The organism is Psychromonas sp. B3M02 (genome assembly GCF_003318165.1).
Lineage (GTDB): Bacteria > Pseudomonadota > Gammaproteobacteria > Enterobacterales > Psychromonadaceae > Psychromonas.
The window spans coordinates 1-57,671 of the sequence record NZ_QOCB01000033.1 but is presented as its reverse complement, the minus strand read 5'-3'; the positions used below and the strand labels follow the sequence as shown (position 1 = coordinate 57,671).

The following is a 57,671-nucleotide window of genomic DNA, read 5'->3' as shown; positions in this document are numbered from 1 at the left end:
CTTTTACCACTTGTGGCGCTAATGCCGCATTTTCCAATACCGTTAAGTGCGGGAAGGAGTTCCATTGTTGGAATACCATGCCTAAATTTTGTCTTAGTTGGTTTTTATCCGTATTTTTATCGTGAACATCTACCCCATCCACTAATATCTTGCCGCCATTAATCGCTTCAATAGCATTAATACAATATAGAAGCGTTGATTTACCGCTACCACTGGCACCGATAATACTGACTACTTCGCCTTTTTTAACATCAAGATCAATACCTTTTAATACTTCTAAATCACCAAAAGATTTATGAACACCTTTGATTTCTATCATCTTGTCATTTTCCTTTCTATGTATTTACCATAAAGCGACAATGGGTAAGAGATCAAAAAATAAAATAACCCTACGCCTACTAAAATCATCACGGCCTGTTGCGAACGTGATATCAACTGCTCTGCAGTTCTTAACAATTCCATATAACCAATGACCGATACCAGTGCTGAGTCTTTAATCACACTCAAGCCAACACCTATCCATGACGGTAATACCGACCGCATGCCAATCGGAATACTAATATGTCGGACAGTTTGCCAATAACTCATGCCCAATGAGCGCGCTGCTTTCTTGGTCGCTGCGGGCACATTATCAAAACCACTTCTAAATACCTCAACCATAAAGGCCATGGTATACAGTGATAAAATAATCGAGCCAGCTACAAATGGTTCAAGTGGGTAACCCATGGCACCAATAAAAGTACTGAATAAGATAAGCTGAATAATCAGGGGTACCGATTTTAAAATGTCCAGTACACCACCTAAACACATATTCACTATCTTGTTACCTTCTGCTCTAGCAAACCCCAGCACTAAACCTAAAATAGTACCGAAGAAGATCGCAATCACAGAGATATAAACGGTGTTTAACACACCCGTTAAAATGAAACCTGCATCATTCCAAGAGATAGGAGTAAATAAATTCATTATGATAACTCCCCTTTAAAGACACGTTTCGATACTAAGTGTGCAGCAAATAACACTAGCTTAGCAATTACGTAATACATGGCCGCAGCGACAATAAAGAACTCTAAGGTTCTAAAAGAGCTAGACTGTAAACGTTGTGTTTCTCCTGACAAATCATTCATTCCCACTAATATCCCCAATGAACTCATTAATATTGACCAGATAAATTGATTGGTCATTGGGTGATAAATGCGTCTAAACATTTGCGGTAAGATAATATGACGATATGCCTGCACACTATTCATGCCTAAAGAGCGCGCTGCATTGTATTGTGTTGGTGGAATAGATTGAAAACCACCACGAAATGTTTCTGCTAAATACCCACCATTTACAAATACTAAGGCAGCAAAAACCGATAAGTAAGGGCTTAAATGGATGCCGTAAGCACCTAAGCCAAAGTAAGCCATATAAATCAGAAATAATGCCGGTGTATTTCGAGAAAGCTCAATCCATATACTGGATAAAAAAGATAAAATCTTAGAGTTAGACATTTTACCCAATGCTAAAAAAACCGCCGCAACGATCCCTACTAACATTGATAAAACAGAGACGTGTAATGTAGTAAATGCGCCACCTAATAATTGCGGAAAAGCATCCCATACTACATTCCAATGAAAGTTATAACTATCCATATACCCTCTTTAAATAATTCAAACTGCAGTGAGTTAAACTCAAATGCTACTTTGTCCATCCCCAATAAATATTGCTATTAGGAGCCTGTTTGAATTTTTGATATTACGAAAGTGAAAAACTGCCCTATTAATAGGGTCTCTCTACTATAAAAACAAATGGCCTACTTTATTTAAAATAAAAGTAGGCCATTAAATAATGACGCTAGAGATTAGCGGTTTTCAATTAACGCTTTCACCATATCTTCAGATACAGGAGAACCAAAATGTTTAACATGTAAATCGTTTAACTTACCGTCACGCACTTGGTGGATTAAGAATAGATTTAAGTAATTGATCCAAGCAATCTCATCACGCTTAGCAATAATACCTACCACATCATCATAGTTAGGCACGTAAGGACCAGCAACAAAGTCATCAAATTGCCCAGAAGCTAATTTTGTTGCAATGTTGGTATTAGTTGAAACAAGTGCATCGATTTTACCTTGGTATAAACCTAGGAATGCATCATTTTCAGATTTGAAAGAGGTGTAATTATCTCTTCCCCAGCCTTTTTCGTCAGCGTATTTAAAGTACTCTGTTTCGTAAGTAGTACCAATGGCAGCACCCACTTTAACGTTTTTAAGGTCATCAAAAGAATCGATTTCCACGCCTTTTTTAGATAACACTTGGAATTTAAAAACAAAGTAAGGATAAGTGAAACCAACTGACTTAGCTCGTTCTAGCGTGTCTGAAGTAGAACCGATAACCACATCTGTTTTTGAAGAGATTAAAGAAGGGATCCTGTCTGCCCAAGTTAAATTAATAACGTTAGATTTAACGCCTAATGCTTCTGCTAAATCATTACAGTAGTCAACATCAAAACCTGCTGGTTGGTTGTCTTTATCAGTGTAGCCCATAGGTGGGAAATCAAGTACCACACCGCAATTTAGTGCGCCTCGCTCAATCACCGTATCTAAGGCATCTGCATTGGCTGTAGATAAAGCACCTATCGCCGCCATTGAAGCAACAACCATCGAGATTTTTTTAACTAACTTCATACTTCCTCCGTGAGTTTTACGAATAATAAATTTTCAACTACCACCTTCGCTAGCATCCTAACTAGCCTGATCAAATAACTTTCGTTTTCCATATCAATATTGAAAAAGAAAACTATTTTGTATAACGCTAAATTAAGGCGTCTAATGAATGTGGTTAGTTTGATGGGTAGTCAAATCATTTACCCAAATGCGTATTTGCATATTTATTAACATATCATAAATAAATCAACGATTCTTCGAAGTACAAAATTCCATCAGGGTTTGTTTGAAAAATAACAGTGTTATTAACGCGCAAAAATAGAGTCGATCAGGTGTGTTTAAGATTGGTGATATTAGCTAAGAGACCTATAGCCATAGGGTCTATAGCTAGGTCACTGAAATTTAAAGGAGTCGATTATTAAAGGTCATAAAACAGTAGGAAAAATTTAATGAAATTAAATGTAAAAAGTGTGAAAAGGCAGCAAGATTGTTTAAGTTTCATACACAAAATAACTCCCTTTGACTCCCTTAATAGCATCAAGCAAGTTATTGAGGAAGGTGCTTAATCTCATTCCAAATTGCATCTAATTCATTCAATGTGCAATCCCCCATCTCTTTACCTAATGCTCTAACATGTGCCTCAACACGCTTAAAACGCGTTGAAAACTTGCTATTTGCTTGAGTTAATACTTGCTCTGGATTAGCTTTTAGGTGGCGAATCAAATTAACATTGGCAAATAATAGATCACCTAATTCATCGACAATACGCTCTTTTTGTTGAGCATCATTTAGATCCGTGCGTTTCACTTCCACTAATACTTCATCTAGCTCTTCATGAATTTTAGCAACCACAGGCTCTAATTCCGCCCAATCAAACCCGACACTGGCAGCGCGCTTTTGAATTTTGTAAGCACGCGTTAAGGCAGGTAATGCTAATGGAATATTATCTAATACACTCTCTTGTTTATTTTGTGATTGTGCTTTTTTCTGACGCTCTTTCTCTTTTTCTGCTTCCCAGTTGGCATTAATTTCAGCATCCGTTTTTATTTCTGAAGTAGAAAACACATGAGGGTGACGACGGATCAATTTTTCATTCAATACCGCCAATATGTCATCAAATTCAAATAATTCCTGCTCTTTGGCCATTTGTGCATAAAACACCACTTGGAATAATAGGTCTCCTAATTCGCCTTTTAGATCATCAAAGTCTTTATTGGCAATCGCATCAGCCACTTCATAGGCTTCTTCTATAGTATGAGGAACCACGCTATCAAAGGTTTGCTTTAAGTCCCAAGGGCAGCCTGTTTCCGGGGTACGAAGTTGCTGCATAATAGAGAGTAATTGCGTTAAGTTAGCTGACATGAAATATTCCCAAAGTACTAAAAAATAGATTAATACAAGAATCATAAATGCTCGGTTCTATTGATGCAAAGGATTCATGAAAGACGCATTAAAAGCACCTGAGGTTTAAGCAAAAAAATACCCGCTAAGAATACTATTGGCGGGTATTTTTTATTTTAATAGTAAACAGGTTTTATTAGTTAAAAGCGCGAGCGACACGCCCTTTACTGGTTAATTCATACTGTTTCACATAAGCGGGAATAAACACTGACTGCCCTTTCTTAAACACAATCACTTCACCAGTGTCATGAGTTAAGGTTACATCGGAGTCCAATGCTAATAAGATTTCAGCACTGTCAACGTGAAGCGTCAGTGCATCAATGTTTTCAAAGAGCGCAAATTTAAAGTCCTCAACAGGGATTGCATAATATTGTCCACCTTCTTTTTGCTCAGGCACAAAGCGTAATGAATCAAAAGGAATGGCTTCAAATTTAGTACAAGCCACCAGCTCATTTACATCCATATATTTAGGCGTTAATCCTGCACGTAAGACATTGTCTGAATTTGCCATTATTTCTAGCCCAGTTCCCTTCAAGTACGCATGTGGCGTACAAGCATATAGGAACATAGCTTCACCAGGCTGTAGAGTGATCACATTGAGCATTAATGGCGTAAATAAACCAATGTCTGTCGGGTGTTGCAATGATAGTTCTATAATCAGTGAGCATAGTGGCTCTTCCTTATGCTGTTCGACATATTCCAATAACTCTCGCACTGCATTGTTTTTATCCATGCCTTGTAATGACAGTAATTCAGAAAAGAATGTTTTCAATCCTGCTGAATCCAAATTATTTGCAAATTCTTCAACTAAGCCTTTAATAGCCGTTAAGTTTGCTTGTTTAAACAATCCAATAATTTCTTCAAATTCTCGGAAACCGTTCATCGCTTGATAAGGCGTTAAGGCATAAACCAACTCTGGTTTATGATTGGGATCTTTATAATTACGATTAGCAGCATTAAGCGGAATACCTGCCGCCTCTTCTTTAGCAAACCCAGCTTCTGCTTGTGCTTTACTTGGATGCACTTGGACAGATAATGCTTCGCCAGCGGCTAATACTTTAAATAAGTAAGGCAATTCAGCAAATTGAGCATTAGTTTGAGGTGTTAAAATGGCATTTTTGTCTTGTTCGATAAAGTCAGATAATAATTTCTCTGCTCCTTTATCATTAACTTTAGAGCAACCATTAAGGTGTGCCCCCATCCAAATTTCAGCTTGATGTTGATTACCTGGATTTTCTATATCCAAGAGTGTACTGATCGCGGTTCTGCTTCCCCAAACATAATCTTGGATAACATTTTCCATAGGTAAGAAGCAAGATGAAGTAGTGTAAGTCATAGTGAAGCCTTATCAATTAAGTTAACTGATTCAATGTGGTTTGTAATAGGGAGTTGGTTGCCGATAGCTAAAGTGGCTGCGATATTTCTGGCGGTGCGCGTTAAGTTGTCGCTCGCTTCGCTAAACACTTGGTTTAAGGATTGTGGTGATCTGACGCTGCCAAATATGCTGTTGATTACGCTGTATAGTTGGTCTACTTCGCGACCTAATGAACCAGCAATCGCAATCACAGGAATGCCTTGTTTTTCGGCTCGTTTCGCGATACCAAAAGGCGCTTTGCCATTAAGCGTTTGGTTATCCATCATGCCTTCACCAGAGATAACTAAATCAACACTAGGTAATAGCTGATCAACTTTTAAGATATCCAAGACCATGTCGATACCCGCTTTGATCTCAATATTAAAGGCAAGCGACAAACCTAAAGGGGCACCTCCAGCAGCACCAAAACCAGCACTTTGTTGATGATTAATATGAGTCGTCTGTTGAGCAATATCAGCGAAGTGCCCTAATGCATGATCGAGTAACTCAACCATCTCAGGCGTTGCACCTTTTTGCGGACCAAACACAGCGCTGGCACCGTTTTTTCCAGTTAATGGATTAGATACATCGCAAGCCACAACAAACTCCACATCCTTACAACGCGGATCAAGTTGGCTTAAGTCGATTCTGGCTAAGTTTGCTAAGGCTGCCCCACCAAATGGTAATCGATTCCCTTGAGCATCTAATAAGCGTCCTCCTAATGCCTGTAAAATACCTGCGCCAGCATCGTTAGTTGCACTGCCCCCTAATCCCAACAGGATTTTTTGTACACCTAAATCCAGTGCTTGCAGTATTGATTGGCCGGTTCCATAACTCGTCGCGTTTAGCGGGTCACGTTGTGTAGGCGTTATTAAATCAAGACCTGATGCAGCTGCAATTTCAATCAGCGCTGTTTTGCTTTTGCCGTCGTCAAACAATGCCCAAGTAGCATTCACATCAGCACTAACAGGCCCCCGCACCGATTGCGTTTGTTGCTGGCCATCCAACGCATCGAGCAACACATCAACCGTCCCTTCACCGCCATCGGCTAGGGGGATCTTGATATATTCGCAATCAGGAAAAATGGCAGAAAAACCCTTTTCGATGCAGCTTGCTACAGCAGTAGCGGTAAGTGATTCTTTAAAGGAATCTGGTGCAATAATTATTTTCATCAGCTCACCTTGAGCCCCCCTCGGTTTAAGGAGGCGTATGGAAAAAGAACGGGGTTTAAAAGGGAGTTAACTAGTTAACCAATTAACTCCCTTTATTAAGCGTTAAAACTTAACGCGGAAGGTTTTAGCTTGGCAGGGAGCCAGTGAGCCAAAGTGTTGCAATGGAAGTGTTTCCACTTGCGGTTTTGGTGTTTCATCCATTAACGTTTCCACCCACTCTGTAACTGGGGAAGTAAACTCAATGTCACCATTAATGGTTTGTGTTTGTGATGGGTTATATACACGAATGATTAATGCATCTTCGTCTTCAGATTTTTTCAATACACTTAACACCACACCATTTTTAGGAGCGCTACATAAGCTGTAGGTAAGTGGAATATTTTGCTCTCCAATATTTAGCTTCATGGCGTTAAATGGAATTTTATTGTAAGCCTGAATTGGAGTGACATTATCACGAGCTGCAGACATCACATCAGCATCAATATGGTTACCAGCAAAGCCGTATAGAGTGAATTCACAAACGATTTTTCCACGTACTTGTGAGTCTGGCGTTGGAATTTTAATGCCCGATGGACGGCCAGGACGAAGTAATAGATTCTCTTTACCTAATACCCCGATGCCACGGAATAACGTTAATGCAAATGTGTCACGCTGCTCACTTTGGTTAGCAATGATTTCGAACTCACGTAAACCATTGGTCATCACAGCAAAACCTGCTTTTTCATTTTCAAGTGCAGCAAAGTTCATTAATTGGTAAATTGGAACTGGCGCTTCTTTCCACTTCTCTTCTTCCCAAACTTGCATTGCAGGATCATCAGTAGGACGTGAAATAAGACCAAATTGGTTATCAGCGACCACAGTATCAGTTACAAACGGCGTAGGAATAAGTACACGAACACGATGATCATCGGCTTGGTTATCTAACTCCATACGTACTTCAATACGGCGAGAGTCTTGTTTTAATACAACTTGGCACTCAACATCTACGTAACCGTCTTGGTCACTACGCTGTTCACGAGACACTAAGTTAGCAGGCAGATCCATACGGAATTTAATATGCGCAACCGACTGTAATGCTTGATGCTCTACTCTTGTTTCGACGTCAAAATCCGTTGAATACAACAACCACTCTTTACGTGAAGGTGAGTAATCATATTCATCACCATCGTCAGAACCATCTTCAAGGCGTAAAACTTGCTCAAATGTTTGTTCTGTTTCTTTGTCGAAGATAGTTAATGTACCGTCATTGTTGACTGTAATGCTGTAAAAGCTGTTTTCTAATACGTTAGCTTCTGCTTGTGCAGCAACTTGAACGGCACCTTGTTGGTTAGCTTTGATATGTAAAGTAGTAAAGCCCATTGCTGGTACATTGACTTTTAACTGAATATCAAACTCCATGAACGGGTCATAGTTACCGTAGTGCACAATTTGACGGTCGATTTTACCAGGATCAATTTCACGTTGGCCTTCGATAAAGTACTCAATCTCATTGCCTGCATCATCAACAATACTGAACTCTTGAGCACGAATCGTGATCATGGTGTTCACCACTTCTTCACGTGCATAAGTAGAAAGGTTAAAGAACGCTAATTTATCGCAACCCTCTTTTTCTGGCATATGATCTACAATTTTACGTTTGTAGAAGTTGATAAGGTTAGTCGCCATATCATCAGCAAGAATGTAACGATTTAGAATTTCAGCATGCACTTTATCGCTACAACAACATCCAATAGAATCATGAGCATGGTTTTTCATGCTTTCTTTCCACATTTTTTCGATCAAACCATGGTGATAATCAAAACCCAGTTTGAAAGCAATTGAAGCAAGTGGCTCTAAAATGTTAACGATTTTGTTTTCTACTTGTGCATGAATTAACTTAATGTCCATACGTGTAGAAGATATACTGCGGTGAACACGCATGTATTTACCATCGTTGAATTCACCCTTGATCGTATCTAGTTGGTCTCGTTGTGCTTCAATTTTTTCAAACACTTCTTCAAAGCGACTCATTAAGAACTCACGATCTGGGTAAGCTTCACGAAGAATATCCATCACTTCAAAAATATTCTTTTGAATCGGCATTTGGTCATGGCCATTCGGTAAAAGAATGTCTTTGGTGACAGATGCGTTTTCTAACACTTTTAAATAAGTATCTAAACGAGTAGTTAATGCGTCTTTGTCTTCAGGTAAGTATTTACCAATAGCATAACCTAGTGGTAAAACCTGAGCTGTCACTTCACTGCCGTCATTTGACTGCCATAAGAACTCTGTTTTATTGGTACCGTGACGCTCTGAACAACCACGCCAAAACATAGTGCGGTCAATTCCAAAACCATTGTAAATCATTGGTAACTGAGAGCTCATAGAGAACGAGTCTGGTAGGTAACCAATTTTCATAGGGTCACCTAATGCTAAACAATCGCGCATTCCGTAAAGCATGTTACGCACAATTGACTCACCTGAAACTTGCATAGTATCTGTCTGAGAGTACCAAGGACCAACAATCAATTTACCTGCTTCAACTAGTGCTTTAACGCGCTCTTTGCCACCAGGAATAACCGTAAAGTAGTCTTCAAGTAATGCGGTTTGACCGTCTAGTACGTAATATTTGTACTCAGGATCTGTTTCCAGACGGTTCATAATTTCTTCCATGTTATTCACAAGTAAAATACGAGATTCTTCAGTTGTGAAGTACCACTCACGGTCCCAGTGCATGTGAGGAGTAATGTGTACGCGAGACGTAGTCATAATTTTATACCTTAAAATAATTTGTTTATGTTGGTTGTAACCATTACTTTTTAAGAAAATGTTCCTCAGGCATAGCGGTGTTCGCTAGCTATACCTATTTAGTTTTTAGTTAGCTGTCACTGATGCTAGATTTTGCTTTTTAGCGTGGCGCGCTCTCCAACTGATTAACACGGCAGTTGAAATAATCGCCCCTAGTAATGCAGCACCAAACCAAATTCCCGCAGCCATAAAGCTACCGACACCGGCGTCGTGTAATAAGAAGATAGAGAAGATACCTGCACCTGGTGTTGATAGACCAATACCTGCTGCACCAACAATTGCACCTGTCACAACTGAACCAACAAGGAATGAACCGATAACACGAATTGGATCTTCAATAGCCATTGGGATAGCCCCTTCGGTAATACCCGCAAGACCCAATAACCAAGTTGATTTACCCACTTCAATTTCAAAATCTTTAAATAGACGTGGCGCAATCATGGTTGAGAAAGTCACAGTGAAAGCAGATACCATTTTCACTGAACCAAAGATGGCATAAGGACCGTAAACACCGTTGGCCATTGCACCTAAACAAAATGCATAAGAGGCTTTGTTGACAGGACCACCTAAGTCAAAAGAAACAAAAATCCCGATAATTGCACCCAATAAAAGTGTATTGGTACCAGACAAACTGTTTAACCAATCTGTTAGACCTTGATTTAAAAATGCAACGGGTTTACCGATAACAAATAACATCAAGCTACCAACCACCAAGGTACCGATCACTGGGTAAAGGTAGAAAGTTAAAAAACCATTAAATGCAGGGCTTAAACGTAGGTTCTCTTTGATCCAACGCATTACATAGCCAGCAATTAAGCCACCAACAACACCGCCTAAGAAACCAGAACCGATTAAGTTCGCGGCTAAACCCGCAGCAAAACCTGGGCCTAAAGCAGGTTTATCGGCAATTGAAAAAGCAGTATAAGCAGCTAATACAGGTACCATTAATGTACCCAACATGCCGCCACCTAATTTTCTGTACATCCATAACCAAGAGCCATCGGTCGCGTAGACATCTTGCAAATCAAACATTTGGGCGATTAACACCGCAATAGCAAGTACTGAGCCACCAGCAACAATCAATGGAACAGCAAAAGAGATACCACTTAACAGAGCACGTTTAAGTTCCGTTTTAATAGGTAACTTCTTAGGCGCATCTTCGGTTTGAGTAACACGCTCAGTACTATCACCATTTTTTGCAGCTTCAAGTGCTTGATTAATAATTCTTTCAGCGTGTTTGATTGGTTCAGCAACTGGCGTTTCAACACGTGGGATACCTTCAAATCGTTCGATATCTTTTACCGCAACCTCAGTAGCAAAAACACAGGCAACCGCTTCGTTTAATTGTGCAGCGGTTAAACGGTCTTCAATACCATTAGCACCTTGTTTCTCAACATAGACATTAACGCCTAATTTTTTACCGGCTTTTTCTAGATATTCAGCAGACATGTATGTATGTGCGATACCAGCAGGACAAGCAGTGACACACACTACTGTTGGCTTGCTTTTATCTAATTCAACTTGCTCTTTAACTACTTTTTTACCATCTAGTAATGCTAATACTTGATCGGCGGTATCTGCATTGAGCACTGCGGCACGAATATCATCATCAACTAAGGTGGTCGTTAGCTCGGTCAATACTTGTATATGTGTTGAACCGGCTTCTGCGTTAGGGATAGCCAGTAAGAAAATTAAATTAACTTCTTCCTGTTCGTCCTCATCTACCACTTCCCACTTTAGATCTTGTTTTAAGGTAGCAACGGCAAAACTTGCTTCCTTAACCGCATCAGTTTTACCATGAGGAACAGCCAACCCTTCACCTAGTGCAGTTGGCCCTTCTTGTTCACGCTCGAAAACAGCATCCAAAAATGCTTTTTTATCATTAAGTTTGCCTGCTTCATCTAACTTTTCAGTTAGGGCATGAATCGCTTCTTCTTTAGTAGAAAAGCTAGTTTTCAATGCCATCAAAGCAGTATTAGTCAATGTTGTAATTTTCATGATTCTTGTCCCATTCCAATCAATCCCACAAATATAATCGTTCATCATTCAACAAAGACAATATTAATACCTATTTAATACATATTTTGCGATCTAGATCACCTAAAGCAAAGTTTGTATTTAAATTTGTATTAACAAATAGTATTTAACCATAAATAATGATGTGAATCACACTTTTTATTAAGAATTTGATTCAATAGAAGTGATTAAACCCACATTTGACTTTAATTTGTATTGTTATTTTGCATTTGTATTAAAACAGATTTATGAGTAATCTATTGATATCTACAACCCAATTAAGAGGTTTACATGGCAAAATTACCTAGGTATCGCGAAATTGCTGATGCCATTCGAACAAAAATAGACTCTGGTGAATGTAAAGTAGGGGAGGCACTACCCACAGAGGCAGAATTGGTAAAAGAGTTTGCAGCCAGCCGTGTCACTGTTAGACAGGCATTAAAACTATTAATTGAAAATAATGAATTAGAGAGTGTTCAAGGAAGTGGGACTTACGTTAAAGAGAAGAAAGTAAATTACGATATTTATCAACAATCTACATTTGAAGAGAAGTGGGCACACCTGGGCTTACATACTCACAGTGACGTACTTACTTTTGAAGTCATGTGCCCAAGCTTAACCATGGCTGAAAACCTCAACATTACTGAAAAAGATCGTGTGTATTATGTAAAGCGCGTGCGTTATATAGAAGACAACCCTATTACAGTTGAAGAAACCTGGATGCCTTTAGCGTTATTTCCAGATTTAACTTATGACGTGATGCGTCATTCAAAATATGATTATATTGAAAATACTAAAAAGTTAGTGATTGACCGCAGTGAGCAGGAAGTGATCCCTATTTTACCACCAAAAGAGATTGCAACCTTATTGGGCATTGACACTAGCCAGCCAATTATCGAAAAGAGAACTCGCAGTTTTTTACAAGACAATACGGTATTTGAATATAGTATTAATACTTTTAAAACAACAGATTACAAATTCACTCTCGTGTCGAAACGTCGCCAATAATAAGAAAATATTAACGCGAGATAATCTAGCTGTTACTTATTGAGTTCTCATTCAGTAAGTAACCCTAAAGCTCCCTCTTCAAAAGCATAAATTAGCTGATGATTTTTTTGGGGGGTAATGAGTGAAGCTCATCAAGTTAACAATGTAATGGATCTATTGCCTTTTGTTTCTTGCTGTTTGTCCCCTCCCCCAAAAAGTAAATACTCATAAAACTGCATGATCAAATATTCACTTAACCTAAAATCCATTTAAGTTATTACTTATAACCAAACGACATAAACAATGGTTTATCTGGCTTTGTTATTTGCTTATTAGGTGATTAAAATCCCTGCCCATCTCATCTAACGCTCTAGTTAGGTGAAAATAAAATCAATGTTATTCATTTCATTCGTACTTATTATTAAGGAAATTCCATGTCAATTGCAGTTATCGCTAACTTAGCGGTATTTGTTTTCATCCTGTTGTTCTTATTTAAGCAGCAAAGAAAAGCTAATACATTATCTCGACAAGTCTTACTAGGCTTAGTATTAGGTAGTGCTTTTGGTCTTATTATTCACCTTATTTATGGTGAAACTAACCCGATCATCAAACACACATTAGAATGGGTTAATGTAGTGGGTAGTAGCTACGTTGGGCTATTAAAGATGGTGATCATGCCATTAGTATTAGTGTCCATGATTGCAGCAGTAGTAAAGCTTGAAAACTCGGGTTCATTAGGAAAGATTAGTGCATTAACCATTGCTATTTTGTTATTCACTACCATGATTGCAGCGCTGATTGGTATTGTGGTAACACAAAGCTTTGGTCTTTCAGCTGCAGGCTTGTCTGAAGGTGTGCGTGAAACGGCCCGTATCAGTGTATTAGAAAGTCGTTTAGGCAGCGTCGCTGACCTGACTATCCCACAAATGTTGGTTAGTTTTATTCCTACTAATCCTTTTGCTGATTTAACAGGTGCCCGTTCTACGTCGATTATTGCTGTGGTAATATTTGGCATTCTTGTAGGTATTGCGGCTCGCCGAGTGATGATTGAAAAACAAGAGCTTGAAGCGCCTATTCGCACCTTTATCGAAGCGGCACAATCTGTTGTGATGCGTTTAGTAAAAATGATCATTGCACTCACGCCATATGGTATTGCGGCATTAATGGCAAAAGTCGTTGCGACATCTAGCTTAAATGATATTTTAAATTTATTAGGCTTTATTGTTGCTTCTTACATTGCTATTTTCTTAATGTTTATCGTACATGGTGTATTGGTTTCGCTAGTAGGCGTTAGCCCTGCTCAATACTTTAAACGTATTTGGCCAGTATTAACCTTTGCTTTTACCTCTCGTAGCTCTGCAGCGACTATTCCTTTGAATGTCGAAGCACAAATAACCAAGTTAAATGTGCCACCAGCCATTGCTAATTTATCTGCGACTTTTGGCGCAACCATTGGACAAAATGGCTGTGCGGGTATCTACCCTGCTATGCTTGCAGTAATGGTCGCGCCGACCATGGGTATTAACCCGATGGAAATTAACTTCATTCTGTCGTTAGTAGCGATTATTGCTATTAGTTCATTTGGTATTGCTGGGGTGGGCGGTGGTGCAACCTTTGCTGCTTTGATCGTATTACCTGCTATGGGTTTGCCTGTTACTATCGCAGCCTTACTGATCTCTATTGAGCCTTTAATCGATATGGCGCGTACCGCATTGAATGTAAGTGGTGCAATGACTGCAGGCACTATTACTTCACGTATATTGGGTGATAAAAAAGCGATCAACAAATCGTTTAACCAAACCGCTAGACAAGCGGTAGATTAACTAAAAAATCCCACTCACCTTGCCCGATAACCAGTATCAGACAAAATGAGTGGGATTATAAATTTTTTTATATTAGGTAGTAGAGCGTTATAAACTCTGATTACGCCCTTCTACCATTAAGCGTTTCATTTCACTTACCGCAACAGCAAAGCCATCTACTAATGCACGAGCAACAATGGCATGCCCAATGTTAAGCTCAATAATTTCTGGTAAAGCAGCAATCGGTTTAACATTATGATAATTCAAGCCATGGCCCGCATTCACTTTGATACCGGCTTTCTGGCCATAAGTGGCAGCTTTAGCAACACGAGCCAATTCAGCTTCTTGAACCGCCTCGCTTTCCGCGTCGGCATACTGCCCCGTATGTAACTCAACATAAGCAGCTTGCATTTTCACTGCTGCATCAATTTGTGCAGCTTCAGGGTCGATGAACAAACTCACTTGAATATTAGCTGCATTTAAGCGACTAACAGCATCGGCTATTTTATCGTAATTACCCACTACATCTAAACCACCTTCAGTGGTCAACTCTTCACGCTTTTCTGGTACTAAACAAACAAAAGCAGGTTTGGTTTTTAATGCAATCTCTACCATTTCATCTGTCACTGCCATTTCTAAATTCATGCGTGTTTGTAATGTTTGCGCTAATACCGCAACATCACGGTCATGAATATGACGGCGATCTTCACGTAGGTGAATAGTAATACCATCTGCACCAGAAGTTTCAGCAACAGCGGCTAAATGTGCAGGCTCAGGATAACAAGTGCCACGTGCATTACGTAAGGTTGCAACGTGGTCAATATTCACACCTAATAAAATTTTGCTCATCTTCTTTCCTTTATCTCTACTCTGTTATTTAGCTGCAAACAAGGTGCGGCTATGAAGTGGCTTATCGCCTAATAAGTTTGCTAATGCTTGACGACAAAAACGCTTTGCCATCTTCAGTGTGGCTTCACTATCGAGCTTGCGTTGCGATAGATTGATAATATCTTGGCCATCATAAACTTGCTCAGGTTTACAGATAGCTTGTTTAGCAAAAAAACCAAGCTGCTGTTGATACTGATACTGAAAACCGGCTTCAATCAACTCTTCGCTATACACATCTTGCTCAAAATTAACACCATAACCAAGTGTTTCTAATAGTGTTAACTCAAACAAGCGAAGTGATTTTTGCGGATCTTCGTCGCGGGCAATACTAATTAAAGTACGTTGGTAACATTCAAATAGACCATCACAGGCAGTTTCAGCTTGTAATAAACGATACAGTAGCTCGTTGATATACATAGCAATATAAAGTCGTTGCCCATGTAATGGCACCACTTGTGTTTGTGCTTCCAAGGATTTGACTGTTTTTAAGCTACCGCGTCCAAAGTAACTGGCTAACAATAAGGTGAAGGGTTGGGGCATACCACGTTTCATACGGGTACTGCTTCTACCACCTTTAAAAATAAGACTAACTTTACCTATATCTTGGCAAAACAAGTCAACGATCTGACTTGTTTCACCATAGGGACGACGATGCAGTATAAACGCATTGTGACACTCAATAGACATTCAAAAACCCCTATCAGCAACATGCTCAGCGACCATTAGCCGCTGTAATCATCACCGTAACCTAACGAACGTAATGCACGATCATCATCAGCCCAACCAGATTTCACTTTGACCCAGATCTCTAGAAATACTTTTGAATCAAATAACTCTTCCATATCGATACGTGCTTGTTTACCGATAGCTTTTAACTTCTCACCTTTGTTACCTATCACCATGCGTTTTTGGCCATCACGCTCTACCAAAATAAGGGCGTTGATATGCAATAAACCATTGGCTTTTTGCTTAAATTGCTCAATTTCAACAGTAACAGAATAAGGTAACTCATCGCCTAAAAAGCGCATTAGTTTTTCACGTACTATCTCTGATGCCATAAAACGAGAAGAGCGATCCGTAATATAATCATCAGGGAAGTAGAACTCTGACTCAGGCAAAATATCTTTCGCCCACTGTCTAATTTTCTCTACGTTATCACCAGATTTAGCCGACATAGGTAAGATATGTGCAAAGTTAAAACGCTCGCCTAGCTGTTGAAGATGTGGCAATAACAGTTCTTTATCTTCGACATTATCAATTTTATTAACAGCCAAAATAACTGGGCATTTTTGATGTGTTAGTTTCTTTAATACCATCTCATCATCTTCATTCCAATTGGTCCCCTCAACAACAAAGACCACCATTTCAACATCATTAATTGAACTTGATGCAGCACGATTCATCAGACGGTTAATGGCACGTTTTTCTTCAATATGTAACCCTGGTGTATCAACAAAAATAGTTTGATAATCACCATCGGTATCAATACCTAAAATACGGTGACGGGTAGTTTGTGCTTTACGTGAAGTAATACTTACTTTTTGACCAAGCAAGGCATTGATTAGGGTCGATTTGCCTACATTAGGGCGTCCGACGATGGCTACTAAGCCACATTTTTGAGTCATTATTTAGCTCCTAATAAGGTTAATGATAGTGAAGTATAAAGTTTAGTAACAGGTAACATTATTGGTCACCCAACAAAGCAGTTAACATAGTTTGTGCAGCCAATTGCTCTGCTTTACGGCGGCTAGTGCCTTTGCCTTGCACAGGCTGCATCCCTTCGATTTGACAGCTCATGGTAAACTGTTGGTTGTGCGCTTCGCCTTTCACATCTAATACTTCATAAACAGGCAAGGCTTGCTTACGAGATTGCAGGTGTTCCTGTAGACGTGTTTTAGGGTCTTTCTGCGTAATACCAGGCTTAATGGTTTTTAAACGGCTATCAAACCAACTTAAAACGAGTTTATTGACGGTATCAATGTCTGAGTCTAGGAATACCGCACCAATAATCGCTTCTACACCATCGGCAATAATAGAGTCACGGCGGAAACCACCGCTTTTTAACTCTCCGGGCCCTAAGATCAGGCAATCACTTAATACAAACTCACGCCCTACCTCAGACAACATTTTTCCGCAGACTAAGGTGGCACGCATACGGCTTAAATCACCTTCATCAACTTTTGGAAAACGTTTATACAGATCCGTTGAAATAGCGAAACTTAAAATAGAATCCCCTAAAAATTCTAAGCGCTCGTTATGTAAGCCTAATGCACTTCTATGCGTTAATGCTTGTTTTAATAACGAGAAATCTGAAAATTGGTATCCAATACGCTTCTCTAAACGTTTTAACTCTTGTTCTTTCATCTTCATTTAATACTACCTATACGCTCAAAACGCACATTACTTGGTACCCAACTTGGTAAGAAGTCATCTGCGCCTCGGTCAAACTCAAAACTAATCCATTTTGCTACGGCTTTACCCACTAGGTTACGCTCAGGAACAAATCCCCAAAAACGGCTATCACGACTATTGTCGCGGTTATCACCCATTACAAAATAATTGCCTTCTGGTACAACCCACTCATAGGTATATGTCGATATATCTTTTTGTTGGTAATAAGCTTCCACTTGTTCTCTTCGTAAAGGGTTAATTAATAACTGGTGTTCTACGTCACCTAATACTTCAGAATAAACTTTTACCGTATTGCTCTCGTTTTTAAAATCTTGCTCACCTAAGAAAGAGGTATCTAATTTTTTATAATCACCACAACTAGCATCACCACATGCAGGCGCAATATAAAGGGCTTTATCTTTATAAACGATACGATCACCGGGTAAACCTACAACACGCTTAATAAAATCTACGCGTTGATCTTCTGGATATTTAAATACAGCAACGTCTCCGCGTTCAGGGTGACCTGTTGGAATCAATGTATTTTGCCAAACCGGTTCTTTAATACCATATGAAAACTTCTCAACTAAGATAAAGTCCCCAACGAGTAAAGTCGGCATCATCGAACCCGATGGAATTTGGAAAGGCTCATAAATAAAAGATCGTAATACAAATACAATTGCAATAACCGGGAAAAGGCCACGTGCATTTTCAATGATTGGATTTTCTGGGTACATTTTAGCTAGCTTTTTATCATCTAATTTAATATCAGATTTAGCCTGTAATTCAGCATATGCTTGCTTGCGTTTTTTTGCCCACTTAATTTTATCAATAACCCAAATAACGCCTGTAACTAACGTTAAAATAACTAATATTAGTGCAAATGAGTTTGCCATTTTTTTTCCTAATGAATGTAAATCATATTAATTAATGTATTTAACTAATATGACTCGTTTAAAATACAAAATGCGCTGATCGATTAACCAGCGCATTTCCATTAAATAATGATTACTTTTCCTGCTAACACAGTAATCACAAACTACTTATCTTTACCGATATGTAATACCGCTAAGAAGGCTTCCTGTGGCACATCAACATTACCAACAGACTTCATGCGTTTTTTACCCTCTTTCTGTTTCTTCAGTAGTTTTTTCTTACGACTGATATCACCACCGTAACATTTTGCTAATACGTTCTTGGTTAATTGCTTAACCGTTGAACGTGCAATAATCTTGCTACCAATCGCGGCTTGAATCGCAATGTTAAACATTTGACGAGGGATCAGTTCCTTCATTTTTTCAACTAGATCACGGCCGTAACTTTCTGAATTATCTCGGTGCGTGATTAATGCTAATGCATCAACACGATCGCCATTGATCATAACATCAACACGTACCATGTCAGACGCTTCATAACGTACAAAGTTATATTCCAATGATGCATAACCACGACTAGTTGATTTCAAACGGTCGAACAGATCCATTACTACTTCACCCATTGGGATCTCGTAAGTTAATGCAACTTGGTTACCGTGGTAAGCCATCTTCGTTTGTACACCACGTTTATTAATACATAAAGTAATTACATTACCTAGGTAGTCTTGTGGTACCAGAATATTACATTCCGCAATTGGCTCACGAATCTCACTAATATCATTAGTTGGTGGTAGTTTAGCTGGGCTATCTACATATTGAACTTCACCATCATTTTTCTCTACTTCGTAGATTACTGTTGGTGCCGTAGTAATAAGGTCAATGTCGTATTCACGCTCTAAACGCTCTTGGATGATCTCCATGTGTAATAAACCAAGGAAACCACAACGGAAACCAAAGCCTAATGCAGATGAGTTCTCTGGCTCATATAAAAGCGACGCATCATTAATACTTAATTTACCCAATGCATCACGGAAGTTTTCGTAATCATCAGAACTTACAGGGAATAAACCTGCGTAAACTTGTGGTTGAACACGCTTAAACCCAGGTAACACTTCAGGAGAAGGATTATCAGCTAAGGTTAAAGTATCACCTACTGGCGCACCTAGAATATCCTTAATACCAGAAATAACATAACCTACTTCACCGGCTTTTAAGATACCTGTTTCTTTTTGCTTAGGCGTAAAGTAACCCACTTTAGTCACTAAATGAACTTGACCTGTGGTCATTACTTTCATTTTATCGCCGACTTTAATCTGACCATGTTTAATACGTACCAATGACACTACGCCTTGGTAGTTATCAAACCATGAGTCAATAATCAGCGCCTGCAATGGTGCATCTAGCTCACCTTCTGGCGGCGGGATCATTTTTACGATCTCTTCTAATACTAGGTCAATGCCGATGCCAGTTTTCGCCGAACAACGTACAGCCTCAGTCGCATCGATACCAACAATATCTTCGATCTCTTCAGCAACACGCTCAGGCTCTGCCGCAGGTAAATCAATTTTGTTTAAGATTGGGACAACTTCTAAATCCATCTCTAATGCGGTGTAACAGTTTGCTAATGTCTGTGCTTCAACGCCTTGACCAGCATCAACTACCAATAATGCCCCTTCACAAGCGGCTAAAGAACGTGATACTTCATAGGAGAAATCCACGTGTCCTGGTGTATCGATAAAGTTTAATTGGTAAGTTTCACCGTCTAGCGCTTTATAGTCTAAGGTAACACTTTGTGCTTTGATGGTAATGCCACGTTCACGCTCAATATCCATAGAGTCAGTTACTTGCGCTGCCATTTCACGTTCCGTTAATCCTCCACAGGTGCTGATTAAACGGTCTGACAATGTCGACTTACCATGGTCAATATGAGCAATGATTGAAAAGTTACGAATGTTTTTCATGAATACGTTAAATACCTTATTAGTGACTACATTTTGCATTGTGATACAGGTTAATCTAATAAAAACCACTTTATCACAGCGAACTTAATGGCTTTTTAGCCGTGTTTTTAGTCGCTTTAATGCTAATTTTTTATGTCCGATGTTAATTTATCTATTTTGAGCATATTAATTGCCGTGCATTCTAGCGAATTTCTGTTTTAATCTCCATCTTTATAGCGCTATCGCGTTAATGGATCTTCACTGAATTTTTTAACCTTGTTTTTAATTGTAAAAAAAATTTAACATTCTCCAAAAAAACCAGTTTAAGTATAAAAAACCACCACCTAGCGCTCACAATTCAACCACAAACAGCGAGGCTTAGTTCACATTTTTAACTTTTCTTAAACAAGATCAAAGCGGATCAAGCAATCTATTAACGCTAACCGTTGTTTTTAACATACAATAGATATCGCTTTTAATGGATTGATAATGGCAAGGATTATGCCACCCATTCTCAAAAGCTTCATGAGCTATTTTCATCGACAATGAAATGATGCTTACGTTTCTATTCTTTTCTTATTTTGAGGTTATTAAATTATGAAATCAAACACTCCAGTGTTGCTTTCTGTTGCAGTTGCTATTATTGGCGCAGCTGCCATTGCTTTACTCCAAATCAGCCTTGACGGCGCCGTTTTATTTGCAGCAGGAGCTGTAATAAGTGGTTTTCTTATTCAATTTGCAAACTCAGCAAAAAGTGCTCCATCAGAAGGCACAGCTGAAGTTGATTTTGCAACAACAACACTTTACGTTGGCAACTTACCTTATCGTGCAAATGAAATGGCTATTCGCACATTGTTTTCTGAGCATGGTAAAGTGATTTCGGTACGTTTAATGAAAGACAAACACACGGGTAAGCGCCGTGGTTTTGGTTTTGTTGAAATGCCAGAAAGTGATGCGGCAAATGCAATTGAAGCATTAAATGAACAAGAGTTCCAAGAACGTTCATTAAAAGTACGAGAAGCTAACGAACGTGCTCCTCGTAAAGAAACTACTGAATAGTTAATTTCAATAGAAATTTAAAAAGCCGAGGCAAGTCGCGTACTTCTCTCGGCTTTTTTGTACCTATTATTTCAAAATACGATCAAGCTAACCAAGTTAATAAAGTATGTAATGGTAAATGATTACTCTTTTCTGGATAAACCAAGTAATAAGCTTTACCAGAATTTAGCTGTAATGGATGAGGCATAATTAACTGCCCTGTTTGCACATCCGCAGAGGCTAACATCACATCACCAATACTAATCCCAAACCCTTGCTTAGCGGCACTTACCGCTAAATCTAAAGTAGCAAACTGCTGATTATGTTTAGCCAGTAAATTATCATCTCCAGCCAGAGCCAACCACTGCTTCCAATCATGCTGCTGAGGAGTGGAATGCAACCAAGGAAACTTCCTCATCTCTTCAATGTTGAGTTGAGCAGTCCCTTTTGGTAATAACGAAGGAGCGCAAACAGGCGTTAAGACTTCTTCAAATAAGCATTGGCTTATTAAGCTCTGATCACTTACTTCCTCACAATAACAAACCGCTGCATCAAAGGCTTCTGAAGAGAAATTAATGTCATGCTTAATAGAGGATGTTAATTCAACAGTGATATCTGGAAATGCTTGCTGAAAAGCCATGATTTTTGGTAATAACCAATTACTAATACAACTTGGCGCTTTTAATCTCACCACAGGATTAACACTAGAGACTTCAGCAACGGCACTTTTCATCTGATTAATCACTTGCTTCACCAATGGTAAAAATTGCGTGCCCTTTTCTGTCAGGCTCAAACCACGTGCATGACGATGAAACAATTGAATATCGAGCTTTTTCTCCAAAGAGATAATTTGTCGACTTACCGCTCCTTGCGTCACATTTAACTGTTGTGCAGCGAGGGTAAATTTAAGGTGATCGGCCGTGACAATAAAAGCCTGCATCTCAGTGGTAGAAGGTAACCGCATATTCAAGAGTATCTCGTGTATAAAGGGAATAGGTTTAACGTTATTAGGTATGATTTTTTAGCATAGCTAGTATACCTATTTTTCGTTTCATCTTTCAATGAAGATTTGTTTAAATCGGCTTACAAACTGAATATTTATTCTAACTTTTAGATTAAATATTCACTTAACAATTCACTCAATGGAAGTTGATTAATGCAATCTCTCGCAGCACAGTTAGTCCCTAAAGCAGTTAAAAAGCTAGTTCCTTACCAATCTGCACGCCGCATCGGTGGCCAAGGACACCTTTGGTTAAATGCCAATGAATTAGAACAATCTGCGCATTATGGAGATTTTCAACAAGGCAGTAATGACCATTACAACCGTTACCCTGATTTTCTACCTCACGATACGGCACAAGCTTACCTTGAATATTGCCAACAAAGTGTTGGTAAACTAGATTGTGAGGTAATAGCGGTACGAGGTGCTGATGAGGCAATAGACCTATTGATCCGCACCTTTTGCCATCCAGGTAAAGACCAAATAATTATCTGCCCACCCACCTATGGCATGTATGAGTTTTGTGCGGATTCATTTTCTGTTAATACCTGTAAAATCCCACTATTGGCAGATTTTCAATTAGATGTAGAACAGATTAAAGAGCAACTTCCTAACAGCCCATTACTGTTTTTATGTTCGCCTAATAACCCAACGGGAAATAGCATCCATGAAGCCGATATCGTTACTTTATTAGAAGCAAGTAAGGATTCAACACTGGTAGTGGTTGATGAAGCCTATATCGAGTTTTCGTCACAACAAAGTGCTTTATGCTTAATGAATAAGTACCCACACCTTGTGGTTATTAGAACACTATCAAAAGCCTTTGGTTTAGCAGCTATTCGTTGTGGATTTTTACTCGCAGATAGCAGTGTAATGACTTACATTAACCGTCTTATTGCACCTTACCCAATTGCCGACCCAACGGCTGAAATAGCATTAAAAGCACTGTCTAATACAGGACTAGAACTTATGCAAAAACAAACAAACCAATTAATTCAAGTGCGAGAATGGTTTAAATCGCAGCTAATGTTATTAGATTCTGTACAACATGTATTTGGTAGCGAAACTAACTTTGTGCTCATTCGTTTCAAAGGTCACCTTGAAACCTACCAGCACCTGATTAAGAAAGGTATTGTGACAAGAGACCAAGCACATGAACCGGCATTACAAGATTGCGTACGTATTAGTATTGGCTCTAAAGAGAGCATGCTTGAAACGTTAAATGCACTTAAAACATTAAATTAACTAAAAGGACTTATCATGAAATCATTAAAAATTGCGGCACTATTATTATCAAGTATGTTGATAGCGCCACTTCACGCGGCAAGCTCAAAAACAGTACGTTTGTCTTCGGACTTTACTTACCCACCTTTTAACTACAAGGATGAAACAGGCAAACCAGTTGGTTTTGATATTGAGATTGCCGATGCCCTATGTGCGCAGGCAGAGTTGAATTGTGAATGGGTAACGTTAGCTTGGGATGGTCTTATCCCGGGATTACTATCAAGAAAATCTGATGTGATCATGGCGTCAATGCGTATCACTGAAGAGCGTAAAAAGCGTGTGTTATTCACCGATAAATATTACCAAACACCAGCCAGCTTTGTAGCAGCAAAAGATGCAATCTTTAGCATTGATAAAGCCGGCTTAAAAGGCAAAGTAATTGGTGTGCAAGTAGGTACAATCCACGATAATTATGTGACTGATATGTACGGCGATGTTGCTGATATCAAGCGTTACACAGGGCAAGACCAAGTGTATATCGATCTAAAAAATGGCCGTTTAGATGCCGCCTTTGCTAACTCAGATCAACTGGTATTGGCTTTTCTAGAAAAGCCGGAAGGCAAAGATTTTGCTTTAAAAGGGAAACTAGTTACTGATAAAGCCTATGTGGGTGAAGGCACAGCATTAGCTTTACGTAAAAGAGATACAAAACTAGCAGAGCAGTTTAATAAAGCCATTGCAGAGATCCGTGCTAACGGTACTTACGACAAGATTGCTGCTAAATACTTTAGCTTTGATATTTACGGTCAATAAGTTTTAACTTTATAATAAAAAGCTGATTGTTAATCACTCAACAATCAGCTTTTATAAATGACCGTTTAACTCGCCAAATCAATCAAAAAAGCAAACTCTCTTGCGATATCTTCAAAGTGTTTAAATCGCCCTGATTTACCACCGTGTCCTGCTTCCATATCCGTATACAATAATAGCTGATTATCATCGGTTTTTAACTCACGTAACTTAGCAACCCATTTAGCAGGCTCCCAATACTGTACCTGTGAGTCATGTAAACCAGTGGTGACCAACATATGCGGATAATCTTGCGCAACCACTTGATCATACGGGCTATAACTTAAAATATACTCATAATACTCTGGATCATTAGGGTTCCCCCATTCATCATACTCTCCAGTAGTCAGTGGAATAGTGTCATCCAACATAGTTGATACCACATCAACAAAAGGCACGGCAGCTACTACGCCTTTGTATAACTCTGGGGCTTGATTGATAATCGCGCCCATCAACAATCCACCAGCACTTCCCCCCATTGCAAACACTTTCTCTTTGGCACCATAGCCTTTTTCTACCAGTGTTTTAGAGACATCTACAAAGTCGTTAAAGGTGTTTTTCTTTTGTAATAATTTCCCTTGTTCATACCAATCACGGCCCAGTTCTTCACCACCACGAATATGTGCAACGGCATAAACAAAACCACGGTCTAGCAAACTCAAATTAGCTGAACTAAAACCAATATCTAAACTGTGTCCGTAGGAGCCATAGGCATAAATTAATAAAGGATTTTGTTGATTAAATAAGTCACGCTTATAAACCAAAGAGACAGGCACTTCGACACCATCACGCGCCGTCACCCAAACTCGCTCACTTTGATAATCGTCACTCGTAAAATCGCCCATCACTTGGCTTTGTTTTAATAACGTCGTTTCACCGGTTTCTAAATCTAATTCATACACAGTTGATGGCGTAGTAAACGAAGTATATTGATAACGGAATTTACTGCTATTTGATTGCGGGTTGTAATGACTGAATACCGTGTAAACAGGATCATTAAAACTTAATGTTTTAGACTCACCGGTTTTAAAACTAATTTGACGTAATACAGGTAAACCTAATTCACGCTCTTCCACTACTAGCCAGTTATCCATTAATTCATAACCTTCGAGTAGCACAGCTTCTCTGGCTGGCACTAATACTTGCCACTCACTTGCCTGAGTCACCGCAAAGCTTTCTGAGGTTGCTACTAATGTATGTAATGCGAAATTTTTTCCTGTGATATTACTGCGAATAAAAAATGTATCTTGGAAATGGTCAACACTGTACTCATGATCTCGCTGTCTTGGTAAGAAACAGGTAAAGCCTTGCTCTGGGGTATTAGCATCTAAAATTAAACATTCTGAGGTCATGGTGCTATCAGCACAAATCACTAAATAATCTTCTGAACGTGTTTTATATAGATTTAAATAGAAGGTGTCATCTAACTCCTCGTAAACCAGTTGATCATTAGCAGGATCATCCCCTAATTGATGACGATAAACTTGGTAAGGCAATAGGGTTTGTTGATCTTGTTTTACATAAAAGAGTGTTTGATTATCGTTTGCCCATACCACATCAGTGACATCTTCAATACTTTCATCAAACATCTCATTGGTGGCTAAGTCTTTAAATCGTAATGTATATTGGCGACGACTCACGGTATCTTCAGTAAAGGCTAATAACTGTGAGTTAGGGGATAAACTTAAAGCGCCTAGTTGATAATAGGCAAAACCTTCCGCGCGCTGATTACAGTCGAAAAAGATCACTTCTTCGCCCTTCTCCTCGCCATCTTGGCTGCCTTTTTGGCGAGAATAAACACTGTAATCTTTACCTTCATCATAACGAGAGGTATACCAAAAGCCTTTTTTAAAATAGGGAACAGAGGCTAATTCAGGCTCCTGTCTCGCCACCATCTCATCATATAAAGTAGTTTGAAGATCGGATAATGGTGCCATCACTTTTTCTGTGTAAGCATTCTCTTCTTCTAAATAAGCTAATACAGCAGGATCTTGACGGTTATCATCACGTAACCAAAAGTAATTATCTTGGCGTTGATGATCGTGAGTATTATGTACGTGAGGTTTAATGTCAGCTTTTGGGATCTCAAGATCAACTTGATTGGTCATATTCTCTCTCTTTTAGGTAGTTCATCATGAAGTAGGCAAAACGACAAACAACAATAACGCGGAGCAAGCGTGAAAGCTACCAAATAAGAACCGTTATAAAGAATGTTTAGGCATAAAAGGTTTAATACAGTAATGACTTAGCATTACTGTATTAAACGTGATGACTTAGCATTACTGTATTAAACGTGATGACTGAAAGGATGATCGACTATGTCAACCAGCCATTCGTCACGGCTAAGTCAGTTTGCTCAACAACATATTGCCACAACTTAGGCGCACTCTTTTCTAGGTAACTGTTTCGCGCTAATACTTGCGACTGACTAATCTTATGTTTTGCCCAGCTACCGCCCTGGTTATTCATGTTCTGTACCAGAGGTAAAATTCTATCCATACCTTTAGCAAATTGAGCATCATTACTTTCCGCTTGCTCAAATTCAAACCATAGACTTTTGTATTCTTGGTGTTGCGCTTCAGGTAATAAACCAAACAAACGTTGGGCTGCTTGCTCTTCTTTTAAGGCTTGTTGTTGATGATCTTTTGTTTCAGCAAAGGCAAAAAGATCACCCGCATCAATTTCAATAATATCGTGAATTAACAACATTTTAACCACACGAGTAATATCAATAGGCTGCTCTGCGTAACCTTGAAGTAATTGCGCTATCAAAGCGATATGCCAACTATGCTCTGCACTGTTTTCTTGGCGATCATTATCTTCTTTTACCGTGGTTTGGCGATATACGGCTTTTAATTTGTCAATCTCGATAATAAACGCTAATTGTTTCTGTAAATCTGTCATGTCTAGTTTCCGAATTAAAGGCTATTCATTGAATAACCTATTGAAATTAATGTCCGCCTGCTGGTTCAGGGGCTTTCGATGATTTAATAAACGGCCCTTTGGCAAACCACACCACCACAATTAATGCAAAGAAAAGCCAACCTAGCATATAAAAATAATCATTTAAGGACATCAAATAAGACTGCGAATTAGTTAAGGTATTCACGGCGGAAAGGTTAGTTTGTGTTGCCCCACCCATCTTATCTAAGTACTCCACAGCACCTGGATTATAAATACTAACATGCTCGGTTAAATTAGCATGATGGAAATCAGCGCGACGATTCCAAATCCAAGTGGTTAAGGAAGAGGCAAAACTTGATCCTAATACACGCAAGAAGGTGGTTAAACCAGATGCATCAGCCACTTGTTTATGGTCTAAGTTGGACAAAAAGATGGTGGTTAATGGCATAAACATAAAGGCAATACCAATCCCCATAAACAGTTGCACTTCAGCTACTGATGCAAAGTCTACAAAGCTGTTAAAATGAGCACGTAAGAAACATGACACCCCGATCACCACAAAGGAGATGCTGGCTAATAAACGCAGGTCTGTTTTATGAGCATAGTTACCAATTAAAGGCGCTAAAATAAGTGGGAGAATCCCCATTGGCGCAGAGGCTAATCCAGCCCAAATAGCCGTGTACCCCATGTAGATTTGCAACCACTGCGGCAAGATAACATTAATCGCAAAGAACGCCGCATAACTGACCACTAGCGCAATCGTACCAAAGGTATAGTTACGATCTTTAAACAAATAGAGATTCACAATTGGATTCTTTTCGGTTAACTCCCAAATAACAAAGGAGATTAACGCTATCACTGCGATAATGGTCATCACCACAATCTGTGTAGACTCAAACCAATCGGCATTATTACCGAGATCAAGCACGACTTGTAGCATACCTACGCCCAACACCAATAACGCAATACCAATAAAATCGATAGGCAATTTTGCGGTTGTATCAATACGCCCTTTTAGTTGTTGCCAAACAATCACACAACAAAAAATACCAATGGGAATATTAATAAAGAAGATCCAAGGCCATGAATAGTTATCGGTGATCCACCCACCTGTGATTGGACCAACAATCGGTGCAACGACAGTCACCATAGAGATCAACGCTAACGCAGCGCCACGTTTTACCGTAGGGAAAATCGCCAGTAATAAGGTTTGGCACATAGGAAACATAGGTCCAGCAAAGAAACCTTGCAGTGCACGGAAGGTAATCAACTCGGGCATACTCGTCGCAATACCACATAAAAAAGAGGTAAAGGTAAACAACGATACTGAGATAATAAATAACCGAAGCTGCCCAAAACGACGCGAAAGCCAACCGGTTAAAGGTAAAGCAATCGCATTACTCACCGCAAACGAAGTAATAATCCACGTACTTTGTTCTGAGCTCACGCCTAAGTTACCAGCAATGGTCGGCAAAGCAACGTTGGCAATGGTGCTATCTAACACCTGCATAAAAGTTGCCATCGCCAAGGCAATAGTCGCTAATACGACACTGGGTGGCGTATAAGTTTGATCCTGCATAAACGCCTCTACTTAGCTGCTGTTGAGCTAGTCTCAAGATTCTCTAGAAGGATTTTTGCCACCAGTTTATCAGCGTCTTTTAAAATATCTTGGTACACATTGGTATTATATTTCGCTTCAGTTTGTGGTGTTTGTTCAAGCACTTTACCGCTAGTATCTTGGATATCCACCTTAGCGACCATGGATAAACCGATGCGTAATGGGTACTGCTCTTGGTTATCAGGCTGTAAACGAATTTTCACCGGTAAACGCTGTACTATTTTAATCCAGTTGCCACTTGCATTTTGTGCCGGTAAAAGCGAAAACGCACTCCCCGTACCAATCCCTAAACTTTCAATTTCACCTTTATACTCAACCTCTTCCCCATACAGATCAGAGGTTAAGGTTACAGGTTGGCCAATACGCATATCTTTCATTTGGCTTTCTTTAAAGTTCGCATCAACCCAAACTTGATGTAACGGTACAATCACCATTAATTGGCTGCTTGGTTGTACTCGACTCCCTAACTGCACTGAACGTTTAGCCACATAACCACTGATCGGAGCAACGATTTGAGTACGCATATAACTCAGATAACTTTTACGTACACCCGCGACCGCGGCTTTGATTGCAGGATGTGTTTCTATCACGGTATTGTCCACCAGCGAGGTCGACATTTTAAACTCTTGCTGTGCGGCAATATATTGACTCTTAGTGGTATCCACTTGGTCACTGTAATGCGTTAAATCTTCTTCTGAGATCGCACCAGATTTAACAATAATTTGGCGACGTTTATAGTCATTAATCGCCTGGTTGTATCCCACCTTACTAGTGTCTAATTTCGCTTTGGTATAATCAGACATAGCAAATAAACTACGCACCTGTCGTACCGCAACACCTAATTTAGCTTCCGCTTCTTGCAAAGCCACCTTGGCATCACTGTTGTCTAAACTGACCAACACTTGACCTTTTTCTACATAATCACCTTCATCAACCACCACTTTACTGACAGTACCAGAGATCTCAGGGGATAAAGTCACTAAATCACCATCTACATAAGCATCATCCGTTTCCTGTGAAAACTTGCCATATAATTGATAGTAGGCAAACCAACCACCACCTATGACTAACAAAATAAGAAATAGAATTAGAAAAGAGGTTTTGCGTTTGCTTCTGCTTGGATTGCTGTCAGTATTATGTTCAGTACTGCTTGTTTGGTTATTGTCCATATTGCTTTGCTCATTATGTTAATAATATAAAAGAAACAACTTAACTAGCTATGTCAAAGTAAGAGTAATAGGTACTTAGACTTCTGTTGTGGGTAATAAGCGCATTAATAATGCACTCAACTGCTCTACCTCTTGTGTCGAAAGATCACCCAGTAATTGGGGGGCGACATGACCTTCGATTGTCACTATACACTGTTCCAATAAAGACTCACCGGTAGCACTTAAGTTCAGCAGCACACCGCGTTTATCTTCAGGGTTTGGTTGTTTTTCGATGAAAGACTTTTTGACTAGGCGATCCACCATCCGAGTCATCGAACCTGCATCAATATTAAGGTATTTACTGATATCTACAGGCGAACTCATTTCATAATAGTGAATAGCGACCAGCACTTTAAATTGTGCAGAACTGACACCAATCGGCGCTAAATAATGATTGAATAACTTCTCTTTATGAAGGTTTGTTAAACCAATAAGTTTAGCTAAACCGATTCCAGGGGAGTTTGGTTGAGTAGTTAACATGAACACCTCTTTAGAATATAAACACGTTATTTGCCTAGGCAAGTAATTGTATGTGAAAATTAACTGCCTAGGCAAGTAATTTAAATATTTATACACTAAAAAATAAAATGAGCGCGGTCAAAAACGGAGAAAAAAGCGAAAGTAACAAAAGAGAAAACGCATCTTCCCCCTTGTTTTTAAAGTTACTTTTATTCTTCTAGGAAGCAAAGAACTTAAGTCACTCTAAAGCTCTAGCGCAAGCTGTGCTAAATACCCTTTCATCCATTGAGTTCGTTGTTGCGCAATTGTCTTGCCCATTTCAGTATGCATCGTCTTCGATAATTTAAGCAACTTGGTGTAAAAGTGATCAATAGTGAATTGTTGATCGTCTAACGTACGTTGTTCTGCAAAAGCATCTGATGCTGAATATAACGGTCGCTGCAATTGACTACTCACTTGAATACAACGCGCCACCCCAATCGCACCTAACGCATCTAAACGATCGGCATCTTGTACTATTTTAGCTTCAAGGCTTTCAGCCTTGATACCACCGCTCACACTATGTGCAGCAATCGCATGATGAATAGCTAATAAGTATTGCTCTGGATAATCTATGCTGCGTAAAAAAACAATCGCTTTATCTGCAGCGTGTAAGGAACTTAAGGTGCGTAAGGCATGATTTTTAGGGTAGCTTAAGCAGTCATGTAACCAAGCCGCAGGTAATACAACATTTAATTCGGCATGTTCACTTTCTGCTATCTCAGTGGCTAGCTTCACCACGCGCTGAACATGTAAAAGATCATGAGCTAAATCGGTCTTCATATGTTCAACAATAAACGCCTGGCATTGCTCTTGGTATTGACTAAACATCTTATTTCTCTGTGATAAGCATAATGGATAGAAAATGTTACGTGTTTATGATTAAAAGTAAAAGCAACTTCTCGTTTCCACACCACTTAAAACTACCCTAAAGAGGTAATATCGTTTATATTTATAATACATATATTATTGATGACTTTAATGCCTCCAAATGAACTATTATATATAAACTTATCAATTCAGTGTCATCATGACTGGAAAGGCTGCAATGTGAAAAAAAATGAAGAAAAACTAACAGGACAGGTTAACTGTTTAACTCCCTTGTGCAGCATAATCATTTTGGCTATCGCATCTTTTTCTGCCATTTCAATTTATTATTACCTATCTCAATTACATCGAGAAGCAATTGTTTCAGATGCAACAAACGAAGGTGGCTTAGTGATTAAGCTTAGCCAAGGTTTTGTACGTGCCTATTCAGACTTTGAAGCACAATATGCGAGTGGAAAGCTCCCTAATCCAGCCATTTTCAGACGACATGCTTTACAACTCACCGATTTAAACTCGCTTTTTGGAGGCTCTCTATTTTCAGAAGTGGTCGGCTTTCCGGGTAAAGCAATCAGGCTAGAGCCCACCGATGATCTCATGCACGAACAGCTGTTAATGTTACAAACAGATCAAGTTAAAAGTATGAAAACAACTATTTTTACACGCAATGGAGATACCATACTTCGTTCAATTTGGCCATTTTATGCAACAGATAACACCTGCATAAATTGCCATAATAAAGTCTTAGGTTTAATGGGGTCAGAACAATGGAAAATAGGTGACTTAATGGGGGCTCAGGTTGTTGAAAAGAATATTCAACAAGCACTAAAAAAGTCTCACAATGAAACGCTCTTCGTCAGTTTTTTAGTCTTTTTAACTGTCATTGCTGTTATTTATTGCCTTATCTTCGTTAGACATCAAATTTTATTAACTAAACAACTTAAAACCTTGGCTAACACCGATCCAATGACCGGCTGCATGAACCGACGGGAAATGTATAACAAAATAGATAAAATACAAGGGAATGTGACAGGTGCAATCCTTATCTTGGATATAGATAAGTTTAAGAAAGTGAATGATAATTATGGGCATGCAGCTGGTGACGCTGTGATTCAGTCCGTTGCTAAGTGCATTAAATCAGTGACCCGCGAAACCGATTGGACAGCGAGGATTGGTGGTGAAGAGTTTCTGATTTGGTTACACCATGCATCACAACAACAGGCAGAAAAAATTGCAGAGAACATTCGTGAACAAATTGAATTAGTAGTGATAGAGTTCGAAGAAAAGACCATTCAATGTACTGCCAGTATCGGACTATATGCATTTGAAGATGCGTCCCCTGAGCAATTTACTACTTGGTTTAGTACTGCCGATACATTACTGTACAAAGCAAAATCTAAGGGCAGAAATAACGTTGTCAGTTAATGTTATAGCAATTGCATTAAATAAGTGTTCTCAATTTTGCGCAGGCTGAAGTGGCTCAGTGGATAGCCATTAAGGTTGAGATTAAGATTAAAACGTAGCACCTATTAATATTTTAAGTTTAACAGGCGCTGCTGTTAGTGCTTAACGACTTAACCGAGCATTACTGCCCTTTTGCATCGCAGTACGAATCTCTGACTCAGTGACCAGATTTAAATCACCGCTAATAGATAATTTTAAAACACTTGCCGCAATAGCAAACTCGATAGTTTCTTGCGCTTCAAGCTTATTAACCAACCCATGTAATAAACCAGCACCAAAGGCATCACCTGCAGCCACACCTTCCATCACATTCACGTTATGTATTGGTGTGTCATAGAACTGCTCATCTTGGTATAAAATAGCCATCCAATCGCTTTGTTCAACGGAATTAATATTACGTAAAACACTCGCAACCACTTTACAATTTGGGTAGCGTCTCGTGACCTCTTTCATCCCTTCACGGAAATCGTCTATTTGCTCAATACCATGTGACAGGTCACCATCAAAGGCTTTAATACCCAGCATTGCTTCAAAATCTTCATCGTTTGCAATACAAACATCAACAAATGGCATTAGCTCATGCATCACAATTTGAGCTTGTTCGGGCTTCCACATTTTACCGCGATAATTTAGGTCACATACGACTTGAATGTGATTGGCTTTACAGAAATCTAATGCGCTTTTTAATGCCGTTTCTAATGCTTTAGAAATGGCCGGTGTAATGCCTGAGAAATAAAACACTTCTACGTCTTTTAAAAGCACAGCCCAATCGAATTCATCACTTTCAGCCTCCGCAATCGCACTACCAGCACGATCATAAACAACGCCAGTACCACGCGCACCGTTGCCTTTTTCAAAGAAATATAAGCCCAATCTTGAACCGCCGCGTAAGGAACGGCTTGTATCGACACCAAACTTTCTTAATGTACCCACGGCAGCTTCCCCTAATGGATTGTCAGGAAACTTAGATAGATAAGCAGCATCATGTCCCAATTGCGCAAGAGACACAGCAACATTTGCTTCAGCGCCACCGTAGGCGGCCTCAAAAGTGTTAGTTTGTAAAATACGTTCAAATGCAACTGGTTTTAGACGTAACATCATTTCGCCAAATGTTAATATTTTCATTATTTCCCCTAGAGTTCGTAGTGTCAGTGTTAACTAAAGATCAACGCATTGCCTATTTGTATTATATTAATATAAATTAAAACTTTCATTGAGGAAAATCAACAACAGTGTTTTTATTTTTATCGTAAGGAGAAGGTGAGAAGAAGGTAAAAGGTAGAAGGTAAAAGGGAAAAGGTAAACTAGCCTTTTACAAAACTAAAATAAGTAAGGTCTACTAAAGATTATCGATACAAGAAAAGCTAAGTAGCCCTCCATAACAAGATAGATTGATGAGTCACTAACAGAGCAATTTCTGAGTGATAATATTTGATGCTATAAATCCTACAAAAATATAGCGCCGTATTAGGTGTGAGCTGCGCTTGGCTATACTTGAGCGAAGCGAAAGTGCCAAGCGTTGCGAATCACTTTAAAATACTTTGCTAGCACTCTGACTCGTATTCTTTGTCGATATCTTTGGCGATTTCTATAAGTTCATCGAACTGCTTCTCGACAAAGCTAGCAAATATATAAGCGTCTTTTTCATTGAATGTTGATTCACCGTCAAAGTAGAGGTCTAATTGTTGAAGAGGATACTCTAACTGTTCATAGTGAAAGTTAACTGAATCATAAATCCCCCACTCAGAACGTGATTCAAGAGCATTTTTAAAACTTTCTAATACCTGAGACACCGTAGTCAAATTAACTTTACCCAATGCAAATGATTGTCTCGTATATGTAGCCTCATAAATTTTGCCTAAGTGATAACTCAATGTTTGAGGGAATGAGTCTTCAAGTTTATTGTCTTTGTGCATTAATCTATGCTCCATTTCTTGCTTTTTAATTTCATCTACAACTTGCTCTAATAGTTCAGCAATATATTTCCCTTGAATTTCTAATAACGAAGGGATGCTAACGGTTGTAAACTTAGGTTCTGATGAATTAGAGAATGATGTCACCATTTTGAAGCTGACGGCACTCAAAGAGAAGCGAGATATAAAACAAGACTTATGCGCTCCATTTTCTTTTTGAGATGTAGGGTGCCCCGCAGCACTATTTCGTATAATTCGAATTTCGTCTAATTGCATAGGACGCTTTATGTTTTTCAGCCCTAATGCGTCAGCAATATGTTTTGCAGCATCTTGCTGCAACAATAAGGTTTGTAAAATACCATAAACTAGAAGATAACTTGCTCCGTCACTCCGTGTTGAACATAAATTAGGGTATTCTTCTATTGCCAGCTCAGTATCACCTACAAGATCAAGCGCTGAACACAATTTGTTCCAGTTTGCTTTATTCCCCATGATTTGAAACTGCCGCCTAGACGCATTGATGTAGTCTCTAATTTCTAACTCTAACTTCCGAACCATACTCCCTCCTGATGAATTAATGAGAATGCTAACGCCCGCTTAAACTTAGGATGAACATGTGCCATGTTTGAGCGTTAGCGAATCAGGTTTAAAGCGTTTGTTATATTTTATTGTTTAATAGCTCTGATTTTAATTGTTCAAGCTGCTCGCTTACATGCCTATGCTTTTTCTGATAATCCGCAGCGGCAACAAAACATGTTTCAGTATATCCATCACTTACCTTACTATTTTTCCAATCTAACCACGTTTTCGAATTTTCGTACTCTGTTTGTTGAAGCTTGGAGTAGTGCTGCTTTAGAGTAAGAAGAGTATTCATTCTCGCAATATTATTTGCGCTTTTTGCTACTTTCCAAGTCCTCCTTGCGTAAATCGCCGATAACAAAGCGAATAAGGATGCAATGATTGCAACGTATTCTGAAGTTTCCAATTTTGCCTCTCAGTCGACTCTAGTAAGAAAAAAATATAACAATTTATTAAACCGAAAAATTCCATATTTCAGGTGGAAATACGGAATGGTTTAATTTGTTAAAATTAGCATAAAAATGCCTTTCTTATACATAAAATCAAACAATTAATAATTTTAGTGAAATTATTATCATAAAGATACGTGAAAAAAGCCCTTCCCCACAACAGAAACATTGAATTTCAATCTTCCCTCACCTCTATACACACTCTATATTCCTAAGAAGAAAAATAGATATGATATTTTTTCAATGTTATTAATGAAAACAGCCAGCTATAGTGCTAGTTGTAGTACCAATTATAATAATTCGTTTATTGCTAAAAAGGGAGTTGGCATGTTATCTGAAGAACAAGTTACACATTATGAGCAACAGGGTTTTATTGTCTTAGCGTCACTATTTTCAGATAAGCAAATTCAAGCCATTAAACAGCAAGCTAACAAATTAGTCATGCAGTGGGCAGAAGATAGCCCAGAGCATGTGTTTACCACTAGAGATAATGACCGCAGTGATAACAACTACTTTTTAGATTCCGCAGAGAAAATAAGATGTTTCTTTGAAGAAGAGGCATTTAACGAACAAGTTCAGTTAGTGCAAGATCGTGCGTTATGTATTAATAAAATTGGCCACGCATTACATCAACTTGATCCGGTTTTTAGCGAGTTTAGCCATCAAAAAATATTGGGTGAAATTGTGGCAGACCTTGGCATGGTATCCCCACAAATTCGCCAATCTATGTATATCTTTAAACAACCCAATATTGGCGGTGAGGTTAATTGGCACCAAGATGCGAGCTTTTTTTATACTACGCCACAAAGTGTTATTACCCTATGGTTTGCTATTGAAGATGCCACCCTTGAAAACGGCTGTTTATGGGTCGAGCCTGCCGGTCATTTAGGGCCACTTCGTGAGCGTTTTAACTTAGATGGTACACAAACGACTATGGTAAGTTTAGATGAAACACCTTGGCCAACGGAGCAAAGTGGAAAAAGTGTTGAAGTCAAAGCAGGGAGTTTAGTGGTTTTTCAAGGGCGCTTACCGCATTACAGCGCACCGAATCGGTCTGCAACATCTCGACAAGCATTTACTTTACATGTCACAGATGGTGAAAGTGACTATGCGCCAGAAAACTGGTTACAGGCAAAGACGTTGCCGTTGCGAGGCTTTAATAACCTATAGCCTTTTAGCTAAGTAGTTTACCACCTATCCCTTCGCCCTTTAGACCTTTACCGGGCTCAATGATATAGAACTGGCTGGTAGGCGGATTATTTGAATTAATGAAGTAGAGAGCATTACAGCTCTCTTATTTACTTCATTTCAAGCACAACCCATGAGTTGGTTATTTATCTTTTCCAGAGGTCATATTATTAATGGTGACCGCTAAAATCACGCCCAGTAATACGACCACTAATGTAGATAATGCACGCCATACCAAACCACTATCACCAATGTATCCCCAAATCCCTAAAACAGAAACGGTGGTCCCCAGTAGGATACAGATGATGCCTATAATTAATGCTATTTTGTTAACGTTCATGCTTACCTTCTCTTTTTTATTATTATTTTTAGTGGAATATTATCTATCGCTTTAACTCACTTTATTCACTCACAAACTAGTTAGCTCAATTCGTTAGTGATTTAAATGATGAAGCACTGGTTTCCCGTGCAACTTCTTGAACCCAAAGTTAGATAATGTAGTTAAGCTATTATCCGCTTCTTGCCAGTAGACCGTTGCCCTGTGATTTCGGACTTCATGCATGATGACATCGTAACTTAAGCGCAATGGAAACGAACTAGTTTGTTGCAATTTTGCCGTTAACTCGACAACCAAAGAGCGAAAATACCCGAGATGGTCATGGTAAACCACATCTATTTCCGCTTGTTGAGGGAGCAGCGTTAACTGTTTCGTTCCACTTAAGATAAACATATGCGCTTGCAAGTAGGTATTCAATTGCTTTAATGATTTCTCTGGTAGCTTTTGCTCATCCTCAAGTTCCATTAACCCTTCAAGTTCAGGTGCTGCGATAATAAGATCTTCTAAAGGGAAACTAATCGCTATGGTTAACGTATCATTCTGAGCTTCTGATAAGGTTAACACGCTCCCTGGAAGTGAATGAGCCTGTACTGTTGGTGCACTGAGTAAACACAACAATACAAGTAAACTCACTTGCATAGTTGTGTTTAACTTATCCTGTGCAAGCAATAACTTCGCAAATATCATTCCGTTTGGCCGCCGTAATCATCGGTTTTATCTCGCCATACTGAGTGTGGGTGATTGCCTTTTTCGTTGGTTGATTTATTAGATTGTAAAGAAAACTCAATCCATAGCGAAGGCCCATCAACACGTACATAGTCATCTTCACTGTTTAAATCAGTTGTACCTGAATACCCAATCACAGTATCGTCGAGTTCTTCACGGTATTTATCCATATATTTTTTAGCATCGATGGCATTGATATCTTCAACATAGGTGGCAATCGCTTTCAGTAACAATACTTTTTGCGTGTTAGTGAGTTGACTAACACTTAATCCTTCCTGCTCTTCAGGAATAGCATCATCGGCCTGCGGGCCAGCTAAAATATCGCGATAAGTCCCTTCTAGTTTAGCCTGTTTTAATTGTTCTGGCGTCAAAGCATTAAGCAACGCGGCAAAAGTATCTCTCTCTTGTAGCATCGGAATATTAGTTCGTCCATTCATTTCAAAGGCATGAAAAGGTTCTATTCCTCTAAATGAAGGCGTCGCGCCAATCAATTCCCCCTCTTTGTATGTATTTGAGAAAGCTAAGTGATGTCCCCCATAATATAGCTCCCAAAGACCCGTTTGAGACGGTGTCCCTAAGAAAGCTATTTTAGCGTTGAATGATGAATAACCGGCTTTATAATCATCACTGACTGTGCCGATATAATCATCAGCATTAAGGGTTTGTAGCAATTCATCAAAGCCTTCATTTTCTTTTAGTCCTGCGGCTTCCATTAGAATGGCTTTAACCACACCACGTTGCTCAACTTTTAGTTCGCCTAAAAAGACACCAGGACGAGAAGGAAATGCACCCGCTGGAAGATTGCTCCACTTTTTGGCTTCAGCAACAGAGTAGTCTAATTGCATTAATGCTAATACTTCATCAGAGACACTTGATTTCAATATTTCAATTAAACACAGTAAACGTGGCACTCCTGGCTCATCTCCACAGGTATCTACCGACTCAGGAATGGCAATGGACCCCATCAGTGTGCTTGTATCTCCTAAGCGAGCTTGGATGGCTGCATTTTCAGCGGTATCAGCTGGCGAAGGAGGATGACCAGGACCAGGGCCCTGTTGATGCTCAGACTCAGCATGGACTAAAGGATGGCTTAGCACGGCCGTTAGTAAGGCTGCTCCTATCATTGATAAAGTCGATATCTTTTTACTCATGTGTTTCTCCAATGAAAATGCTCAATAGGTGATGTAGGCAATACAATTAAACAATATATTTTTCAGCTAGTTGCATGACTAATTCAGTAGTGATTGCTGATAGCTGATATTGATCAATAAAGGTAAAGGCTTCGGTACCTGCTTCTCCTGTGCCTACTCCAACAACGTCAGGGTGTGCATCCAAGATAATAAACATCAACTTTACGTTGCGTTTAATATTATTAATGGTCACGGCATTTGACGCTTGTAAACTTTGCTCTAATAACCCAACCGTACTTGATAGGTCTGGGTATTTTTCTATTAACAAGTCGTTTGTCTCTGCCACTAACGTTAATAGTTGTTCAATATTTTTATCCAAGATAATTCCTTTTGCTCTTATTGGTCAGCTAATAACGCCTTAAGTTGCTCAATACGTTTTTTATTTGCGCCAAAGTCTTTACGCCCTACACGCGAAGAAGACCTGAAGTGCAATTGTTGATCATCAGTTACTCTGAACTCTACATCATCCACAAAACCAAACACTCCCGATGTAAAAGTACTAGCGATATACGATGAATCAGATGTTACGACTTCGCCGCCCATGGAGTTAATGGCCGTTGTGAGCCTATCTATAAAGACTGGTTTGGGCTCGCTAAAAGATAAGGGCTCAATAGTCGCAGCTTGGTTATCAATCACTTCACTGATCACACAGTTATCAGTACTCATGCAAGCTTGTAAACGCCCCTCTTTTAGCCCTAATGCTTGGCCTTTTTTAGACATTATTCCCATGACAAAAAATGCAATGACAATGATTACAGCAATCGCGATCAGGATATAAAGTAACTTATTCATAATATTAACCTTATTTAATATGTTTCAATTTCAATATGCTTTAAGTTCAATATGTACACGAGTGCCTTAAAGATCAAACCTATGCTTTTTTAGGATTCTATTTGTTCTAATATTTCAACGGCTTTAGGAAACTGCTCTATATTGAACAATTTATCCCTTACCTGCCAAAATCGTCCAACTTTATGAGCAATAACAATCTCGGGGGCTTGCAACCTATGTTCATTTTGAATCACTTTGGTTACCGAAGAATCAGTAAAAGGACGAAAACGATCAATTAAGTGTGGCTGAATAAAGCGCTGCAAAAATATCGCTTTTTGCTTTGCGGTGGTTAATTGCCAAAACTCACTTATTTGCCCCTGCCCACCATGGTAGGTTACCTTTAATTGGTTTTTACCATGTTTATTTTTAGTGCCTTCTAACTGCATTTCATCACAACGAATAATCATGGCATCTTTTAATTTTAATGCTTCACGTAGTTTTTTGTCTGGATCAACTAGTACCGCCTCACAGTGTCCGCACACTCGTGCTGCAATATCATTATCTAAACCACATTGGTCACAAAATTTAGCTCGAAATCGATAGTCACAATGCACGCGCTCCTCAAACTTATTACCTTGCTCATCTTCGGTTATTTTTAAAGAGTAGCCTTGGCATTTTCGCCCATAATGCTCAATAACAAAACCTGCTGGATCCACTTTTCCCCAAAAGTTATTATTAAACTGACAAGCTGGGCAAGGAATAGTCACAATCTCACTACCACTCTCTGGCTTTTCTTGCCCTACTTCTGGCTGATATAGGTCATAACAGTTTCCGGCAAACTCCATCACCAAACAATCTGTTTTACCTTCCGATAAGCGCAATCCTCGCCCGACAATTTGTTGATATAAACTAATTGATTCAGTAGGTCGTAAAATCGCAATGAGGTCGACATGTGGCGCATCAAACCCTGTTGTTAACACAGAGACATTGACTAAGTACTTAATTTTTTTAAGTTTAAAGTCTTGGATTATTTGATCACGATCTTTACTGGCGGTATCGCCAATAATCAAAGCGGCACTTTGCTCTGATAAATAGCCCATGATCTCTTCAGCATGTTTCACTGTTGACGCAAAAATCATGACCCCTTGGCGATCTGCTGCATGTTCGATCACTGATTTAATAATTTCAGGTGTGGCTCGACCGGACTTCTCAATCACTTTGTTTAAATCAGCTTCTTTATAAGAGCCCGTATTAGCTGGGGAGATTTGTGAGAAGTCATAGCTTAATACCGCCATGTCCATCACTTTCGGTTCAGTTAAAAACTTTTCATCTAATAAAAAGCGAATAGGTAAATCAAAGATACAATCACGAAAAAAGCGAGGAGCTTCGCTACGGACTTGGCCACGTGTATGGTATTGATAAATCCAGCCTAAACCTAATCGATAGGGAGTAGCAGTTAACCCTAACACCTTTAAGTTTGGGTTGATGGCTTGTAAGTGTTTAATCACTTTTTGATAGCTTGAGTCACCCTGCATAGGCACTCGATGGCATTCATCAATGACTAATAATGAGAACGCATCATCAAATAAATCTAGGTTATTTACAATCGACTGGACCGATGCAAAGACCACTTGCTGCGAGGTTTCTTTACGCCCAAGACCTGCTGAAAAGATAGAAGCTTCGACTCCATAACTTTCATATTTAGCATGGTTTTGTTCTACTAACTCTTTAACGTGAGCAAGTACTAACACACGTCCTTTGGCTATTCTTGCAAGCTCTGCAATAATCAGGCTCTTACCTGCACCGGTAGATAAAGCCAACACAGCTGGCGAACTAAAGCGCCGAAAATAATGCAAGGTCGCATTGACAGCATCTTGTTGATAAGGACGAAGCGTAAACATAAAGAACCGTTATAAATCCATTAATAAAACGTAAATAAAAGAACAGTTTAACATGTTTCATTGTCCTTTTAATTAACTGCCATTAGCCCAACAAAGTGAGTGATCACTCACTTCTATTCTCTACGAATAACCACTTGTGCTTCCATGACTACTTTTTGTTGTAACTGCGATTCGATGCTGCTTTTAATTTTATCCAGTTTTTCACTGTTTAAAGTCTCTGGCGTAACAATTTTTAATGATATTTCAGTAGGCTCAAGTGCGCGAGCATACACTTCTCGGAGTACCACTTGCCCTATTTCTTTGCCTTCCAGCTGTTGCATTATTTTAGCCTCTTGCGATAAACGTAAGAAACTAAACACCAAAGGAATAGATACTAACGCCACACCGATAAAGGCGATCATCAAACCTTTTTTAGCGCGAGTAAAGGGGGCAAAACCCAGTGCTAAGAAAGTTAACGCTGCTGCAAATACAATTCCAGCCAAGTTGGTAAGAAACAATAACAAAGCGCCCCAAGCTACGTGTGAATCCATCCAACCAATACCAATCCCTGTTACCGATAGAGGAGGCACTAAGGCTACGGCAATTGCTACTCCGGCTAAACTCTTCGCAGCATCTACTCGGGCATGTGCATACGCACCTGCAATACCGGAAATAACCGCGACGCCTAAATCTAATAGGCTTGGGCTTAATCGCGCTGCTATTTCTGGTGTCGTGATCTCCATAGGAATAATAAAACTAGCTGCTGAAGAAAACCCTAACGACACCAATATACCAATGCCTAAGGTTCTTGCACTGGCCGTTAATAGCGAAGGATCTTGTCGCGCCATGGCCATGGATAATGAGATAATCGGCCCCATTAACGGCGCTAAAATCATCGCGCCAATAATGACGGGAGCGGAGCTGGCAAATAGCCCAACACTCGCTAATAAGGTTGATAACCCCATCAAGGTTAAGAAAGCAGAAGACGCCGTCGCGTTGTCTCTTAATAGTTGATATAAATCTTTAAATTCATCAGTTGCCGCATGAGCAATAAACGCCAATGGCTTAGAAGCGATTTCAGAGACTGCCCCACCTGATGGTAAACGCGTGGTTTTAACCTGCTCTTTTTTGGCACTTGAAGCATCGATTATCGGTAATGACTCACCTACTAGTAATGCTAATTGCTCTGGCTGAGTTTCAATGGCTAGCGTGTCAGCGTCATGCGTTTGGCCATCCATTGAATATTCAAACTTATCGCCATTGGTAATAGTCAACGCGGTGGTTTTGATTAACCCTAAAAAATTCGGTAAAGAATAATATTTAATGACTGAGGTCATGATAAAGAAACGCAATAATTCCATCACACTCCGAGGAGCAATAATCATGGCATGACACATACCATCGTTAATATGGCTATTAGGTAAAATATGTTTTGATAACCAAGAGTCATGCACATGCCCAGCAATCACCACGCCTAAGGCAGCAGTGGTTACTGTCGTTTCATTGGCAGTGATAAAGGTCATCTTTTTAGGACAAGCTTGACGGATTTTAGTGATGTTATGCCAGCCTAGTTTAACTCTATCTGTAAAACCTAAGCTTTTAGCGGTAGGAATCAGATTAAAGCTTTCCCCTAACACCAGTGAAGATAAGAGAATTTGATCATTACAGCGAACGATATCAACTTGTTTTACCTCGCTTTTTTCAGCATCTTGAATCGCTTTTTTAAGGCTACTTTGAGCACAAAATCCACGTTTAGCATATAAAGCACCAGGGTGAGGTAAAATAGCCAGATGCCAGCCTCCTGCAATGGCTGCTTCAATCACTGCTGGCACTTGCTGATCGTTAAGATAAGCATAAACACGTGAACCTTCAGCAAAAGTTAAGGCTTGATCTTCCCATGCTCGAGGCAAAATACTTTCTTCAAAATAGGGTAACACATCATCAGCAAGCAGATCTTTTTGTTCGATATCAAAAAGCAGGAAACTATCGGCCATTTTGTATTCTCATTGAAACTGTTGATAAAAATACAGTATGCGTTTAGGTATTAAGAAGTGCAATAAGTAACGGTTAACAAAAAAGGGAATGTGTTTTAGCACATTCCCTTTAATAGTCGCAGAATGGTAAGGACTAACCTTGTAGCTGTTTCTCTACATCGGCCACAATGCTTTGTGGGTTACTCAAATATTGAGCATGATTTAACAGTACGGCATTATCATTGTGTACCAACAATAAAGCAGGGAAAGAAGCGGTCCCCATAAAGCCTTGTAATTCGCTAATGTCTGATTGAACAAACATGGCATCTTTACTTAACTCTTCTTTAAACACCTTATTAGGTATCGAGAGTTTTAGCGTTTCGGCTAATTCGGTAAAATCAATTTTTTTACCTAAAGAGTTACCTTCAACAAAATGTGCATGTTGTAAGGCTTGTAATACAGGCAATAATTTCTCTGGTTGCTTAGCAGCAATCCAGGTTAATAAATTGGCACTGATAATACTGTTTTTAGGGCTATCTACAAAACGAACATAGTCCTGAGAAAAAATAACATCACTCTCTTGCTCTACAGATTTAAGCGTATTAAATCCAACACTATTACTACTGTCATAATGCGCACAGTGCCATGCATTTATTTCCATATCAGGAAATGCATTTTCCAGTGCAACTACTAATGGGGTTGCTGCATAACTCCATGGACAATGAGAGTCGTAAATAAAATATAGTTCTGAGCTCATTAAATATTACCTCTACCTGAACTTTTACTGTTCGAGTTCTAAATTAATCTGGGTACAACCTTTACTACATTGTACGCCACTTTCACCTTCGCTAAGCACACTTAAGGTTAATGGTTTATCACAGGTTTCACAAAGTACCGTCTGGCCTTTTGCAATACGCTTAATAACGTTACGTTGCTGGTTAAAAGAGTCAGCGGCCGTTTTATTAATTTGAGAAAAGTCTATTTTAGTCATATTGATACCCATTCACTAGAAATACAATTAAGAGAGATCTAAGTTAGCTAAGCGTTTTGGCGCAATTAAACCATCATCATTCATTTGTCCAACACCAATAAAGGTTTTTTGATCACCTACTGTGATTCTAACAATCGTATTGTCTGGTGCACCAAACACTTGTACAGGTTGGCCATGTAATACATAGGCGCCCATTTCATCAGAAATATTTACTTCCGGGTAATTTTTGACAGCCGTATCCATCTCTAATAATAGCGGGTCTAACAGATCGTATGGGCTGATATCTTCCGTTTTCGCTTTTACAATTAATGCTTCAAGCTCTTCAATAGTGACCATACGTTGATATGGGTAATCAGCAACTTGTGTACGACGTAACATAGAAACGTGTGCTCCACAGCCTAATAACTCCCCTAAATCATCGACAATTGTACGAATATAAGTGCCTTTACTTACATGGATATCGAGGTCAACTTCATTGCCTTCAAAGCGCAATTGATTGATCTCATAAACCGTAATTGGACGAGCCGGACGATCAATGGTGATCCCTTCACGTGCATACTTATATAGAGGCTTACCTTCAAATTTCAAGGCTGAATACATAGAAGGCACTTGTTCAATCTCACCACGGAATGTATCCAAGGCTTGATCAAGTTGCTCTTGTGTCACTGCAACAGGCTTTTCACAGACAACATCACCCTGTGAATCACTGGTATCGGTTCTTACACCTAATGTTGCGGTCACTGTGTAACGTTTATCAGAATCTAATAAAAACTGTGAAAACTTAGTCGCTTCCCCTAAACAAACAGGCAACATACCAGTCGCAAGTGGATCTAATGCGCCAGTATGTCCTGCTTTTTGTGCAAAGAAGATACGTTTAACACGTTGTAATGCATGATTGGAACTGATGTCCGTAGGTTTATCTAATAAAACGATGCCATTAATCGGGCGACCCTTTCCACGTTTTGCCATTACTGTGTTTCCTCTTCTTGCTCGTCTTCACGACCCGCTTCTTTTAATTTCACTTTATCGTTTTTCACTGCGCCACTTACTAGCTCAGAGATACGTAGACCTTCAGTTAATGTTTCATCAAAGGTAAAACGGATTTCCGGCACAATACGTAAACGCATTGCTTTACCTAGTAAACGACGAATGTAACCAGAAGCAGCATTTAAGCCTTTTAATGATTCTTCGTTTGTTTGGTCACCAATTGTTAAAAAGGTAACAAATACCGTTGCGTAAGCTAGGTCACGAGTGATATCTACACCAGAGATAGTCACCATGCCAATACGTGGATCTTTTACTTCTTGTTGTAGAATTCGTGCAAGTTCTTTTTGTACTTGCTGAGAAACTCGAGAAGTACGGCTATATTCTTTTGCCATTTGTAACTCCTAATCAGCACCCTTTTAAGTGCTGTTTAAATAAGAATGGAGGCAAAAGCCCCCATTCGTCATCAATATTCAGATATTAAAACTAAAGAGTACGTTTAACTTCAATAGTTTCAAATACTTCGATTTGGTCGCCTACGCGTACATCGTTGTAGTTCTTAACACCGATACCACACTCAACACCGTTACGAACTTCGTTTGCGTCATCTTTAAAGCGACGTAGTGACTCAAGTACACCTTCGTAGATAACCACGTTTTCACGTAGTACACGAATTGGGTTGTTACGTTTGATAGTACCTTCCGTCACCATACAACCAGCGATTGCACCAATCTTAGGTGATTTAAATACTTCACGTACATCAGCAATACCTGTAATTTCTTGTTTGAACTCAGGTGCTAATAAACCACTCATTGCAGAGCGTACTTCATCAATTAGATCATAGATGATGCTGTAGTAACGTAATTCAACTGCTTCGTTATCAATTAATTTACGCGCAGATGCATCAGCACGTACGTTAAAGCCGATTACGATTGCGCCAGACGCTGAAGCAAGAGATGCGTCAGTTTCGGTAATACCACCAACACCACGACCGATGATATTTACTTTAACTTCATCTGTAGATAGTTTGTTTAGTGACTCACAAATCGCTTCAAGTGAACCTTGAACGTCAGACTTAAGTACAACATTAAGTTCAGATACTTCACCCGCTTCCATGTTAGAGAACATGTTTTCAAGTTTCGCTTTCTGTTGACGAGCTAGTTTGATATCACGGAATTTACCTTGACGGTATAATGCAACTTCACGTGCTTTCTTCTCATCTTTAACAACTGTCGCTTCATCACCCGCTTGTGGAACACCTGATAAACCAAGTACTTCAACAGGGATAGATGGACCAGCAGACTCAATTGGCTTACCGTTTTCATCACGCATTGCACGAACACGTCCGTATTCAAGGCCACATAATACGATATCGCCTTGTTTAAGTTCACCTTGTTGTACCAAGATAGAAGCAACTGGACCACGACCTTTATCAAGACGAGATTCAATAACCACACCTGATGCTGGACCTGTAGAAACCGCTTCTAAATCTAACATTTCAGCTTGTAGTAAGATGCTGTCTAGTAAGTCATCAACACCAGTACCTACTTTTGCAGAAACGTATGAGAAGATGTTTTCACCGCCCCATTCTTCTGAAATAACGTCGTGTTGTGAAAGTTCCGTTTTAACACGGTCAAAATCAACGCCTTCTTTATCTATTTTGTTCACTGCAACCATTAATGGTACACCAGCAGCTTTAGCATGTTGAATCGCTTCAACAGTTTGTGGCATAACACCATCATCTGCTGCAACTACTAGGATTACTATGTCCGTTGCTTTAGCACCACGTGAACGCATTGACGTAAACGCCGCGTGTCCAGGAGTATCTAAGAACGAGATCATGCCTTTATCTGTGTCTACATGGTAAGCACCGATATGCTGTGTAATACCGCCGGCTTCACCGTCAGCAACTTTTGCACGACGAATGTAATCAAGTAATGATGTTTTACCGTGGTCAACGTGACCCATGATAGTAACAACAGGAGCACGAGATGTTTTAGCACCACCTTGTTGCGCTTCAGCCATTACAGACTCTTCTAACTCATTTTCTTTGGTTAGGATTACTTTATGGCCCATTTCTTCTGCAACAATAGAAGCAGTTTCTTGGTCGATTACTTGGTTGATAGTTGCCATTGCACCCATCTTCATCATAACCTTGATCACTTCCGTTGCTTTTACAGCCATTTTACTTGCTAGCTCTGCAACTGAAATTGTTTCACCAATTTTAACGTCACGCTCAACTTTAGCAGCTGGTTTTTCAAATGCTTGTTGAAGTGCAGAAGGAGTTGCTGTTGCCCCTTTCTTACCACGACGGTTGTTACGACCGTTGCGACGAGAGTAAGGTGTTTCAAGTGGCTTATCTGCAACTGCTTTCTTTTTCTTTTTACGGTGAGTTGGACCTTCCGCTTTTGCATCAACAGAATCTTCTGCTGCACGAGCTTCTGAAGAAGTTGTTACGTGGTAATCAGCACCTTCAGCTGCTTTACGGTCAGCTTCTTCTTTTGCCCAACGCGCTGCATTTTCTTCAGCTAGTTTTTTAGCGTTTTCAGCTTGTAATGCTGCTTCTTTTTCAACTTTAGCTAGCGCTTCAGCTTCAGCTTTTTTCTGTAGGTCAGCCGCTTCTTTTTCTAATTGAAGTTGCTCATCTGTTTTAGTTGATTTAGAAGTCGCTTGTTTTTGCTTGTTTGCTGCAGCTGCTGCTTTTGCTTTTTCTTCCGCTTCTTTCTTAGCTGCTAATTTCTCAGCTAGTACTTTTTCAGCTTGCTCTTTCTTCGCATCTAATTCTGCTTGGATTTTTGCTTCAGCTTCTGCTTTGATTGCTTGCTCTGCCGCTTTTTCAGCTTGAATCTCTTCATCAGTACGCTTAACGAAAGTACGTTTTTTACGTACTTCAACGTTTACTGCGTTTGATTGACCTTTTACGTTTAACGTTGTTTTTGTTTTACGTTGTAAAGTCATTTTTTGTTTTTGCTCACCACCATGTTGTTTTTGTAGGTGACTTGTTAATTTCTCTTTTTCTTCAACGCTTACTGTGTCGCTAGCTTTCTTAGTAATACCGGCAGCCGCAAACTGCTGAACTAACGCATCTTCAGATTTATTTAAGTCTTTTGCGAGGTCTTTTAATAGAATTTCTGACATTATTTATTTCTCCATACTGACGCTATTATGCATCTTCACTAAACCAACAGATGTTACGAGCAGCCATAATTAGCTCTGCTGCTTTATCTGCATCTAGTTTTTCATCAATCTCTAGTAGATCATCAACAGCTTGTTCTGCTAAGTCTTCTAACGTAACTACACCTTTACTTGCCATAACAAATGCAAGGTGAGCTTCTAAGCCTTCAAGTGCTAATAGATCATCAGCTGGTTTTGCACCTTCAAGGCTTTCTTCTTCAGCAAGCGCTTTTGTTGCTAATACATCTTTCGCACGAGTACGTATCTCTTCAACCATCTCTTCATCAAGACCGTCGATAGCTAGTAGCTCCTCAGCAGGAACGTAAGCAATCTCTTCTAGAGAGCTAAAGCCTTCCTCAACCAATACACCAGCAAAGTCATCATCAATTTCTAATGCAGACGTAAACAATGAAATAACATTATCAGTTTCAGCTTGGTGCTTAGATTGCAGTTCAGCTACTGTCATTACATTTAATACCCAACCAGTAAGTTGTGATGCTAAACGAATGTTTTGACCGTTACGACCAATAGCTTGTGCTAGGTTATCTTCTTCTACTGCGATATCCATGCTATGTGTATCTTCATCAACAACGATTGAAGCTACTTCAGCTGGTGCCATTGCATTAATTGCAAATTGTGCTGGATTCTCATCCCATTGGATAATATCAACACGCTCACCGCCAAGCTCATTTGATACAGCTTGAACACGTGCACCACGCATACCAACACATGCACCGATTGGGTCAATACGTTGGTCGTTTGTTTTAACCGCTATTTTAGCACGAGAACCTGGATCACGAGCAGCGCCCATCAGGTCAATCATCTCTTCAGCGATTTCTGGTACTTCTAAACGGAATAATTCAACTAACACTTCAGGTTGAGTACGCGTCATGAATAATTGCGCACCACGTGCTTCAGGACTTACCTTGAATAATAAACCACGTAGACGATCACCTGGACGGAAGTTTTCACGTGGTAACATTTCATCACGGAAGATAACCGCTTCAGCATTGTTACCAAGGTCTAATAAAATACTATCACGAGTCATACGTTTAACCACACCAGTGATTAACTCGCCTTCTTTCTCTGCATATTGTGCAACAACTTGTGCACGCTCAGCTTCACGTACTTTTTGTACGATAACTTGCTTTGCCGTTTGTGTTGTAATACGGTCAAATGTCACTGAATCAATCTGATCTTCAATGAACTCACCTACTTGAATCTCAGGGTTATCGTATTGTGCAGCTTCAAAAGTCATTTCTTTTGCTGGGTTTTCCATTTCAGCATCAGTCGCAAGCACTAACCAGCGACGGTATGTATCAAAATGTCCCGTTTCACGATCAATATCAACACGTACTTCAATTTCTAATTCGTATTTCTTTTTAGTTGCGATAGACAATGCACTTTCTAATGCTTCAAAAATTGCTTCTCTCGGTAAGCCTTTTTCATTTGAAACCGCTTCAACAACCAATAAAATTTCTTTATTATTCATTTTTAACGCCTTAATTAATCAAATTTTGGAACTATATTCGCTTTCTGGATATTACTCAGCGCGAAGCGCTCTTCTTTACCCTCAACTGAGATGGAAACAATTTCTCCATCTACACTACTAATAACACCTTTCCATCTGCGGCGATTTTGAATCGGCATACGCAATTGGATTTTCACTTCTTCACCTATAAATGCAGCATATTGTGCAGCATTAAATAAGGGTCTTTCCATACCTGGAGACGATACTTCTAATGTGTATTCATTGGTGATTGGATCTTCAACATCCATAATCGCACTTACTTGACGACTTACCGCAGCACAGTCATCAACTAAAATACCTTCTTCTTGGTCAATATAAATACGTAATGTTGAGTGCTTACCCGCACGAACATATTCAATACCAACCAATTCGTAGCCAAGATCTTCCACACTTGGCGCTAACATTTCCGTTAGACGCTCTTCTAAACTTGCCAAATCTATCCCCTTTCAGAAACAAAAAAAGGGCATATAGCCCTATTTAATTAACAACTTATGTTTATTTTTCATAAACATAAGTTGTTAGAAAGCGTACCAATTTAAAAAATCAAATACGCAAATAACAAAAAAGCCCCAATAAATTGGAGCTTCATTCTTTTTGTTTGATTAAATCAAACAAGATATTGCTATTGAGCACTGCAATATCGAATGTAGTAATAAAGTAAAAAATCACTTTATTCACCTTAACAAGCTAATCATAAACTACCTTGTAGAAAGTGGTTGCGAGAGCTGGATTTGAACCAACGACCTTCGGGTTATGAGCCCGACGAGCTACCAAGCTGCTCCATCTCGCGTCCGAACTATTGTTTAAACATTATTTAAAACATTCAAACTAAAACTTTAATGAAGTGATAAATCACTTGTTGCGAGACCTGGATTTGAACCAACGACCTTCGCCTTTTACCGCTAAGAAAGAGCCCGACTAACTTCTACCAAGCTGCTCCATCTCGCGTCCGAAACTGTTGTTTAAACATTACTTAAAACATTCAAACTAAAATCTTTTATCTGAGGCTTAAACAAATAATCTTACTGTTTGTTTATTTGATTGCCTTGAAAACGCGCATATTATAGCGAATGACACATACTAGCGCAATCAAAAAACATAATTTGGTGCGGATAGAGAGACTTGAACTCTCACGGCCTAAGCCACAGCCCCCTCAAGGCTGCGTGTCTACCAATTCCACCATATCCGCTTTAAAAACTATTACTCAGGAATTTGAGTAGAGGTATCAACTTCAACAGGAACTTCAGAAACCTGTTCAACTTCTAAGTTAGAGAACTCTTCGTTTGTTGAAACGTGATGTGAAGACAGGTTACCTAATACTAAGCTAAGTACAAAGAACACTAACGCTAAGATACCAGTAGTACGAGTCATAAAGTTACCTGAACCACTTGCACCAAATACTGTGTTAGAACCACCAGAGCCAAAAGATGCGCCCATGCCTGCTCCTTTACCTTGTTGGATTAATACAAAACCAACTAAAATAATTGAAACAATTAAATAAACAACTAACAGTATTTCATACATATTCACATTACCTAATTTATCTTATTAAAACTTCCTGTGCTCCCACAAAGAAGCGGACGAATACTACCCAATGCTGGTGCAGATAACAAGTGAATATTGATACAAATTAATTACTTGTTATTGCAACCGACTAAACCGTTTAAAAAAACATCAAATAGTTTCACATATAATAGTAAGCCTACATTAAATCATTTAATTAGGCTTACTTAACAACCTTGTTTAAACCTTTACTTTACTCGCAAGCGATTTAGCATAGCCTAACACTTTTTCTTCGCTTTCATCAGCTTCAACCATTACTCTGAAGACAGGTTCAGTACCCGATTTACGTAATAAAACACGCCCTTTTTCACCTAATAAGGCTTCGATACGCGCTAACTCTTTAAGTACGTCTTCATCTTGTAATGGATCAATTTCATTGTTGTAACGGATGCTTTCTAGTATTTGCGGGTATTTTCTCATACCTTGGCGTAAATCGTGTAGATTCATACGACTACCTTGCATTGCACCCATTACTTGTAACCCAGACACGATACCGTCACCCGTTGCTAAATGCTCAGCACAAATAACATGGCCAGAGTTCTCAGCGCCAATAGTCCAACCATTTTTCTTCATTAGCTCCATTACATGGCGATCACCCACATCAGAACGGTCAAATGGGATACCTAAAGTTTTAAGCGCTTGCTCTAAACCTAAGTTAGACATTTTAGTCCCGACAGCACCACCATTTAAAGTACCTTTACGCAGTTTATCACGCGCTATAATATATAATAGCTCATCGCCATCTAGTACATGACCAGTATGATCGACCATCATCACTCGGTCACCGTCACCATCAAAAGCCACACCAAAGTCTGCTTTTTCTTCAATAACACGCTGAGATATAGCATCCATACTAGTTGCACCACAATTAAGGTTAATATTAACCCCATTTGGCTCAACACCCATGGCAATCACTTCTGCACCTAACTCGCTGATCACAGAAGGTGCAATATGGTAAGTTGCACCATTAGCACAATCGACAACCACTTTTAAACCAGCAAGGCTAAACTCAGATGGGAAAGTACTCTTACAGAACTCTATATAACGTCCTGCAGCATCATTGATACGATATGCTTTACCCATTTCACTGCTATCAACACACTTTAGTTCTTTATCAATTTCAGCTTCTATTTCTAGTTCAACTTTCTCAGATAATTTAACCCCTTCATGGGAAAAGAACTTAATGCCGTTATCGTAATACGGGTTATGAGATGCACTGATAACAATACCAGCCGTTGCACGGAAAGTATGCGTCAGATAAGCGATAGCCGGTGTTGGCATTGGCCCCATCAATACAGGGATAATACCAGCGGAAGTCAAACCAGCTTGTAATGCAGCTTCTAACATGTAACCAGAAATACGTGGATCTTTACCTATTAATACTTGTTTATTGCCCGATTTAGCTAATACACGGCCCGCAGCCCAACCTAGCTTTAAAGCAAATTCAGGCGTAATTAAAGACTCACCTACTTTGCCGCGAATACCATCGGTACCAAAATACTTTTTATTCATAAAATAACTTTTACCATCGTCGGGGATACCTTTACTATTTGAAGGTATTTATTTGCTGTAATACTTTCATGACATCAACGGTTTCTCGGACATCGTGAACTCGGATAATTTTTGAGCCTTGCTGCATGGCGATCATTGCCCCAGCTAAACTTCCTGCTAAACGGTCATTTATATCACGATTTAGTAGTTGACCAAACATTGATTTACGAGAAACACCGGTTAGCACCGGAAATCCTAAGTCAATGAAACCTTGAGTTGCATTAAGCAGGTCAAAATTATGTTGTAAGGACTTACCAAAGCCAAAACCTAGGTCAATAATAATATTTTCTCGCTTGATGCCTTGGTCAATACACTGCTTACTACGTTCAATTAAAAATGCTTTTACTTCTGCAACAACGTCTTGATAGTCCGGTGCGCTTTGCATACTTCTTGGCTGGCCTTGCATATGCATTAAACAAACGGGTACACCAGCTTCAACTGCTGCTGCTAATGCCCCTTCTTCTTGCAGCGCTCGCACATCATTAATAATATCAGCCCCTGCTTTTACAGCTTCGCGCATCACTTCTGCTTTACTTGTATCAATAGAGATCCAGCAGTCTAACTCTTGTTTAATAGCTTGAATAACAGGTATGACTCTCGCTAACTCATCTGCCAACACAACATCATCAGCACCAGGACGTGTTGACTCTCCACCAATATCAATAATGGTAGCACCTTGCTCAAGCATCTCTCTAGCACGCCCCACCGCTTGCTCTACTTGTGCAAACTTCCCACCATCTGAGAATGAATCAGGAGTTACATTTAAGATCCCCATAATTTGTGGTTGGCTTAGGTCGAGTTGTTTATGTCGGCTGTTTAATATCATGGCTTCACACTTAAATTGGTTAATAAAAAAAACCTAAGCAAGCTTAGGTTTTTTTAGTGGGAGTATACAAACAATATAATTATTTATTGTCTTTATCTTGCTCACTTTCTGTTGATTCTGTTTCAGTTGTTGTTTCTGTTTTATCTTGCTCAACAAAATCTTCAACTTTATCAGCAGTTACAGGATCTTTAACTGACTCTAACTCTTTTTCATCATCCCAATCACTTGGTGGACGAACAGTTACTCGAGCCATTAGGTCATCTACTTGCTCAGTATCAATAGTTTCATATTTAACTAATGCATCTTTCATAGCATGTAAGATATCAATGTTATCAGTTAATAGTTTGTAAGCACGTTGGTAGTTAGTATCGATAAGTACTTTCACTTCATCATCAATTACTTTACCCGTTTCATGCGAAACAACATTAGAACGTAAACTACCTTGCTCACCAGTTAATAGAATCGGACCTAGTTTTTCAGAGAACCCCCATTCCGTTACCATTGCACGAGCAATTGCCGATGCTTGTTTGATATCTTGTGATGCACCTGTTGATACTTTTTGTGCACCGTAGATAAGTTCTTCAGCAATACGACCACCATAAGCAACCGAAATACTACTTTCTAACTCATCTTTATTTTGCGAAATCTGATCACCTTCAGGTAAGAACTGAGTCACACCTAATGCACGTCCGCGAGGAATGATGGTTACCTTATGAATTGGGTGATGCTGCGGTACTAATTTAGCCACAATCGCATGCCCTGCTTCATGGTAAGCCGTAGACTCTTTATCTTTATCAGTCATCACTAGGCTACGACGTTCTGCCCCCATTAGGATTTTATCGCGCGCTTGCTCAAAGTCTTCTCTTGAAACAGTACGTTTATTACCACGTGCAGCAAATAATGCAGCTTCATTCACTAGGTTTGATAAATCAGCACCAGAGAAACCAGGCGTACCACGAGCTAATACAGACGCTTTTACTGCATCATCCAGTGGGATTTTACGCATATGTACTTTTAAGATCTGTTCACGACCACGTACATCCGGTAAACCAACAACTACTTGACGGTCAAAACGACCTGGACGAAGTAATGCAGCATCTAATACGTCAGGGCGGTTAGTTGCAGCAATAACGATAATACCTTCATTACCTTCAAAACCATCCATTTCTACTAGCATTTGGTTTAATGTTTGCTCACGCTCATCATTACCACCACCCATGCCTGCGCCACGTTGACGACCTACAGCATCGATTTCATCGATAAAGATAATACATGGTGCAGACTTTTTAGCTTGTTCAAACATATCACGAACACGTGATGCACCAACACCTACAAACATCTCAACAAAATCAGAACCTGAAATTGAGAAGAAAGGTACTTTTGCTTCGCCGGCAATCGCTTTAGCTAATAATGTTTTACCTGTACCTGGAGGACCTACTAATAACACACCAGTAGGAATACGGCCGCCAAGCTTTTGGAATTTGCTTGAGTCTTTTAAGTAATCAACTAATTCAACAACGTCTTCTTTAGCTTCATCACAACCAGCAACATCAGCAAAGGTTGTTTTGATTTGGTCTTCGCTCATCAATTTGGCTTTACTCTTACCAAATGACATTGCGCCGCCTTTACCGCCACCTTGCATGTTACGCATAAAGAAAATCCAAACACCAATTAATAGCAGCATTGGGAACCATGAAACAAAAATAGACGCTAGGAAACTAGTTTCCTCTGGAGGTGTACCCTCTACTTTTACGTCATTTTTAATAAGGTAATTAACTAAGTCCAAATCTGGTGCAGGGATGTAAGTAACAAACGGTGTTTGGTTACTTTTTAAGCCCTTAATTTCTTGACCATTAATTTGTACTTGTTGGATCAGCCCTTGGCTTACTTCTTTGTTAAAACTGGTATAGTCGATTTGTGATTTATTCGTGTCGTCTGATCCAAATCCTTGGAATAAAGACATTAAGACTACTGCGATGACTAACCACAATATCAGGTTTTTTGCCATATCGTTCAAGATGTAAACCTCATGTTTAAAATGAATAGAATATAATAGTAAATCAGATTACTACAGTTTAAAACCGGTCGCCACTAAATAAACCTCGCGAGATCTCGCTCTTGAAGAATCGGGTTTTCTGGTTTTAACTGATTTGAATAATTTTCGTACTTCACTCAAGTAAGATTCGTATTCTGCTCCCATGAAAACTTTGACGATAAAGCTGCCATCTTTCACTAAAACATCACGACACATATCTAAAGCCAGCTCTACTAAGTACATCGATTTCGGTTGATCAATACCAGCGTTACCGCTCATATTTGGTGCCATATCTGATAACACCACATCAACTTTATTATCCCCAATACGTTGTAATAAAGCATTTAAGACCACTTCCTCGCGGAAATCACCCTGTAAAAAGTCCACACCAGCAATCGAGTCCATAGGTAAAATATCACAGGCAATCACTTTGCCTTTCATGCCTACTTTATCAACAGCCCATTGAGACCAACTCCCCGGAGCCGCACCTAAGTCAACCACTGTCATACCAGGGCGGATTAACTTATCTTTACCGTTAATCTCATCTAATTTAAACACAGCACGAGAGCGAAGCCCTTGCTTGTTGGCTTCTTTCACATACTTATCATTGACGTGTTCCTGCATCCAACGTTTTGAACTGCCTGATGCACTCTTTTTAAGACGATTTGTACTGTCTGGTTTTGCCACAATGACTTCCTTAGCGAACGAATATTAGGATAAATAATAATCTAAATAGTAAAGGTTAATATTTAAGGGTAGAATGAACCGTTTTCAACCCTTAATGAAAGATATTTGCATGAAATTATCAAACAAACAGAAACAATTTTTAAAAGGTTTAGCACATCCTTTGAAACCAGTAGTATTACTAGGACAAAATGGCTTAACCGAAGGTGTATTAGCTGAGATCGAAAATGCGATCAGCTTCCACGAATTAATTAAAGTAAAAGTAGCAACGGATGACCGTGAAACTAAACAACTTATTATTGATGCTATCGTACGTGAAACAGAAGCGTTAGCGATTGCAAAAATTGGTCATATTGTTGTTTTATACCGCCCAAGCGAAGCTAAAAAAATAGAATTACCACGTAAATAATAACGTTTTATACCAATTGTATT

At 39.3% G+C, this 57,671-nt stretch carries 52 protein-coding genes and 2 tRNA genes (1 of these 54 running past the window's edge); 8 read left to right on the top strand and 46 right to left on the bottom strand.

All coding sequences use genetic code 11. From position 1 onward, the window contains the following. The 9 genes from DS885_RS04875 to mngA form a co-directional block, all read right to left on the bottom strand. Positions 1 to 319 carry the 5' end (the start) of an amino acid ABC transporter ATP-binding protein gene (locus DS885_RS04875; protein WP_113818278.1) on the bottom strand. The gene continues 404 nt to the left of window position 1, outside the view, so only the first 319 of its 723 coding nucleotides appear in the window; the start codon lies at positions 317 to 319; its stop codon lies off the left edge, out of view. After that, on the bottom strand, positions 316 to 966 hold the full coding sequence (locus DS885_RS04870; protein ID WP_258546846.1) for an amino acid ABC transporter permease: 651 nt from the start codon (positions 964 to 966) through the stop codon (positions 316 to 318). Before DS885_RS04870 ends, DS885_RS04875 begins: the two co-directional genes overlap by 4 nt. Next, entirely contained in the window at positions 966 to 1,637 is a 672-nt protein-coding gene (locus DS885_RS04865) for an amino acid ABC transporter permease (protein WP_113818276.1), read from the bottom strand. The genes DS885_RS04870 and DS885_RS04865 overlap by 1 nt, the downstream gene beginning before the upstream one ends. A 209-nt stretch (positions 1,638 to 1,846) precedes the next feature. Beyond that, positions 1,847 to 2,674, bottom strand: a complete 828-nt coding sequence (locus DS885_RS04860; protein ID WP_113818275.1) for a transporter substrate-binding domain-containing protein — start codon at positions 2,672 to 2,674, stop codon at positions 1,847 to 1,849. A 525-nt stretch (positions 2,675 to 3,199) separates the two neighbouring features. After that, entirely contained in the window at positions 3,200 to 4,015 is an 816-nt protein-coding gene (gene mazG / locus DS885_RS04855; protein WP_113818274.1) for a nucleoside triphosphate pyrophosphohydrolase, read from the bottom strand. Between the two features lie 175 nt (positions 4,016 to 4,190). After that, positions 4,191 to 5,390, bottom strand: coding sequence for a mannose-6-phosphate isomerase, class I (gene manA / locus DS885_RS04850; protein WP_220149644.1), 1,200 nt, complete (start codon positions 5,388 to 5,390; stop codon positions 4,191 to 4,193). After that, a complete protein-coding gene (locus DS885_RS04845) occupies positions 5,387 to 6,580 on the bottom strand; it encodes a glycerate kinase (protein ID WP_113818273.1) in 1,194 nt (397 codons plus the stop codon). Before DS885_RS04845 ends, manA begins: the two co-directional genes overlap by 4 nt. A 102-nt stretch (positions 6,581 to 6,682) precedes the next feature. After that, positions 6,683 to 9,328, bottom strand: coding sequence for a mannosylglycerate hydrolase (mngB, locus tag DS885_RS04840; protein WP_113818272.1), 2,646 nt, complete (start codon positions 9,326 to 9,328; stop codon positions 6,683 to 6,685). 105 nt (positions 9,329 to 9,433) lie between these two features. After that, positions 9,434 to 11,365 (bottom strand): PTS 2-O-a-mannosyl-D-glycerate transporter subunit IIABC, encoded by a 1,932-nt coding sequence (mngA, locus tag DS885_RS04835; RefSeq protein WP_113818271.1) that lies wholly within the window; start codon positions 11,363 to 11,365, stop codon positions 9,434 to 9,436. A 309-nt stretch (positions 11,366 to 11,674) separates the two neighbouring features. Here mngA and DS885_RS04830 point away from each other — a divergent pair, with 309 nt between their 5' ends. Together DS885_RS04830 and DS885_RS04825 are read left to right on the top strand one after the other, a co-directional pair. Then, positions 11,675 to 12,391: a GntR family transcriptional regulator gene (locus DS885_RS04830; protein ID WP_113818270.1), complete on the top strand. Its 717-nt coding sequence runs from the start codon at positions 11,675 to 11,677 to the stop codon at positions 12,389 to 12,391. A gap of 413 nt (positions 12,392 to 12,804) precedes the next feature. Beyond that, entirely contained in the window at positions 12,805 to 14,193 is a 1,389-nt protein-coding gene (locus tag DS885_RS04825; protein WP_113818269.1) for an L-cystine transporter, read from the top strand. Positions 14,194 to 14,280: 87 nt separating this feature from the next. On the opposite strand, the gene pdxJ is transcribed toward DS885_RS04825, so the two are convergent. From pdxJ to lepA, 6 genes are all read right to left on the bottom strand, one after another. Further along, a complete protein-coding gene (gene pdxJ / locus DS885_RS04820; RefSeq protein ID WP_113818268.1) occupies positions 14,281 to 15,021 on the bottom strand; it encodes a pyridoxine 5'-phosphate synthase in 741 nt (246 codons plus the stop codon). A gap of 24 nt (positions 15,022 to 15,045) precedes the next feature. Further along, on the bottom strand, positions 15,046 to 15,747 hold the full coding sequence (gene recO / locus DS885_RS04815; RefSeq protein ID WP_113818267.1) for a DNA repair protein RecO: 702 nt from the start codon (positions 15,745 to 15,747) through the stop codon (positions 15,046 to 15,048). Between the two features lie 35 nt (positions 15,748 to 15,782). After that, positions 15,783 to 16,685: a GTPase Era gene (gene era / locus DS885_RS04810; protein WP_113818266.1), complete on the bottom strand. Its 903-nt coding sequence runs from the start codon at positions 16,683 to 16,685 to the stop codon at positions 15,783 to 15,785. 58 nt (positions 16,686 to 16,743) lie between these two features. Continuing rightward, complete coding sequence (rnc, locus tag DS885_RS04805; protein WP_113818265.1) at positions 16,744 to 17,430, bottom strand: ribonuclease III; 687 nt, start codon at positions 17,428 to 17,430, stop codon at positions 16,744 to 16,746. Next, positions 17,427 to 18,347 carry a signal peptidase I gene (gene lepB, locus DS885_RS04800; RefSeq protein ID WP_113818264.1) on the bottom strand — a complete coding sequence of 307 codons (921 nt, stop codon included), beginning with the start codon at positions 18,345 to 18,347 and terminating at the stop codon, positions 17,427 to 17,429. The genes rnc and lepB overlap by 4 nt, the downstream gene beginning before the upstream one ends. Positions 18,348 to 18,490: 143 nt before the next feature. After that, positions 18,491 to 20,287, bottom strand: a complete 1,797-nt coding sequence (gene lepA / locus DS885_RS04795) for a translation elongation factor 4 (RefSeq protein WP_113818263.1) — start codon at positions 20,285 to 20,287, stop codon at positions 18,491 to 18,493. A gap of 576 nt (positions 20,288 to 20,863) precedes the next feature. On the opposite strand from lepA, the gene DS885_RS04790 reads away from it, so the two are divergent. Next, positions 20,864 to 21,325: an RNA recognition motif domain-containing protein gene (locus DS885_RS04790; protein WP_113818262.1), complete on the top strand. Its 462-nt coding sequence runs from the start codon at positions 20,864 to 20,866 to the stop codon at positions 21,323 to 21,325. Positions 21,326 to 21,407: 82 nt separating this feature from the next. On the opposite strand, the gene DS885_RS04785 is transcribed toward DS885_RS04790, so the two are convergent. Next, the gene (locus DS885_RS04785) at positions 21,408 to 22,268 is read right to left on the bottom strand and encodes a LysR substrate-binding domain-containing protein (RefSeq protein ID WP_113818261.1); all 861 of its coding nucleotides are present in this window, start codon (positions 22,266 to 22,268) and stop codon (positions 21,408 to 21,410) included. A gap of 192 nt (positions 22,269 to 22,460) precedes the next feature. Here DS885_RS04785 and hisC point away from each other — a divergent pair, with 192 nt between their 5' ends. Both hisC and DS885_RS04775 read left to right on the top strand, forming a co-directional pair. Beyond that, on the top strand, positions 22,461 to 23,549 hold the full coding sequence (gene hisC, locus DS885_RS04780; protein WP_113818260.1) for a histidinol-phosphate transaminase: 1,089 nt from the start codon (positions 22,461 to 22,463) through the stop codon (positions 23,547 to 23,549). A gap of 15 nt (positions 23,550 to 23,564) precedes the next feature. Then, complete coding sequence (locus tag DS885_RS04775) at positions 23,565 to 24,341, top strand: ABC transporter substrate-binding protein (protein WP_113818259.1); 777 nt, start codon at positions 23,565 to 23,567, stop codon at positions 24,339 to 24,341. Positions 24,342 to 24,406: 65 nt separating this feature from the next. Here DS885_RS04775 and DS885_RS04770 read toward each other — a convergent pair whose 3' ends face one another. The 6 genes from DS885_RS04770 to DS885_RS04745 all read right to left on the bottom strand — a co-directional run bounded on the left by DS885_RS04770 (position 24,407) and on the right by DS885_RS04745 (position 31,436). Further along, positions 24,407 to 26,485, bottom strand: coding sequence for a S9 family peptidase (locus DS885_RS04770; protein WP_113818258.1), 2,079 nt, complete (start codon positions 26,483 to 26,485; stop codon positions 24,407 to 24,409). Between the two features lie 208 nt (positions 26,486 to 26,693). Beyond that, positions 26,694 to 27,281, bottom strand: coding sequence for an HD domain-containing protein (locus DS885_RS04765; RefSeq protein WP_113818257.1), 588 nt, complete (start codon positions 27,279 to 27,281; stop codon positions 26,694 to 26,696). A gap of 46 nt (positions 27,282 to 27,327) precedes the next feature. Further along, positions 27,328 to 28,860: a DHA2 family efflux MFS transporter permease subunit gene (locus DS885_RS04760; protein WP_113818256.1), complete on the bottom strand. Its 1,533-nt coding sequence runs from the start codon at positions 28,858 to 28,860 to the stop codon at positions 27,328 to 27,330. Positions 28,861 to 28,868: 8 nt separating this feature from the next. Then, the gene (locus tag DS885_RS04755; RefSeq protein ID WP_113818255.1) at positions 28,869 to 30,068 is read right to left on the bottom strand and encodes an efflux RND transporter periplasmic adaptor subunit; all 1,200 of its coding nucleotides are present in this window, start codon (positions 30,066 to 30,068) and stop codon (positions 28,869 to 28,871) included. Positions 30,069 to 30,143: 75 nt separating this feature from the next. Further along, positions 30,144 to 30,587: a MarR family transcriptional regulator gene (locus tag DS885_RS04750; RefSeq protein WP_113818254.1), complete on the bottom strand. Its 444-nt coding sequence runs from the start codon at positions 30,585 to 30,587 to the stop codon at positions 30,144 to 30,146. A 222-nt stretch (positions 30,588 to 30,809) separates the two neighbouring features. Next, the gene (locus DS885_RS04745; protein ID WP_113818253.1) at positions 30,810 to 31,436 is read right to left on the bottom strand and encodes an HD domain-containing protein; all 627 of its coding nucleotides are present in this window, start codon (positions 31,434 to 31,436) and stop codon (positions 30,810 to 30,812) included. Positions 31,437 to 31,655: 219 nt separating this feature from the next. Here DS885_RS04745 and DS885_RS04740 point away from each other — a divergent pair, with 219 nt between their 5' ends. After that, entirely contained in the window at positions 31,656 to 32,855 is a 1,200-nt protein-coding gene (locus tag DS885_RS04740) for a GGDEF domain-containing protein (protein ID WP_181817695.1), read from the top strand. 141 nt (positions 32,856 to 32,996) lie between these two features. On the opposite strand, the gene DS885_RS04735 is transcribed toward DS885_RS04740, so the two are convergent. The 3 genes from DS885_RS04735 to DS885_RS04725 all read right to left on the bottom strand — a co-directional run bounded on the left by DS885_RS04735 (position 32,997) and on the right by DS885_RS04725 (position 35,792). After that, positions 32,997 to 34,019 carry a sugar kinase gene (locus tag DS885_RS04735; protein WP_113818251.1) on the bottom strand — a complete coding sequence of 341 codons (1,023 nt, stop codon included), beginning with the start codon at positions 34,017 to 34,019 and terminating at the stop codon, positions 32,997 to 32,999. Positions 34,020 to 34,438: 419 nt separating this feature from the next. Then, positions 34,439 to 35,365, bottom strand: coding sequence for a hypothetical protein (locus tag DS885_RS04730; protein ID WP_113818250.1), 927 nt, complete (start codon positions 35,363 to 35,365; stop codon positions 34,439 to 34,441). A 100-nt stretch (positions 35,366 to 35,465) separates the two neighbouring features. Continuing rightward, on the bottom strand, positions 35,466 to 35,792 hold the full coding sequence (locus DS885_RS04725) for a hypothetical protein (protein WP_113818249.1): 327 nt from the start codon (positions 35,790 to 35,792) through the stop codon (positions 35,466 to 35,468). Between the two features lie 370 nt (positions 35,793 to 36,162). Between DS885_RS04725 and DS885_RS04720 the strand changes: the two genes are divergently transcribed. Beyond that, positions 36,163 to 37,005: a phytanoyl-CoA dioxygenase family protein gene (locus DS885_RS04720; protein ID WP_113818248.1), complete on the top strand. Its 843-nt coding sequence runs from the start codon at positions 36,163 to 36,165 to the stop codon at positions 37,003 to 37,005. Positions 37,006 to 37,165: 160 nt separating this feature from the next. On the opposite strand, the gene DS885_RS04715 is transcribed toward DS885_RS04720, so the two are convergent. From DS885_RS04715 to rlmE, 21 genes are all read right to left on the bottom strand, one after another. After that, positions 37,166 to 37,363, bottom strand: a complete 198-nt coding sequence (locus tag DS885_RS04715; protein WP_113818247.1) for a hypothetical protein — start codon at positions 37,361 to 37,363, stop codon at positions 37,166 to 37,168. A 93-nt stretch (positions 37,364 to 37,456) separates the two neighbouring features. Beyond that, a complete protein-coding gene (locus tag DS885_RS04710; protein ID WP_113818246.1) occupies positions 37,457 to 38,047 on the bottom strand; it encodes a hypothetical protein in 591 nt (196 codons plus the stop codon). After that, positions 38,044 to 39,237: a DUF3500 domain-containing protein gene (locus DS885_RS04705; RefSeq protein ID WP_258546845.1), complete on the bottom strand. Its 1,194-nt coding sequence runs from the start codon at positions 39,235 to 39,237 to the stop codon at positions 38,044 to 38,046. Before DS885_RS04705 ends, DS885_RS04710 begins: the two co-directional genes overlap by 4 nt. 46 nt (positions 39,238 to 39,283) lie before the next feature. Further along, positions 39,284 to 39,595: a hypothetical protein gene (locus DS885_RS04700; protein ID WP_113818245.1), complete on the bottom strand. Its 312-nt coding sequence runs from the start codon at positions 39,593 to 39,595 to the stop codon at positions 39,284 to 39,286. A 17-nt stretch (positions 39,596 to 39,612) separates the two neighbouring features. Next, positions 39,613 to 40,068: a DUF1499 domain-containing protein gene (locus DS885_RS04695; RefSeq protein WP_113818244.1), complete on the bottom strand. Its 456-nt coding sequence runs from the start codon at positions 40,066 to 40,068 to the stop codon at positions 39,613 to 39,615. Positions 40,069 to 40,157: 89 nt separating this feature from the next. Next, on the bottom strand, positions 40,158 to 41,948 hold the full coding sequence (locus DS885_RS04690; RefSeq protein WP_113818243.1) for a DEAD/DEAH box helicase: 1,791 nt from the start codon (positions 41,946 to 41,948) through the stop codon (positions 40,158 to 40,160). A gap of 113 nt (positions 41,949 to 42,061) precedes the next feature. Next, positions 42,062 to 43,921, bottom strand: coding sequence for a TIGR00341 family protein (locus tag DS885_RS04685; protein WP_113818242.1), 1,860 nt, complete (start codon positions 43,919 to 43,921; stop codon positions 42,062 to 42,064). A gap of 133 nt (positions 43,922 to 44,054) precedes the next feature. After that, positions 44,055 to 44,657, bottom strand: a complete 603-nt coding sequence (locus tag DS885_RS04680) for a protein-disulfide isomerase (protein ID WP_113818241.1) — start codon at positions 44,655 to 44,657, stop codon at positions 44,055 to 44,057. Positions 44,658 to 44,681: 24 nt separating this feature from the next. After that, entirely contained in the window at positions 44,682 to 44,891 is a 210-nt protein-coding gene (locus DS885_RS04675; RefSeq protein WP_113818240.1) for a hypothetical protein, read from the bottom strand. A gap of 27 nt (positions 44,892 to 44,918) precedes the next feature. Beyond that, complete coding sequence (gene truB / locus DS885_RS04670; protein WP_113818239.1) at positions 44,919 to 45,860, bottom strand: tRNA pseudouridine(55) synthase TruB; 942 nt, start codon at positions 45,858 to 45,860, stop codon at positions 44,919 to 44,921. Continuing rightward, positions 45,860 to 46,270: a 30S ribosome-binding factor RbfA gene (gene rbfA, locus DS885_RS04665; protein WP_113818238.1), complete on the bottom strand. Its 411-nt coding sequence runs from the start codon at positions 46,268 to 46,270 to the stop codon at positions 45,860 to 45,862. Before rbfA ends, truB begins: the two co-directional genes overlap by 1 nt. Before the next feature lie 91 nt (positions 46,271 to 46,361). Further along, positions 46,362 to 49,013, bottom strand: coding sequence for a translation initiation factor IF-2 (gene infB, locus DS885_RS04660; RefSeq protein ID WP_113818237.1), 2,652 nt, complete (start codon positions 49,011 to 49,013; stop codon positions 46,362 to 46,364). A gap of 25 nt (positions 49,014 to 49,038) precedes the next feature. After that, positions 49,039 to 50,541, bottom strand: a complete 1,503-nt coding sequence (gene nusA / locus DS885_RS04655) for a transcription termination factor NusA (RefSeq protein ID WP_113818236.1) — start codon at positions 50,539 to 50,541, stop codon at positions 49,039 to 49,041. Positions 50,542 to 50,555: 14 nt separating this feature from the next. Beyond that, positions 50,556 to 51,014, bottom strand: coding sequence for a ribosome maturation factor RimP (gene rimP / locus DS885_RS04650; RefSeq protein ID WP_113818235.1), 459 nt, complete (start codon positions 51,012 to 51,014; stop codon positions 50,556 to 50,558). 279 nt (positions 51,015 to 51,293) lie between these two features. Continuing rightward, a tRNA-Met gene (locus DS885_RS04645) sits at positions 51,294 to 51,370 on the bottom strand. 314 nt (positions 51,371 to 51,684) lie between these two features. Then, positions 51,685 to 51,769, bottom strand: a tRNA-Leu gene (locus DS885_RS04640). Between the two features lie 11 nt (positions 51,770 to 51,780). Then, the gene (secG, locus tag DS885_RS04635; protein WP_113818234.1) at positions 51,781 to 52,104 is read right to left on the bottom strand and encodes a preprotein translocase subunit SecG; all 324 of its coding nucleotides are present in this window, start codon (positions 52,102 to 52,104) and stop codon (positions 51,781 to 51,783) included. Positions 52,105 to 52,323: 219 nt separating this feature from the next. Further along, positions 52,324 to 53,655, bottom strand: a complete 1,332-nt coding sequence (gene glmM / locus DS885_RS04630; protein ID WP_113818233.1) for a phosphoglucosamine mutase — start codon at positions 53,653 to 53,655, stop codon at positions 52,324 to 52,326. Between the two features lie 34 nt (positions 53,656 to 53,689). After that, complete coding sequence (folP, locus tag DS885_RS04625) at positions 53,690 to 54,520, bottom strand: dihydropteroate synthase (protein ID WP_113818232.1); 831 nt, start codon at positions 54,518 to 54,520, stop codon at positions 53,690 to 53,692. A 79-nt stretch (positions 54,521 to 54,599) separates the two neighbouring features. Further along, a complete protein-coding gene (gene ftsH / locus DS885_RS04620) occupies positions 54,600 to 56,537 on the bottom strand; it encodes an ATP-dependent zinc metalloprotease FtsH (RefSeq protein ID WP_309472379.1) in 1,938 nt (645 codons plus the stop codon). Between the two features lie 51 nt (positions 56,538 to 56,588). Next, complete coding sequence (gene rlmE, locus DS885_RS04615; RefSeq protein ID WP_113818231.1) at positions 56,589 to 57,242, bottom strand: 23S rRNA (uridine(2552)-2'-O)-methyltransferase RlmE; 654 nt, start codon at positions 57,240 to 57,242, stop codon at positions 56,589 to 56,591. A 109-nt stretch (positions 57,243 to 57,351) separates the two neighbouring features. Here rlmE and yhbY point away from each other — a divergent pair, with 109 nt between their 5' ends. Beyond that, a complete protein-coding gene (gene yhbY / locus DS885_RS04610) occupies positions 57,352 to 57,648 on the top strand; it encodes a ribosome assembly RNA-binding protein YhbY (RefSeq protein WP_113818288.1) in 297 nt (98 codons plus the stop codon). Positions 57,649 to 57,671: the final 23 nt, after the last annotated feature.

Coding starts and splice junctions, on each gene's coding strand:
- DS885_RS04870 (WP_258546846.1), bottom strand. CDS start 966: ATGAATTTATTTACTCCTATCTCTTGGAATGATGCAGGTTTCATTTTA.
- DS885_RS04865 (WP_113818276.1), bottom strand. CDS start 1,637: ATGGATAGTTATAACTTTCATTGGAATGTAGTATGGGATGCTTTTCCG.
- DS885_RS04860 (WP_113818275.1), bottom strand. CDS start 2,674: ATGAAGTTAGTTAAAAAAATCTCGATGGTTGTTGCTTCAATGGCGGCG.
- mazG (WP_113818274.1), bottom strand. CDS start 4,015: ATGTCAGCTAACTTAACGCAATTACTCTCTATTATGCAGCAACTTCGT.
- manA (WP_220149644.1), bottom strand. CDS start 5,390: ATGACTTACACTACTTCATCTTGCTTCTTACCTATGGAAAATGTTATC.
- DS885_RS04845 (WP_113818273.1), bottom strand. CDS start 6,580: ATGAAAATAATTATTGCACCAGATTCCTTTAAAGAATCACTTACCGCT.
- mngB (WP_113818272.1), bottom strand. CDS start 9,328: ATGACTACGTCTCGCGTACACATTACTCCTCACATGCACTGGGACCGT.
- mngA (WP_113818271.1), bottom strand. CDS start 11,365: ATGAAAATTACAACATTGACTAATACTGCTTTGATGGCATTGAAAACT.
- DS885_RS04830 (WP_113818270.1), top strand. CDS start 11,675: ATGGCAAAATTACCTAGGTATCGCGAAATTGCTGATGCCATTCGAACA.
- DS885_RS04825 (WP_113818269.1), top strand. CDS start 12,805: ATGTCAATTGCAGTTATCGCTAACTTAGCGGTATTTGTTTTCATCCTG.
- pdxJ (WP_113818268.1), bottom strand. CDS start 15,021: ATGAGCAAAATTTTATTAGGTGTGAATATTGACCACGTTGCAACCTTA.
- recO (WP_113818267.1), bottom strand. CDS start 15,747: ATGTCTATTGAGTGTCACAATGCGTTTATACTGCATCGTCGTCCCTAT.
- era (WP_113818266.1), bottom strand. CDS start 16,685: ATGACTCAAAAATGTGGCTTAGTAGCCATCGTCGGACGCCCTAATGTA.
- rnc (WP_113818265.1), bottom strand. CDS start 17,430: ATGAAGATGAAAGAACAAGAGTTAAAACGTTTAGAGAAGCGTATTGGA.
- lepB (WP_113818264.1), bottom strand. CDS start 18,347: ATGGCAAACTCATTTGCACTAATATTAGTTATTTTAACGTTAGTTACA.
- lepA (WP_113818263.1), bottom strand. CDS start 20,287: ATGAAAAACATTCGTAACTTTTCAATCATTGCTCATATTGACCATGGT.
- DS885_RS04790 (WP_113818262.1), top strand. CDS start 20,864: ATGAAATCAAACACTCCAGTGTTGCTTTCTGTTGCAGTTGCTATTATT.
- DS885_RS04785 (WP_113818261.1), bottom strand. CDS start 22,268: ATGCGGTTACCTTCTACCACTGAGATGCAGGCTTTTATTGTCACGGCC.
- hisC (WP_113818260.1), top strand. CDS start 22,461: ATGCAATCTCTCGCAGCACAGTTAGTCCCTAAAGCAGTTAAAAAGCTA.
- DS885_RS04775 (WP_113818259.1), top strand. CDS start 23,565: ATGAAATCATTAAAAATTGCGGCACTATTATTATCAAGTATGTTGATA.
- DS885_RS04770 (WP_113818258.1), bottom strand. CDS start 26,485: ATGACCAATCAAGTTGATCTTGAGATCCCAAAAGCTGACATTAAACCT.
- DS885_RS04765 (WP_113818257.1), bottom strand. CDS start 27,281: ATGACAGATTTACAGAAACAATTAGCGTTTATTATCGAGATTGACAAA.
- DS885_RS04760 (WP_113818256.1), bottom strand. CDS start 28,860: ATGCAGGATCAAACTTATACGCCACCCAGTGTCGTATTAGCGACTATT.
- DS885_RS04755 (WP_113818255.1), bottom strand. CDS start 30,068: ATGGACAATAACCAAACAAGCAGTACTGAACATAATACTGACAGCAAT.
- DS885_RS04750 (WP_113818254.1), bottom strand. CDS start 30,587: ATGTTAACTACTCAACCAAACTCCCCTGGAATCGGTTTAGCTAAACTT.
- DS885_RS04745 (WP_113818253.1), bottom strand. CDS start 31,436: ATGTTTAGTCAATACCAAGAGCAATGCCAGGCGTTTATTGTTGAACAT.
- DS885_RS04735 (WP_113818251.1), bottom strand. CDS start 34,019: ATGAAAATATTAACATTTGGCGAAATGATGTTACGTCTAAAACCAGTT.
- DS885_RS04730 (WP_113818250.1), bottom strand. CDS start 35,365: ATGGTTCGGAAGTTAGAGTTAGAAATTAGAGACTACATCAATGCGTCT.
- DS885_RS04720 (WP_113818248.1), top strand. CDS start 36,163: ATGTTATCTGAAGAACAAGTTACACATTATGAGCAACAGGGTTTTATT.
- DS885_RS04715 (WP_113818247.1), bottom strand. CDS start 37,363: ATGAACGTTAACAAAATAGCATTAATTATAGGCATCATCTGTATCCTA.
- DS885_RS04710 (WP_113818246.1), bottom strand. CDS start 38,047: ATGATATTTGCGAAGTTATTGCTTGCACAGGATAAGTTAAACACAACT.
- DS885_RS04705 (WP_258546845.1), bottom strand. CDS start 39,237: ATGAGTAAAAAGATATCGACTTTATCAATGATAGGAGCAGCCTTACTA.
- DS885_RS04695 (WP_113818244.1), bottom strand. CDS start 40,068: ATGAATAAGTTACTTTATATCCTGATCGCGATTGCTGTAATCATTGTC.
- DS885_RS04690 (WP_113818243.1), bottom strand. CDS start 41,948: ATGTTTACGCTTCGTCCTTATCAACAAGATGCTGTCAATGCGACCTTG.
- DS885_RS04685 (WP_113818242.1), bottom strand. CDS start 43,921: ATGGCCGATAGTTTCCTGCTTTTTGATATCGAACAAAAAGATCTGCTT.
- DS885_RS04680 (WP_113818241.1), bottom strand. CDS start 44,657: ATGAGCTCAGAACTATATTTTATTTACGACTCTCATTGTCCATGGAGT.
- DS885_RS04675 (WP_113818240.1), bottom strand. CDS start 44,891: ATGACTAAAATAGACTTTTCTCAAATTAATAAAACGGCCGCTGACTCT.
- truB (WP_113818239.1), bottom strand. CDS start 45,860: ATGGCAAAACGTGGAAAGGGTCGCCCGATTAATGGCATCGTTTTATTA.
- rbfA (WP_113818238.1), bottom strand. CDS start 46,270: ATGGCAAAAGAATATAGCCGTACTTCTCGAGTTTCTCAGCAAGTACAA.
- infB (WP_113818237.1), bottom strand. CDS start 49,013: ATGTCAGAAATTCTATTAAAAGACCTCGCAAAAGACTTAAATAAATCT.
- nusA (WP_113818236.1), bottom strand. CDS start 50,541: ATGAATAATAAAGAAATTTTATTGGTTGTTGAAGCGGTTTCAAATGAA.
- secG (WP_113818234.1), bottom strand. CDS start 52,104: ATGTATGAAATACTGTTAGTTGTTTATTTAATTGTTTCAATTATTTTA.
- glmM (WP_113818233.1), bottom strand. CDS start 53,655: ATGAATAAAAAGTATTTTGGTACCGATGGTATTCGCGGCAAAGTAGGT.
- folP (WP_113818232.1), bottom strand. CDS start 54,520: ATGATATTAAACAGCCGACATAAACAACTCGACCTAAGCCAACCACAA.
- yhbY (WP_113818288.1), top strand. CDS start 57,352: ATGAAATTATCAAACAAACAGAAACAATTTTTAAAAGGTTTAGCACAT.